Below are 55,159 nucleotides of genomic sequence, written 5' to 3'. Positions count from 1 at the left end.
GACCGGTACGCACAGCGGCCTTCTTCGATCTTGATAAGACCGTGATCGCCAAGTCGAGCACGCTCGCTTTCAGCAAACCTTTCTTCGACCAGGGACTGTTGAACCGCAGGGCGGTGCTCAAATCGACTTATGCACAGTTCTTGTTCCTGATGTCGGGCGCCGACCACGACCAGATGGACCGCATGCGCAGCTACATCACCAACATGTGCACGGGCTGGGATGTGGAGCAGGTCAAATCGATCGTCGGCGAGACTCTGCACGACATCGTGGACCCGCTGGTGTTCGCCGAGGCCGCCGAGCTCATCGCCGATCACAAGCTGTGCGGACGCGACGTCGTGGTGGTGTCGGCGTCCGGCGAGGAGATCGTCGCGCCGATCGCCCGGGCCCTCGGCGCGACGCACGCGATGGCCACCCGGATGGTCGTCGAGGATGGCCGCTACACGGGCGACATCGCGTTTTACTGTTACGGCGATGGCAAGGTCGAAGCGATCCGTGCGCTGGCCGCGCGCGAAGGGTATGCGCTCGACCATTGCTACGCGTATTCGGATTCGATCACCGACATTCCGATGCTCGAAGCCGTCGGCCACCCCACCGCGGTCAATCCCGACCGCGCACTCCGCAAGGAGGCCGCCGGGCGCGGTTGGCCCGTACTGACTTTCACCAAACCGGTGTCGCTGAGGGACCGGATTCCGGCTCCGTCCGGGGCTGCCGTCGCGACCACCGCAGCGGTCGGGATCAGCGCGCTGGCCGCGGGCGCGCTGACGTATTCGTTGCTGCGGCGGTTCACGTTCTGAGCTACCGCCGGTAGTAGCTGGAGCCTCGACGTAACGATCTGAAATCCGGGTGGCGCCGGCCCTTGATGTGACTGTGGTCACGTAGTACAAAGGAACCACGGAAGCTTGGCGAGGCCAAGGTCTAGCCGGAAGAGAAGGCTAAATCTCCTGAACCAGGCTCCCTAGCACGGGTCCCGGCACCCACGCGGAGCACATGCCGCGGAATAGGCAAAAGTGTTGCGGGCCTGCGTGATTGCGAGAATGCGGACGGCTACGACGGCTCCTTGGGTGGAGTTGCAGCCGAAGCGCATCGCAAGGACGCCGAGGCCACCCACGCAACCCACATTGCACGCTTGGTAACCGGGAATCCGTGCTAGCGGGCGGCGAGCCGAACATCGTTCGGAGCGTCGCCCGCTTTGCGTTGCTGGGATGGTTCTAGAACTGCGGCCCGTCGCGGTGACCCATGGCCGACGAGATACGGGCGGCGGCGCGTCGCACCACGGGAACCAGACCGCGCATGCGCGCAGCCGGCATGTAGGGCCGAGTCGCCGAAACACTGATCGCGCCGACGATGGCTTTCGACGCGTCGCGCACCGGTGCGGCGACACAGCGGATACCTGGCTCGTTGTCTTCGAGGTCCATCGCGGCGCCCATCTTCGCGTACGTGTGCATGCGGGTGCAGAACTCGGCGGCGTCGGCACGCTTGGCACTGACGGGTGCCGGTACCCGGTCGGCGTCGCCGGCATAGAGCGCTTCCCAACGATCCGGCGAGTCGAGCAGCAGCGCCATGCCGACGCCGGTGCGCGTCAGCGGCATGCGATGGCCGATCCGGGAGCGCATTTCCGCACCGCGGCTTCCCGGCAGCTTGTCGAGATAGAGCACCGAGTCGCCGTCGATCACACCGAGATGGACCGTGTCGTGCACTTGTTCAGACAGTTCCTCAAGCACGGGACGTGCGACGACCGGCAACGGATTACCGTGCAGCGCCTTGAATCCGAGCTCGATCAATGCCGGACCCAGCGTGTATCCGCCGTCCCCGTGGCGCAGAAATTCCTCCCGCACCAACAGCTGCACCAGACGGTGCGTCGTGCTCCGGCCGAGCCCGGTGCGCTCGACCAGCGTGCGCAGATCACGCGCACCATCAGCGACGATGCGAATCACCGACAGCCCGCGGGCCAGCGTCTGCGTGCCGGGCGGGATGTCCGTTGGTGCGTTCATGACGCCTAGAGTCCCACATATAGGGACACTGTTGGAAATTTTGGGACCGCTTCCGCATCCTGCTCCTTGTGATGCACAACACGTCTTCCCGGCTCATCGCCCTGGACTGGGGCACGTCGGCGTTGCGGGCGTGGCTGTTGGCTGACGACGCGCGCATCGTCGACGCACGTCAGCGCGACAGCGGGCTGCTCAACGTGACTGCCGGTGCCGACGCCCGCATCCGAGCCCGCGACTACGCGACGGCGTTCGCCGACATCTGCGGAGACTGGCTGCATGCCCATCCGGGCCTGCCTGCGATCGCGTGCGGCATGGTGGGGAGCGCGCAGGGCTGGCGCGAGGCCGGTTATCTGACGGTGCCGACGGCTCTCGCGATCGACGCCCACCGGTTGACATCAGTGCGCCACGATCGCGGGACCTTGCATCTGATTCCCGGCCTGCGTGTCGAGCACGACGCGGCCGCTAGCGCCGCTGACGTCATGCGCGGCGAGGAAACGCAGCTCATCGGCATCATGCGGATGCTCGGCGAACCGGAAGGCGAACTGCTCGTCGTGCTGCCCGGCACCCATACGAAATGGGTGAGGATCGTCGATGGCCGGGTCATCGCGTTCAGCACGGCCATGACCGGCGAGTTGTACGGGTTGCTCATGCAACACGGGATCCTCGCTCGCACCGCGGCCGCCGCGACTGCCGACGACGACGCGTCCTTCGCCCGCGGGCTGGTCGCCGACCGGTCGCGCGGCTTGTCCAGCGCACTGTTCGGCGCCCGTGCGCTCGTTCTCGATGGCCAGCTCGAAGCCGCCGCGCTGGCCGACTACGTGTCGGGCCTGCTCATCGCCGACGAAGTGGCGCACCTACTGCCCGAAAATGCCGGCGATCAACGAATCATCTTGTGCGGCAATCCCGATCTGTGCCGACGCTACGAGTCCGCGCTCGCGCGCCACGGCGTGCGCCCCGCGGCATCGGTCGCCGATGAGGCGGCAGTGCTCGGCCTGTGGACCGTCGCGCTCAACGCTGGGCTGCTCAGCCCGGCCGACCCCAATGCCCAGCGCATCGAGGAGGTTTCATGAACGACAAGCCAACCGGCCTGGTGGCGATTCTGCGCGGCATCACCCCTGACGAGGTACTTGCCGTCGGCAGCGCCCTGGTCGAGGCCGGCTTCACCGCGATCGAGGTGCCGCTGAACTCGCCGCAACCTTTTGACTCCATCGAGCGTCTGGCGGCCGCGGCGCCCACCTCATGCGCGGTCGGCGCGGGGACGGTGCTCACCGTCGACGATGTCGTCCGGGCACACGACGCGGGAGCGCGAATCATCGTCGCGCCCAACACCGAACCGGACGTGATCTCGGCTGCGGCAACCCGGGGTCTGCGACCGTATCCCGGAGTTGCCACCCCCACCGAGGCGTTCCGGGCCGTTGCCGCCGGAGCCCGCAGCCTCAAGCTGTTCCCGTCCGACGCGGTCGGCATCACCGGCATGAAAGCCTGGCGCGCGGTGCTTCGGGCCGACGTCGAAATGTTGCCCGTCGGCGGCGTCGACGAACACAACCTCGCCGACTGGGCACGCGCCGGCGCCGGCGGCGCGGGCCTCGGCTCGAACCTGTACCGCCCCGGAGACGACGCGACCGAAGTCGGCCGACGCGCGCAGACCCTGCAGAACATCTGGTCAGAAGCAGAGAGGAACCCGCGATGAAGATCAAATCGGTGACGACCTACACCGTGCCGCCGCGGTGGTTGTTCCTGCGGATCGAGACCGACGACGGGTTGGTCGGCTGGGGCGAGCCGGTCCTGGAAGGCCGTGCCGCGACCGTCGCTGCCGCCGTCGAGGAACTCTCCGACTATCTGATCGGCCAGGACCCGGCACAGATCGAGGACATCTGGACGGTGCTCTACCGGGGCGGTTTCTACCGCGGCGGCGGCATCCACATGAGCGCCCTCGCGGGCATCGATCAGGCCCTGTGGGACATCAAGGGCAAGGCCTTCGGTGTGCCGACCTACGAGCTGCTCGGCGGCCGCGTGCGGGACCGGATCAAGGTCTACTCCTGGATCGGCGGCGACCGGCCGTCCGAAACCGCCAGGGCAGCAAAGGAAGTCGTCGACCTCGGCTTCAGCGCGGTCAAGATGAACGGCACCGAGGAGATGCAGTACGTCGACTCCTGGGACAAGGTGGACCGGGCCGTGGCGAGCGTCGCCGCCGTCCGCGACGCGGTTGGGCCGAACATCGGCATCGGCGTGGACTTCCACGGCCGTGTGCACAAACCCATGGCCAAGGTGCTTTTGCGCGAACTGGAGCCGTACCGGCTGATGTTCGTCGAGGAACCCGTGCTGAGCGAACACGTCGACGGCTTCCTCGACGTGTTGCGCCAGTCCCCCATCCCGATCGCGCTCGGCGAGCGGCTGTTCTCCCGCTGGGACTGCAAAACGATCCTGGCGTCGGGCGCGGTCGACATCATCCAGCCCGACCCGTCGCACTGCGGCGGCATCACCGAGGCCCGCAAGATCGCGCACATGGCCGAGGCCTACGACGTCGCACTCGCGCTGCACTGCCCGCTCGGCCCGGTCGCGCTGGCGGCGTGCCTGCAGATCGACGCGGGTTGCTACAACGCCACCATCCAGGAGCAGAGCCTGGGCATCCACTACAACACGACCAACGACCTGCTCGACTACCTCGTCGACCCGGCCGTGTTCACCTACTCCGACGGTCAGGTACGGATCCCGTCCGGTCCGGGCCTCGGCATCGAGATCAACGAAGAGTACGTGGCCGAACGGGCGGCCGAGGGACATCGATGGCGCAATCCCGTCTGGCGTCACACCGACGGATCCGTAGCGGAGTGGTGAGGCACATGACGCAGAACAAGACTGTGCACGAAAAGCCCGCCGGGGCATCCAATCTCGCCACCCAGGCGTCGCGCGCCCGGTGGCTCATCGCGGTACTGCTGTTCGTCACCGTGGTGATCAACTACATGGACCGCGCGAACCTGTCGATCGCGATGCCGGCGATCGCCGACGAGATGGACCTGTCCAAAGCGCAACAGGGCCTGCTGCTCTCGGCATTCGGCTGGACCTATGCGGCGCTGCAGATCCCGGGCGGCTGGCTGGTGGATCGGGTGAAGCCGCGTGTCCTCTATCCCCTGTGCCTGACGCTGTGGTCGCTTGCCACGTTGTTCATGGGCGTCATCGGCGGATTCGTCGCGCTCATCGCGCTGCGCCTGCTCGTCGGAATCTTCGAGGCGCCGGCCTATCCGATCAACAACCGCGTCGCGACGGCGTGGTTCCCCGAGCGCGAGCGCGCGTCCGTGATCGGCTTCTACACGTCCGGCCAGTTCATCGGCCTTGCGCTGCTGACCCCGGTCCTGTCCTGGCTCCAGTCGGTGCTCAGCTGGCATTGGGTGTTCATCGTGACGGGCGCGATCGGTGTGGTCTGGGCCGCGATCTGGTACATGAAGTACCGCGAACCGCGCGAATCCCGGGCCAACGAGGCCGAGATCGAACTCATCGAAAGCGGTGGCGGGCTCGTCGACGTCGTCGAGGATCAGCCCCAACGCGCGGCCGTGACCCGCGCCGACATCGCAACCGTCCTCGGGCGGCGCAAGCTGTGGGGCATCTATCTGGGCCAGTTCTGCCTGACCTCGACACTGTGGTTCTTTTTGACCTGGTTCCCGACTTACCTGGTCGAGTACCGCGACATGGACTACATCAAGACTGGATTCCTGGCGTCGCTGCCGTTCATCGCGGCCCTCGTCGGTGTGCTGTTCTCCGGTGTCTTCTCCGATTTTCTACTGCGGCATGGCGTTTCGCTGGGAGCGGCGCGCAAAGGCCCGATCATCACCGGGTTGCTGCTGACGATGGCGATGCTCGGCGCGAACTTCACCGACTCGACCGCCATGGTGGTGCTGTTCCTGTCGATCGCGTTCTTCGGCAACGGCCTGGCATCGATCACATGGTCGTTGGTCTCGGCACTGGCGCCCAAGCGGCTGCTCGGGCTCACCGGTGGGATGTTCAACTTCATCGGCAATCTGTCGTCGATCGCCACACCGATCATCATCGGTCTGTTGGTCACCGACGAGAGTTTCGCGCCCGGCTTCGTCTACATGTCGGTGGTCACCGCGATCGGCATCGCGAGCTACGTGCTGCTGGTGGGCCGGGTGGAGCGAGTGTCCGACTAGCTCGGTCGGTCGAGTGAGGCCTGCGCGATCTGCAGCGCTTCTCGCGCGCCGGCGTGCAGGGCCTCACAACTGAGCAGCAGCCAGGCCGTCAAGCCATCCTCGGTGCCCGCGGCGAATCCGCGTGCGGCGGCCCGGTACTCACCGGACTTGCGCATCCAATGCACCTCTGGCACACCGAGACCGTGCGGGTCGAGGCCACTGGCGATCGTCACCAGCCTCGACACCGCCCGGGCCACCACGCCGTCGGCCGACCCGAACGGCGCCAACGTGAGCAGTTCGCCGTGCGCGACGGCGGCCAGGATCGGCGCGGGAACCCGCGAACCACCGGTGAGCATCTCGGTCAACAGCTCCAGCCGGGGACCGACCTCGGGATCGGTACGGGGTCGGCCGAGATGTTCGTCATCGGCGAGGTCGGCCGCCGCGAGGGCGTGCAGCCGGGCCAGGGCCTGCAACGGCGCCCGCTGCCACACCCCGACCAGGCTGGTCGCGCCGCCTTCCAGGGCCTCGGCCACCCGGATCGCGCCCGCGGTCACCGGATCGGGCTCGCCGTCCTCTGAGAGTTGGATGGACCCGCCGTCGAGCACCGCCGAAGCCTTCGCGGCCCGCAGCGCCGCCTCGGCAGCGGTCTGCGGCCAGCCCCGCAGATTGACCTTGTGCCGATGCGCGCGACCCAACGCGTCGCGGGCCTCGTCACTGGCCGCCGCCACCCCGGGCAGAGCGACGAGCGGTGCTAAAGGATCCCTGCTTGTCGGCTCCTCGCGCGAGCGCTCGTCGGTCATACCGGTCACGCTATCCGACCGCTGAACTTGCATTCTTCGACCGTTCACCGCACAAGGCGCGCCGTCTGGCAACCGGCATGTGAGGTCCCAACGCCAGTGCAACGTTTGGTGACTAGGCTCACAGCCATGTCGAACCCGTCAGTGACGCACGCCGAAGTTCCGTCAGCCTATCCGCCGCCCGCCGATTTCGCGGCCAATGCCAACGCGACGGGCGAGTTGTATGCCGAGGCCGAGAAGGACCGGCTGGCGTTCTGGGAGAAGCAAGCCAACCGGCTGACCTGGCAGACCCCGTTCACCGAGGTACTGGACTGGTCGGACGCGCCGTTCGCGAAGTGGTTTGTGGGCGGCAAGCTCAACGTCGCCTACAACTGCGTCGACCGCCACGTCGAGGCGGGCAACGGCGACCGCGTGGCCATCCACTGGGAAGGCGAGCCGGTCGGCGACAGCCGCTCGCTGACCTACGCCCAGCTCAAAGATGAGGTCTGTAAGGCGGCCAACGCGTTGACCGACCTCGGCCTGGTGGCCGGCGACCGCGTCGCGATCTACATGCCGATGGTGCCCGAGGCCATCGTGGCCATGCTCGCGTGCGCACGCCTGGGCGTCATGCACAGCGTCGTGTTCGCGGGCTTTTCCGCGTCGGCCCTCAAGGCGCGTATCGAGGACGCCGAGGCCAAGCTCGTCATCACCACCGACGGTCAGTACCGGCGCGGCAAGGCTGCCTCGCTCAAGACCGCGGTCGACGAAGCTGTCCAAGGTCAGAAGTCGGTGCAAAACGTGCTCGTGGTGCGGCGCACCGGCATCGACGTCGCCTGGACCGAGGGCCGCGACCTGTGGTGGCACGAGACCGTCGATCCGGCCTCGACCGACCACACCCCCGAGGCGTTCGACTCCGAGCAGCCGCTGTTCCTGCTCTACACCTCCGGCACGACCGGCAAGCCCAAGGGCATCGTGCACACCTCGGGCGGCTATCTGACGCAGTCGTCCTACACCCACTACAACGTGTTCGACGTCAAGCCCGAGACCGACGTGTATTGGTGCACAGCCGATATCGGCTGGGTCACCGGCCACACCTACATCGTCTACGGGCCGCTGTCCAACGGCGTCACGCAGGTGGTCTACGAGGGCACCCCGACGTCACCGACTGAGCACCGGCATTTCGAGGTCATCGAAAAGTACGGTGTCACAATCTATTACACGGCGCCCACGCTGATCCGCACGTTCATGAAGCTGGGCCGCCAGATCCCGGCCGAGCACAACCTGTCGAGCCTGCGGCTGCTCGGCTCGGTCGGCGAGCCGATCAACCCCGAGGCGTGGCGCTGGTACCGGGAAGCCTTCGGCGCCAATAAGACTCCGATCGTCGACACCTGGTGGCAGACCGAGACCGGGGCCATCATGATCTCGCCGCTACCCGGCGTGACGGCGGCCAAGCCCGGTTCGGCCATGACCCCGCTGCCCGGCATCTCGGCCAAGATCGTCGACGACGACGGCAACGACCTGGTGCCCGGCGCCGATGAAGCCGAGCACGTCACCGGTTACCTGGTGCTCGACAAACCGTGGCCGTCGATGCTGCGCGGCATCTGGGGCGACCCACAGCGGTTCACCGACACCTACTGGTCGCGGTTCGCCGAGCAGGGCTGGTACTTCGCCGGTGACGGCGCGCGCTACGACTCCGACGGCAACATCTGGGTGCTGGGCCGCATCGACGACGTCATGAATGTCTCGGGCCACCGCATCTCGACCGCCGAGGTGGAGTCGGCCCTCGTCGGCCATTCCGGGGTGGCCGAGGCGGCCGTGGTCGGCGCGTCCGACGACACCACCGGGCAGGCGATCTGTGCGTTCGTCATCCTCAAGGCCAGTGCTCACGGCGGAACCGAGACCATGGTCGAAGAACTGCGCGCGCAAGTGGCGCAGGAAATCTCGCCGATCGCCAAGCCCCGCGAGATCCACGTCGTACCCGAGCTGCCCAAAACCCGCAGCGGCAAGATCATGCGGCGTCTGCTGCGCGACGTGGCCGAGGGCCGCGAACTCGGCGACACCTCGACCCTGGTCGACCCGAGCGTGTTCGAGGCGATCCGCGCGAGCAAGTAATCCCGCGCGCGGACGCTAGGAAATGGGCACGAAACCAGTACCCGGTCGGTTCTTGGCGGTGATGTCGGCCAGCTGGGTGTTGAACGACATCGTGACGGCCGGGGTGTGCAGGGGCACGAATTTCACGACGCAGGTCGGCAGGTCCTCGGTGAAGGCGCCGTGGATCATGCCGACGAGCCGGTTGTTGACGGTCACCGGGGCGCCGGAATCCCCCGGCTGGCCGCACACCTGGTTGACGATCGTGCCAGGGTCCTTGCCGGGCCCCCATGTCACGCCGCACGAATAGCCGGTGGTTCGGCCGAGCTTGCAGGCGACCTCACCGAACACGGGATCGGGCCCGAGACCGTCGATCTGGAAGCCGTTGACGTTGTTGGTGGGCGTGACTTTCGCCGGGTCGAACTGGATCACCGCATAGTCGAGTGCGTCGTTTCCGGCGACCATCGTGCCGAGCACGCCCGCGTTCTGGGCGCTTTCGGCGGCCACCGTGGCACCTGGGCCGCCGCAGTGCGCTGACGTGAAGCCGATGAGCCGGCCTGCGTTGTCGTGGCCGATCGTGGTGAGCGTGCAGAACGACTCGCCGTTGACGATGATCCCCGAGCCGCCGCCGAGGACGACCGGTGGTTCGGCGTGCGCGATAGCGGGAGTCAGCATCGCGACGAGGGCCAAGATCGGTGCACCAACGAGCAACTGCCAGCGGCGTCTGGTCGCCAAGAGTCCTCCAATCGACGCGCCCGACCCGCGTAACCCAAGGGAATACGGGAAGTCTACTTGGGACCGGTTCGCTGGCCGGGATCTCTTACCTCGCGCCCGCATGGCAACATGAACCGCGAAAACGCATTGGATCCGGGGAGGAAGTTTCCGTGAGCATTGGCGACCGCAAGAACGGCGTTCCGGCGACGGTGACCTCGATTCCGTTGGTGGATCCGCACGCCCCGAAGCCGGACCCGTCGATCGGGGACCTGGTCAAAGATGCCACCGCGCAGGTGTCCACGCTGGTGCGCGCCGAGGTCGAGCTGGCGAAAGCCGAGATCACGCGCGACGTCAAGAAGGGGCTCACGGGCAGCGTCTTCTTCATCGCGGCCCTGGTGGTGCTGTTCTACTCGACGTTCTTTTTCTTCTTCTTCCTGGCCGAACTCCTCGACACGTGGCTGTGGCGCTGGGTGGCCTTCCTGATCGTGTTCGGCATCATGGTGCTGGTCACGGCCGCTCTGGCGGTGTTCGGCTATCTGAAGGTGCGACGCATCCGCGGGCCGCGGCAAACGATCGAGTCGGTCAAGGAAACGCGCGAAGCGCTGACTCCAGGCCACGACAAGAACCCCGCGATCGGTGCCGGCCAGCAGGCAGCCACCGACCCGTCAGGCTGGTAATGCCCCCACCTGACCCGTCGGTCACCCGCATCGACGGGCCATGGCGTCATCTCCAGGTGCACGCCAACGGCATTCGGTTCCATGTCGTGGAGGCAGCGGGCGAGAGCTCGGATGCGGTGGCCGGCATCGACCGGCCGCTCGTCATCCTGCTGCACGGCTTCGGGTCCTTCTGGTGGTCATGGCGCCATCAGCTCAAGGCGCTGACCGGCGCACGCATCGTGGCGGTGGACCTGCGCGGCTACGGCGGCAGTGACAAACCGCCCCGTGGCTACGACGGCTGGACGCTGGCCGGCGACACGGCCGGGCTGGTGCGAGCGCTCGGGCACAAGACCGCGACACTCGTGGGCCATGCTGACGGCGGGCTGGTCTGCTGGGCCACCGCCCTGTTGCATCCCCGCGTGGTGCGGGCGATCGCCGTCGTGAGCTCACCGCATCCGGTCGCGCTGCGCGCGTCGGTGCTCACCCGGCGCGACCAGGGCCGCGCGCTGCTGCCGTGGATGCTGCGCTACCAGGTGCCGATGTGGCCCGAACATGCCCTCACCCGCCACGACGCCGCCGAACTCGAACGGCTGATCCGGACCAGGGCCGGCGCGAAATGGCAAGACAGTCAGGATTTCTCCGAATCGATGCAACACCTGCGCCGGGCGATCCAGATACCGGGTGCGGCGCATTCGGCGCTGGAGTATCAACGCTGGGCGGTGCGCAGCCAGCTGCGCGGAGAAGGCCGACGGTTCATGCGGTCGATGAAACGCCCCGTCAACGTGCCCGTCCTGCACCTGCGCGGCGACGCCGACCCGTACGTGCTGGCCGATCCGGTGTACCGGACTCAGCACTTCGCGCCGCACGGGCGCTACGTATCGATCGCGGGCGCCGCCCATTTCGGCCACGAGGAACAACCCGACGCGGTCAACGAACAGCTCGGGCGATTCCTCGCGCAAGTGCACCGCAGCTGATCAGGAGTTGATGCACGTCCCGGTGGCGACCCGCTGCGTGTTGCCGATCTTGGCGAGCTGACGCTCCACTTCCTTGGCGGTCAGGACGAAGCCGGTGTCGACATCGTCGACCGCCGCGCCGAACACCACACCGAGCACCTTGCCGCTGCGGTTGATCATCGGCCCACCCGAATTGCCTTGCCGCACCGTGCCCCTGACGGTGTAGACCTCACGGGTGACCGTGGTGGTCCGATAGATGTCGGGTCCGTTGAGCTCGATGATCTCGCGCACCCGCGCCGGCGTGGCCAGGAAATCGCCGCCGCCGGGGAAGCCCATCACGACCGCGTCCGTGCCCTGCGGTGCGGGGGCATCGGCGAACGGCAGCGGTGTAGACGGCAGATTCGGCACGTCGAGGATCGAGATGTCGGCGTTGGGGTCGTAGGACACCACGCCCGCGTCGTACGTCTGACCGTCGACCTCCACGGTCACGCTGTCAGCCCCGGCCACCACGTGGGCGTTGGACATGACACGGTTGGGTGCCACCACGAAACCGCTGCCCTCAAGCACCTTCTGGCAGCTGGGCGCGATACCGCGGATCTTGACGACGCTTGGCCGCGTCGCGGCCACGACGGCGTCGGTGGCCAGTGCGGCATCAGGCGCGTCGACGTTGACGATCGGCGTGCGGCCGAACGGCTCGAGCACGTCGGGCAGACCGGAGGTGTCCAGCAGGCCCGACAGCCGGTTGGGCACCGAGCGCAGCCAACTCGGCGCCACCTTGTCGACCTCGGTCAATACGCGCGAACCCTTGACCGCCGCGGCGAGGTTCGGTTGATCCGACGACGTGAGCAGGCTTCCCAGCAGCCAGGCCGCCACAAGGACGGCCACCAGCATGAGGCTGACCCCGACTGCCGAATCGAAAACCCTCAGCAGGCGGTTGCGGATGGTGCCCCGCACCGCACGGCCCAACACGACGCCGGCGATCTCGCCGACCACGACGAGCGCGAGGATCAGGAACAACGTCGCGAACAGCTTTGTGCGGTCACCGCTGATATGCGGAATCACATGCGGCGCCAGCAGCACCCCGGCCACGGCGCCGAGGACGACGCCGATGAACGACATCAGCGAGCCGAGCGCCCCGGAGCGCCAGCCGGAAATGGCCGCGACGAAGCCGATGGCGAGTACGGCGAAATCAAGCCAAATCGAGGGTGTCATCTAATTCCAGTTCCACGGTGGGCTTCACCGTAGCCGTTCTTGTGCCCGACGAGCGCCATTGCGGTGTCGAGTTCCCGGACATCGTCGGTGTTCCACGGTTTTGCCCAGCCCGCGACATCGAGAATTGCCGAGATGACCTGACCGGTGAAACCCCACACCAACATCTCGTTGAGCAGGAACGCCGGGCCGGCGAAACGGCTCGTGTTGGCGTCGCGGTAGACCATGAGTCGATTCTCCGGATTGACGAAAGCACGCACCGGAACCCGTGCCACGACCGCCGTCTCGGACTCGTCGACGACGGCCACCGGGCCGGGATCGGGCGAATACGCCAGCACCGGAACCACATGGAAACCCGACGGCGGGATGAACATGCGCTCCAGCGTGGCCAGCGGATACAGCCGCGCGGTGTCGATGCCCGTTTCCTCGGTGGCTTCCCGGAAGGCCGTCGACACCGGCCCGTCGTCCTCCGGATCGGTCGCTCCGCCGGGGAAGGCGGCCTGCCCGGCGTGGTGGCGCAGCGTCGACGCCCGGACCGTGACCAGCAGATCGGCATCGTCGGGCAGCTCCCCGGGCGGGGCATCGGACGGCCCGGAGAACAGCACGAGCACCGCGGCGTCCCGGCGCGCGCCGACCCGCGCCGCCTGATTGTTGGCCTCGACGATCGTTGCGAGCACATCAGGTGGTACCCGCCGGCGATAGGCGCGCGGCACTCCATCGAGATTGTCGACGAGCGGCTTGAGCCACGCCGGGGCCGCATCGGGCAGAAGCCCGTCGGGCGTCGAACTCACCCCGCATGCTCCTATCGACTCGAGTGGATCTTCTCCTCGACCGCCGCCGCGATCTCGTCGGCGCTGACGAAGGAACGGGGCAGGATTTCGGCAACGCTACCGTCCGGACGCAGCACGACGGTCGCAGGCATGACGTTGGGCACCTTGAGCGCGGCCGCGACGAGTCGGCGCCCGTCCTGCAGCGTCGGCAGGCGCACACCGAGTTCGGCCAGCCGGATCAAACCGGCCGTCTCGTTCTCGTCCTGATGCACGGTCAGCACCAGCACGTCGGGGTTTCTGCGTTGATATTCGGCCATCGCGGGCAGCTCGTCGGCACACGGCCCACACCAATACGCCCACAGATTCAGCACCACCGCCCGCCCCGCGAGCGCAGTGGCAACGTCGACGGAGGTGCCGTCACCGGCGCATTCCAGCGTGATCCCGCGCAGGGCCTCCGGACCGGGCCCTGTCCCCGGGCCAGGGCAGGGCGGCAGGTCGGCGCGGGCGCGCGGGCCTTCGAGTGCCTCGGGGGTGTCGGCGTCGCGGTGGTCGCGCGCGGTGGCAGGGCCGGCTCCGTTCGTGGGCGACGGGTCGTCACCGCGCAGCTCGAGCCAGAAGGCGGTCCCCAGCGCGACCAAAACCACCAGAACGGCGACGGTCCACCTGGTCGAAACACTCATGTTGTGTCCATCGAACGCGGCTCAGAGGCCGGCCAGCGCCAGCAGGTGCTCGGTTTCGGGGCCTCTGACCAGCGCGGCAGCGGTCGGCGGATCGGTGGGACCGGTGCCGTAGGACGGGCAATCCTTGGCGAGCACGCACACGCCGCACGCCGGTTTACGCGCATGGCAGACCCGCCTGCCGTGAAAGATCACGCGGTGGCTGAGCAAGGTCCACTCGCTGCGCTCGATGAGGTCACCGACCGCGAACTCGACCTTGACGGGGTCTTCCTCGGCCGTCCAGCGCCAGCGCCGGACCAGGCGGCCGAAGTGGGTGTCGACCGTGATGCCCGGGATGTCGAAGGCATTGCCGAGGATGACGTTGGCGGTCTTGCGGCCGATGCCGGGCAGCGTCACCAGATCGTCGAGGTTGTTCGGCACCTCGCCGTCGAACCGGGCGACGAGCTCCTGCCCCAGCCGGATCAGCGACGTGGTTTTGTTCCGGTAGAACCCCGTCGGCCGGATCAGTTCTTCCATCTCGGTGCGATCGGCCTGCGCGTAGTCCAGCGCGGTGCGGTACTTCTTGAACAGCGCGGGCGTCGTCAGGTTGACGCGCTTGTCGGTGCTCTGGGCGGACAGGATCGTGGCGACCGCCAGCTCGAGCGGGTTGGTGAAGTCCAGTTCGCAGTACACGTGCGGAAAAGCCTGGGCCAGTTCACGATTCATCCGGCGGGCACGACGAACGAGACCGAGGTGCGTCTCGGTGTCCCATTTCTTGGGACGTGCTGTCTTGCCTGCTCGGGCGGCACCCGCTGTCACGCATGTCAGGGTACTTACCTCCGCCGACAAACCGCGGATCCGACCGGTGACAATTCGTGACCCCGCTGAGACCTCCGGCGTGTTTACTACTGCCTTGTGTCGTGGTTGCTGGTGGCGCTCATCCCAGGGTTGCTCATGCTGGCGACGTTCGGGCTCGACCGACTCGAAGCCGGACTTGCCCGTGACCGAACCCCTGCCCGCGGTCCGCAACGGCGCCCGCAGCCGCCGCCCGCTCCGGTCAAGACCTTGCCGGCAGACCTCGACAGTGACCGTTTGCCGACGCTGCGGTACGTCGAGCACACGATCAATCCGGAGTTTCGGGCGACTCGACATGCCAATCGTGTGTAGCGTGAGCTAGTCGTAAAACCGCATACCTCTAGACTGATCAGGAATTATCAGTTTGAGGTAACTACCACCCAATAGCTTAAGAGGGGCAACGTGGACGAGATCCTGGCCAGGGCCGGAATCTTCCAGGGAGTCGAACCCACCGCCGTATCGGCGCTGACCAAGCAGTTGCAGCCCGTCGACTTCCCGCGCGGGCACACCGTGTTCGCCGAGGGCGAGCCCGGCGACCGGCTGTACATCATCATCTCCGGCAAGGTGAAGATCGGCCGCCGCTCGCCGGACGGCCGCGAGAACCTGCTGACCATCATGGGTCCGTCGGACATGTTCGGTGAGCTGTCGATCTTCGACCCGGGCCCCCGGACGTCGAGCGCCACCACGATCACCGAGGTACGCGCGGTCTCGATGGACCGCGACGCGCTGCGCGCCTGGATCGCCGACCGACCCGAGATCGCCGAGCAGCTCCTGCGCGTGCTCGCCCGCCGCCTGCGTCGCACCAACAACAACTTGGCCGACCTGATCTTCACCGACGTGCCCGGTCGCGTCGCCAAGCAGCTGCTGCAGCTGGCCCAGCGGTTCGGCACCCAGGAGGGCGGCGCCCTGCGCGTGACGCACGACCTCACGCAGGAGGAGATCGCCCAGCTCGTCGGCGCCTCCCGCGAGACGGTCAACAAGGCACTGGCCGACTTCGCCCACCGCGGTTGGATCCGACTGGAGGGCAAGAGCGTGCTCATCTCCGACAGCGAGCGATTGGCGCGCCGCGCGCGGTAGCGCGTCCGCCCGAAGCCAACTTTTAGGCCGTCAACGAAAGTTGGCGGCCTAAAACGTTTGGCTACCCGCGCAGGTAATCCAGCTGCGCTTGCACGCTCCACTCGGCGGCGTCCCACAGTTTCTGGTCGACGTCGGTGTACACGTGCTCGACGATCTGGCGGGCGCTAGCGTCCTCGCCCAAGTCCCGCAGCGCGCCACGGACCTGGTCGAGCCGCTCTTCGCGATGCGCCAGATACATTGCCGCGACCGCCTCGAGGTCAGCGAGTTCGGGACCGTGGCCGGGGAGCACCATTCGGCTGCCGAGGCCCTTGAGCCGGTGCAGCGAATCCAGGTAATCGCGCAGGCTGCCGTCCTCGCTGTCGATGACGGTCGTGCCGCGGCCGAGCACCGTGTCTGCGGTCAGCACGGCGTCGTCGAGCGCGAACGACAACGAGTCGGCGGTGTGACCGGGCGTGGCCATCACGGTGATTCGCAGCCCGGCGGCCTCGATCACCTCGCCGTCGGTCAGCGGACCACCGAGGCCACGCAGGAATCCACTGCCGACCGAGCGGACCACGGCACCGGTGCGGTCGACGATCTTGTCGATGCCGCCGGTGTGGTCCTCGTGCTTGTGGCTGATGAGCACCAGCGAAATCTTGCCCAGGTCGGCGATGCGGGCGATGTGCTCGTCATCGTCGGGCCCAGGATCGATCACGACCATCTCGTCACTGCCTCGACCACGCAGGACCCAGGTGTTGGTGCCCTCGAGTGTCATCACGCCGGGGTTGTTGCACAGCAGCACCGAGGCCGACACCGTGTCTGTTTCGACGACCGGCCTCAACAGCCCGTAGGCCGGGTGCTGCAAATCCGCCCCAGCGGTCACGACACCTCGGCGATGATCTCGACCTCGACCGGCGAATTGCGCGGAAGCTCGGACACCCCTACGGCGGACCGGGCATGCGCGCCCGCCTCGCCGAAGATCTCACCGAAGAGTTCGGACGCGCCGTTGATGACGCCGGGCTGGCCGCTGAATCCGGGAGCCGACGCGACGAAGCCGACCACCTTGACGATCTTCACCACGGCATCGACACCGACGAGCGCGTGAACCGCGGCCAGGGCGTTGAGTGCGCAGACCCGCGCGAGCGCCTTGCCGTCCTCGGGACTCACCTCGGCGCCGACCTTGCCTGTCGTCAGCAGTTCACCGCCCTGGATGGGCAGCTGACCAGCGGTGTAGACGAGGTCGCCGGTCCGCACGGCAGGCACGTACGCGGCCAGAGGAGCAACCACCTCGGGCAGCTCGATGCCCAGCTCGGACAACCGCTCAGACCATGCCGGCGCGCTCACTTGGGCCGCTTGAGGTAGGCGACGTGCTGCTCACCGGTCGGCCCGGGAAGCACGGAAACGAGCTCCCATCCGTCGGCTCCCCACTGGTCGAGGATCTGTTTGGTCGCGTGGGTCAACAACGGCACCGTGGCGTATTCCCACCGGGTCGGTTCGGTCATGCGTTGAGCCTATCGGTCAGCCGGTCAAGCTTGGTTAGCATGCACTGGTGGCTACCACAGAGAGCGGCGCCAAACATGTCGGCTGGCCGTCGCGGCTGACGAAGGCGCGACTGCATTTCGTGACCGGCAAGGGCGGTACCGGCAAGTCCACGATCGCCGCGGCGCTGGCCCTCGCGCTCGCCGCGGGCGGTCGCCGGGTGCTGCTCGTCGAAGTGGAGGAACGCCAAGGCATCGCGCAGCTTTTCGACGTGCCGCCGCTGCCCTACGAGGAAGTCAAGATCGCCACCGCCGAGGGCGGCGGTCAGGTCAACGCACTCGCCATCGACATCGAGGCGGCCTTCCTCGAATACCTCGACATGTTCTACAACCTCGGCCTCGCGGGCCGGGCCATGCGCCGCATCGGCGCCATCGAGTTCGCGACCACGATCGCGCCCGGTCTGCGCGACGTCCTGCTCACCGGCAAGATCAAAGAGATCGTGACGAGAAGCAACAAGGATGCGAAACCCGGCAAGTCCGGGCGCACCGCCTACGACGCGGTCGTCGTCGATTCGCCGCCGACGGGGCGCATCTCGCGCTTCCTCGACGTCACCAAGGCGGTGTCCGATCTCGCCAAGGGCGGGCCGGTGCATTCGCAGGCCGAAGGCGTCGTCAAGCTGCTGCACTCCGAGCAGACGGCGATCCACCTCGTGACACTCCTCGAAGCGCTGCCCATCCAGGAGACGCTGGAGGCGATCGACGAGCTCAACGAGCTCGGCCTGCCCATCGGCAGTGTGATCGTCAACCGCAACATCCCGGCCTACCTCGCACCGGAAGACCTCGCGAAGGCCGCCGAAGGCGACGTGGACGCCGACACCGTCCGCGCCGGTCTCACCAAAGCCGGAATCACGTTGTCCGACAACGATTTTGCCGGACTGCTCACCGAGGCGATCCAGCACGCGACGCGGATCACCGCCCGCGGTGAGAGCGCCGAGGTGCTCGACACGCTCGACGTGCCGCGGCTGCAACTGCCTGCGCTGGCCGACGGTGTCGACCTCGGCAGCCTGTACGAACTCGCCGAAGAACTTGCCGCCCAGGGGGTCAGATAAGCGTGAGCACCAAACCGCCGGCCCTCGACATGGGCTCGATTCTCTCCGACACCGCCAACCGCGTCGTAGTCTGTTGCGGCGCAGGCGGAGTCGGCAAGACCACCACGGCGGCCGCGATGGCGCTGCGCGCCGCCGAATACGGCAGGACCGTCGTGGTCCTCACAATCGATCCCGCCAAGCGGCTGGCTCAGGCCCTCGGAATCAAGGATCTCGGCAATACGCCGCAACGGGTTCCGCTGGCCCCCGAGGTGACCGGCGAACTGCACGCCATGATGCTGGACATGCGTCGCACGTTCGACGAGATGGTGATGCAGTACTCCGGCACAGATCGGGCCGACGCCATCCTGGAGAACCAGTTCTACCAAACCGTGGCGACCTCGCTGGCGGGCACGCAGGAGTACATGGCGATGGAAAAGCTCGGCCAGCTGCTGGCCGAGGACAAGTGGGATCTGGTAGTGGTCGATACGCCGCCGTCGCGCAACGCCCTTGACTTCCTGGACGCACCAAAACGCTTGGGCAGCTTCATGGACAGCCGGCTGTGGAAACTGCTGCTGGCGCCCGGGCGCGGTATCGGCAAGCTGGTGACCGGCGCCGTCGGGCTGGCCATGAAGGCCATGTCGACCGTGCTGGGTTCGCAAATGCTTTCTGACGCAGCAGGTTTCGTGCAGTCGCTGGACGCCACGTTCGGCGGCTTCCGGGAGAAGGCCGACCGCACCTACGAGCTGCTCAAGCGCCGCGGCACGCAGTTCGTCGTGGTGTCGGCCGCCGAGCCCGACGCACTGCGCGAGGCGTCGTTCTTCGTCGACCGGCTGTCGAGCGAGCGCATGCCGCTGGCGGGGCTGATCCTGAACCGCACGCACCCGACACTGTGCGATCTGCACGCGGACAAGGCCGAAGAAGCCGCCGACGAACTCGCGGCCGACGATCCGAATTCGTTGCCCGCCGCGGTCCTTCGCATCCACGCAGACCGGGCACAGACGGCCAAGCGCGAGGTGCGGCTGCTGTCACGGTTCACCGGCGCCAATCCGCATGTGGCGATCGTCGGTGTGCCGTCACTGCCGTTCGACGTGTCGGACTTGGAAGCGCTGCGGGCGATCGCCGATCAGATCACCGGCGTCGCCGAACCCGCATAGGGTTCGCTCAAACAGCGCTTCGATGTTTGCGCTGGGCGGCGAAGAAGTCCGCCCAGGAGTTCACCTCAGGGTGCTGCTTGAGAAGCGCGCGGCGTTGCCGTTCGGTCATGCCTCCCCACACTCCGAACTCCACGCGGTTGTCGAGGGCATCGGCCCCGCATTCCAGGATCACCGGGCAGTGCCGACAGATAACTGCGGCTTTACGCTGCGCGGCCCCCCGCACGAACAACTCATCAGGATCGGCCTGCCGGCATCGCGCCTGCGATACCCATGCAATTCTCGCCTCGGCTTCACCGCTGTGGACCAAATTGGAGGTCGGAGTGGGAATGCTCATCTTGCCTGCGACAGTCCGTGTACCTGACACCAGCGATCCCTTCGTTCCAGCCATCTACCCCTGATGGCGGGCTGCGAGCCCTCCGGTGTAGAACGCTGATGCGATCTACGCCACATTGCGTCGAGGTGTGTTACCTGGATCGCACTGTGTGTCCAAGCTAGGTGGTCAGCGGGTATTTACGCAACAGTTTGCGACCCCCTTTTTTGGGACGGCCGTGCCGTCTGACCGCCCTTCTGGCCGTTGTCGGCGTTTTCCAGCGAGAACTCTGGTAAGGCGATGGACCCGCTCGCCAGGAAACGGCCTCAGCAAGCTCGTTAGTCTGTACCCATGCCGGAGCCGCCGAGTCGACCGCCAACCGCGGTCACGGTCATCAAGCTTGCTTGGTGCTGCCTGTTGGCGAGCGTGCTCGCGGCCACCTTCATGTTCCCCGTGGTGGGCGGATTCGGGCTGATGTCCAACCGGGCTTCCGATGTGGTTGCCAACGGTTCGGCGGCGCTCGTCGAGGGTGAGGTACCTCAGGTGTCGACGATGGTCGACGCCAAGGGCAACACCATCGCCTGGCTGTATTCGCAGCGCCGGTTCGAGGTGCCGAGCGAGCAGATCGCCAACACCATGAAGTTGGCCATCGTCTCGATCGAGGACAAACGGTTTGCCGAGCACAATGGCGTGGACTGGCAGGGCACGCTGACCGGCCTGTCCGGGTATCTGTCGGGCAACCTGGACACCCGCGGCGGTTCGACGCTCGAGCAGCAGTACGTCAAGAACTATCAGCTGCTGGTGGTCGCCCAGACCGACGCCGAGCGGCGCGCCGCCATCGAGACCACCCCGGCCCGCAAGCTGCGCGAGATCCGGATGGCACTGACGCTCGACAAGACCTTCACCAAGCCCGAGATCCTCACCCGCTATCTGAACCTGGTGTCGTTCGGCAACGGGTCCTACGGCATCCAGGACGCCGCGCAGACCTATTTCGGCGTCAATGCCTCGGAGCTCAACTGGCAGCAGGCCGCGCTGCTGGCCGGCATGGTGCAGTCCACGAGCGCGCTCAACCCCTACACCAATCCCGACGGTGCGCTGGCCCGCCGGAACCTTGTGCTCGACACCATGATCGAGAACATCCCGCAGGAGGCCGAGGCGCTGCGGGCCGCCAAGGAGCAGCCGCTGGGCGTCCTGCCGCAGCCCAACGAGTTGCCGCGCGGCTGCATCGCAGCAGGCGACCGCGCGTTCTTCTGCGACTACGCACTTGAGTACCTGGCACGGGCCGGCATCAGCAAGGATCAGGTCGCCAAGGGCGGCTACCTGATCCGCACGACGCTCGACCCCGATGTGCAGTCCACCGTCAAATCGGCGATCAACCAGTACGCACCTGCCGACATCGACGGCATCGCCAGCGTCATGAGCGTCGTCAAACCGGGTAAGGACTCCCACCCCGTACTGGCGATGGCGTCCAACCGGACCTACGGGTTGAACACCGACGCCGGCGAGACGATGCAGCCGCAGCCGTTCTCGCTCGCCGGCAACGGCGCCGGATCGGTGTTCAAGATCTTTACTGTGGCCGCTGCCATGGAAATGGGCATGGGCATCAACACCCAGCTGCAAGTCCCGGCCCAGTTCCAGGCCAAGGGTCTCGGTAGTAGCGACCGCCCCGGTTGCCCGGCGGCCACCTGGTGCGTCAGCAACGCAGGCGGATACCGCGGGTCGATGAGCGTCACCGACGCGTTGGCCACATCGCCGAATACCGCGTTCGCCAAACTCATCTCGCAGGTCGGGGTGCAGCGTGCCGTCGACATGGCGGTCCGGCTCGGCCTGCGGTCGTACGCGCTGCCAGGAACCGCGCGCGACTACGACCCCGAGAGCAACGAGAGCCTGGCCGACTTCGTCAAACGGCAGAACATCGGCTCGTTCACGCTGGGGCCCATCGAGGTCAATGCCCTCGAGCTGTCCAATGTGGCCGCGACGCTGGCCTCGGGTGGGACCTGGTGCCCGCCGAGCCCGATCGCCCAGGTGGTCGACCGCAACGGCAACGACGTGTCGGTGACCACCGAGACCTGCGAGCAGGCCGTTCCCGAGGGGTTGGCCAACACGCTGGCCAACGCGCTGAGCAAGGACGACCAGGGTCCGGGCACCGCGGCGGCCGCCGCTGGGTCTGTCGGCTGGGATCTGCCGATGTCGGGCAAGACGGGCACCACCGAGTCCAACCGATCCTCGGCGTTCCTCGGCTTCACCAACCAGTACGCAGCGGCCAACTACATCTATGACGACTCCACGCAACCGAGCGAGCTGTGCTCGTTCCCGCTACGCCAGTGCGGTTCGGGTGGCCTGTTCGGCGGCAACGAGCCGGCCCGCACGTGGTTCAGCGCGATGAAGCCGATCGCCAACAGCTTCGGCCCGGTTGCGCTGCCGCCGACCGACCCGCGCTACGTCGACGGCGGACCGGGCTCGCAGGTGCCGAGCGTGTCCGGCCTGGACGAGAACGCCGCCCGCCAGCGCCTCAAGGACGCGGGGTTCCAAGTGGCCGACCAGGCCAGCCTCGTCAACAGCAGTTCGCGCTACGGAACCGTCGTCGGCACCAACCCGAGTGGGCAGACCATCCCGGGCTCGATCGTCACGATCCAGCTGAGCAACGGCATCCCGCCGCCGCCACCGCCGCCGCCGGTCGGGTTCCCGTTGCCGGGCGGTCCGCCGCCCGAGATCGGCCAGACGGTGGTCAACATCCCGGGTCTACCGCCCATCACGGTGCCGGTTCTGGGACCGCCGCCACCGGCACCGCCGCCGCCGTGATCGGCATTCATGATCGCCGCGACGTGATGTGCGGTTGCCCACGCTGAAGCTGCGAGAATCGGTCAGTCACAGCATGTGGCAGTAGGCTGCGTGCATGTCAGCCGCATCGGTAGTCAAGAAGACAGCCGCCGTCGCCACCGGCTCACTGGTGGCCGGGATCGGCTACGCATCCCTGATCGAGCGCAACGCGTTCGTGCTGCGGGAGACGACCATGCCGGTGCTGGCGCCGGGCTCGTCGCCGCTGCGCGTGCTTCATCTGAGCGATCTCCACATGCGTCCCGGCCAGCGCCGCAAGCAAGGCTGGTTGCGTGAACTTTCGCGCCTTGAGCCCGATCTCGTCGTCAACACCGGCGACAACCTGGCGCACCCGAAGGCCGTGCCTTCCGTAGTGCAGTCTCTCGGCGATCTCCTCTCGGTGCCCGGTCTGTTCGTCTTCGGCAGCAACGATTACTTCGCGCCGCGGCTCAAGAACCCGCTGAATTACGTGACGAATCCGCAGCACCGGGTGCACGGCGAGCCGCTGCCCTGGCAGGACCTGCGGGCGGCGTTCACCGAGCGGGGCTGGCTCGATCTCACCCACACGCGCCGCGATCTCGAGGTCGCCGGGCTGCACATCTCGGTCGCGGGCGTCGACGATCCGCACCTCAAGCGCGACCGCTACGACACCATCGCGGGCAACGCCAACGCGGCCGCGAACCTGACACTTGGGCTTACCCACTCCCCCGAGCCTCGGGTGCTCGATCGCTTCGCCGCCGACGGCTACCAACTCGTGCTCGCCGGGCACACCCACGGTGGCCAGCTGTGCCTGCCGTTCTACGGCGCGATCGTCACCAACTGCGACCTCGACCGGTCGCGCGCCAAGGGCGCGTCACGGTGGGGCGCCAACATGCAGTTGCACGTCTCGGCGGGCATCGGCACGTCGCCGTTCGCGCCGGTGCGGTTCTGCTGCCGTCCTGAGGCGACGCTGCTGACCCTGGTGGCCGCGCCGACCGGAGGCGGGCACGTCGGGACCCGCGCGGGACAGTCCTCGCCGACCGTATCGGCGCGGTGAGCGCGCAGGCAACCAACATCAGCGCCGACGCCGCCCGACCTCAGCCACGCCAGTGGGTGGACAACGCGGTGCGGCTGATCGAGGCCGACGCCAAACGCAGCGCCGACACCCATCTGCTGCGGTATCCGCTGCCGACGGCCTGGTGCGACGGCGTCGATGTCGCGCTGTATCTCAAAGACGAATCCACTCACATCACCGGCAGTCTCAAGCACCGGCTGGCGCGGTCGCTGTTTCTGTACGGGCTGTGCAATGGCTGGATCGGCGAGAACACCACGGTGATCGAGGCGTCCTCGGGCTCGACGGCGGTCTCGGAGGCGTACTTCGCGGCACTGCTCGGCCTGCCGTTCATCGCGGTGATGCCGTCGTCGACCAGCGCGTCGAAGATCGCGCTCATCGAAGCCCAAGGCGGCCGTTGCCATTTCGTCGCCGAATCGTCGCAGGTGTACTCGGAGGCGCAGCGTCTTGCTGAGGAGTCCGGTGGGCACTACCTCGACCAGTTCACCAACGCCGAACGCGCCACCGACTGGCGCGGCAACAACAACATCGCCGAATCGATCTACGAACAGATGGGGCTGGAGCAACACCCGATTCCGGAGTGGGTCGTCGTCGGGGCAGGCACGGGCGGCACGAGCGCGACGATCGGCCGCTATATCCGCTACCGCAGGCATGCCACGCAGCTCTGCGTCGTCGACCCCGAGAATTCGGCCTTCTTCCCCGCTTATGCGCAGGGCCGCGACGATGTCGTCACGGGCGCGTCCTCGCGTATCGAGGGCATCGGGCGTCCGCGCGTGGAGCCATCGTTTCTGCCCGATGTCGTCGACCGCATGATCGCGGTTCCCGACGCCGCGTCGATCGCGGCAGCACACCACGTCAGCGCGGTGCTGGGCCGCCGTGTGGGACCGTCCACCGGTACCAACCTGTGGGGTGCGTTCGGATTGCTGGCAGAGATGATCAAGCACGGGCGCAGCGGGTCAGTCGTGACCCTGCTGGCCGACAGCGGCGACCGCTACGCGGACACCTACTTCGACGCCGAGTGGCTGACCAGCCAAGGGCTCGACCCGTCCGGGCCTGCGGCGGTGCTGTCCGAATTCGAACGCTCGGGCACCTGGGCCTGATCCGCGTCGGCCGTCAAGAACAGCCACAACGCGGCGACGGCGAAGAACCCCAGGTAAATGGCGGCGCCCAACGCGGTCATGTCTACTCCAGTCGTTTCCGAAGATCGTCCTTTGGATGAACTCAGTCTGTACAACACCACCGACATCCCGTTCCATCCCGATGCGCCGCAAGTCGCAGCGTGAGCTACGCCGCGACGCGGATGCCGATGGGTCGAGCAGCCGACTAGGTTCTCGGTATGGACCTCCGCCGCCCGGTGGTGTGGCTGGTGCCGTTGGTCGTCGCCGTCATCCAGGTGTTCGGCAGCACGGGGATGCGCCATCGCGGGCCCGACCCGCACTGGGTGCCGCTCAACTGGTTCGGCTACCTGCTGCTGATCGCGGGGCCGCTGGTCCTGCTGGCCCGCACCCGCTATCCGTACCCGGTCTTGCTGACGGTGCTGGCCATCACGATGTTCTACCTGCTGGCCGGCTTCGGCCCGGGTCCGGTGTTCTTGTCGGTTGTCGTGGCGTTCCTGCGGGCCGCGACCGTCGGCCCGCGATGGTGGACCTACCCGCTGCCCGTGCTCGGCTGGCTGGCGGCATGGCTGGTGCCGTGGCTGCGTGGCGTTCCCGGGCCGCCGTTGGAGGCCGTCGGTGCCCTTGGCTCGTGGCTGCTCGTGCTGATCGCGATCGCCGAGGGGCTGCGGCAGCGCCGCTCGGTGCTGGTGGCACGCCGGCAACGCCGCGATGCGATGGCCCTGCAGGCGCGGTCAGAGCAGCAGCGCCAGGCGTCGGCGGCCCGGCTCGCCATCGCCCGTGAGTTGCACGACGTGCTCGCCCACAGCCTGTCGATGATCAACGTGCAGTCGTCAGTGGCCCTCGAGTTGCTCGACGAGCAGCCGCAGCGGGCCGGCCCCGCGCTGGCAGCGATCAAAGAGGCCAGCCGCCAAGCCATTTCGGATGTGCACTCACTGGTCGCGGCGCTCCGCACCGAAGGCGGCGAGCCCACCGCACCCACACCGGGCATCGCCGATCTCGATGCTCTACTGGCACCCGCCCGGGCGACCGGGCTGACTGTCGCGACCGCGGTTCACGGTGACCCGCGGCCCCTGCCCGCGGTGATCGACGTCGCGGCCGCGCGCATCGTGCAGGAATCGCTGACGAACGTCGTCCGCCACTCGACCGCGCCCCATGCGGAGGTGACGGTCACCTACGATCCTGCGCAGCTGCGGGTTTCGGTGGACAACGACGGCCGCCCCCTCAACGACGGACCCTCCGAGGGCGGCAGCGGCATCACCGGTATGCGCGAACGCGTCAAGGCGCTCGGCGGCACGTTCACCGCCCGACGCGCTCCCGGTGGCGGGTTCAGCGTGCGGGCGACGTTTCCTCTCGACGAAAGCGACACCGCCCCATGATGATTCGCGTGCTGGTCGCCGACGACCAGGCTCTCGTGCGGGCCGGCTTCGTCGCGCTGCTCGACGCGCAGGATGGTATCGAGGTGGTCGCCGAGGCCGCGACCGGGACGCAAGCGCTCGCGGCCGCCGTCGAGTTGCGGCCCGACGTCGTGTTGATGGACATCCGGATGCCGGAGATGGACGGCCTGGCCGCCACCCGGGCCATCGCCGATGACCCCGCGCTGACCGGGGTCCGCGTCGTGGTGCTGACGACGTTCGAGCTCGACGAGTACGTGTTCGAGGCGATGCGGGCAGGCGCCAGCGGGTTCCTGGTCAAACACACCGAGCCGGCCGAGCTCGTGCGCGCGGTGCGGGTGGTGGCTGCCGGTGACGCGCTGCTCTCGCCGTCGGTGACCCGGCGGCTGGTGGCCGAGTTCGCGGCGCACGCCAAGACGCCGGCCGCCCCGGCACTGCCCGATCTGACCGCCCGCGAGCGTGAGGTGATGACCCTGGTGGCCGAAGGGCTTACCAACTCCGAGATCGGCGAACGGCTGTTCATGAGCCCGGCCACCGCCCGCACCCACGTCAGCCGCATCCTGACCAAGCTCGGCGCGCGTGACCGCACCCAGTTGGTGGTGCTGGCCTACGAGAGCGGGCTGGTCCGGCCGGGGTGGCAGGGCTGACGGGTACGCGCCCGCACGTATGACGATTCACGCCTGCGGGCCGATGCCCACGCCGTTCGCGCACAGCACGCTGGATGCATGAACATCTACGAAATCACCCCGAGCGCAACGACTTTCCTGGCCGAACACGGCGGGCGCTTCGCCGATCACGACTGGAATCCGTGGTTCGTCCTCATCCCCATCACGTTCTGGACGCTGGTGATCGTCGGCATCGTCTACCTGCTCCGCCGGTTCCGCGGGCGCCAAGGCGAACGCACCCTGCGCGACGCGTACGCCAAGGGCGAGGTCAATGAGGCCGAGTACCGCGAACGCCTGGCCGTGCTGCGCGAGACCCGTCGCTAGCCGGGGATTTGTCGATTTCGACACCAGGGTTGTAGATCCGCCCGATCAACGACCCTGGTGTCAAAGTCAGTGCGGTAACCGTTTGGCTTTCGACCACCCTCGTGCGATACGCTGTCGTGGCTTCACACGGGGTGTGGCGCAGCTTGGTAGCGCGCTTCGTTCGGGACGAAGAGGTCGTGGGTTCGAATCCCGCCACCCCGACTCACGTTGGTAGCAGTCAAAGGCCCTGCCTGGTTCTCCAGGTCAGGGCCTTTTTCGAATTCGGGTACCGCACTACTCGCGTCCTCGTGCCCGCCCGGCCCGACACTTCCTGCACTGGACTTGAGGAGGTGCCATGAGGCGAGACAGCGACAGGCGAAGCCCACGCGGTGTTGTGGTGTATCTGGCTGACTACCGGCAGGCCGGCGAGCAGCCGCCGCCGGATGAGGTAGCCGAGTCCGATGACCATCCGGCCGAGGGCACCATTCTGTGTTGGTAGCAGGCTCAGATTTCCCAGCCGGTCGCGTGGGCCTTGACCGCGGGTGCTACCCAATCGCGCAGGAAGTCGCGTAACCCGAAACCCTGACGCCGCCCGCCGGGGTCGACGATGAACGACTGCAGGATCCGCAGCATGAACTCGACGAGTTCGTCGAGTTCATCTTCGTCGAATCCTGCGGCGGGCCAGTCGACGTCGAAGCGTTGCAGGATGGAACGGCCGAACCCGATCGCGAGGTCAGAGGTCACACCCGCGGTGAACGCGCTGGCCTTGCCGGGCTGCATCACGAGGCTCAGGTACTTGTCGTGCGGCAACTGCTCGAAGGTGTAGGCGATGCCCTCGACCACGGCCTCGGTCGGATCACTGATCGAGCCCAGTTGCCGCGCGAGACGATCGAGAAAGCCCTCGACTGCCGACACCGCGGTCGCGGCCATCAAGGCTTCCTGAGTCGGGAAATATCGGTAGATCGTGGGACGTGTGACGCCGAGGGCCTGCGCGACCTCGGACACCGTCACGGTTCCGTTGGCGTCGATGGCACGGCGGGCCGCGTCGAGTATCCGGCCGGCAGCCTCGTCGTCGTCTGCGGGCATGTCACCCGACCAGCCATGCCTGCGCATGCCCTGATCGTCGCATGTAGGAACATCGGTTCTTGACAATACAATCGGCACCAGATGTATGGTCAACGCATGATCGGCAGCCCAGCCAGCAGTACCGATGAAGTCCTCACGCAACGAGCTCTGCACCACGCGCGCAACGGCACGACCGATATGGCCGACCGCGAACTGCGGGTGCCCCTCCACTACTACCGCGACCCCAAGATCACCGAGATCGAGGAATCGCAGATCCTGCGGCGGGTTCCGTTGGCGATCGTCCCGTCCGCGCAGATCCCCGACGCGAACGACTATGTCGTCCGATCGGTTCTCGGCGATTCGCTTTTGGTGACCCGTGATCGCACCGGCGCAGCACATGTGCTGCTCAACTACTGCCGCCACCGCGGCGCGATGCCCGCGTGCGGATCGGGCAACGCGTCGCGGTTCGTCTGCCCGTATCACGCCTGGACCTACAAGAACACCGGCGAACTGTTCATGGTCCCGGGCAAGGCGGGATTCGACTCGATGAATCAAAAGGACTACGGCCTGGTGGAATTGCCGTCCGAAGAACGGCACGGTTTCGTCTGGGCCGTGCTGACGGCGGACGCCGCAATCGACCTCGACAGTCACCTCGGTGCACTCGGACCCGAACTGGCGCAGTGGAACTACCAGTCCTACGGCTATCACGCGGATCGCGAGTTCCGGTCCGAGGTGTCATGGAAGGGCGCGCTCGAGGCCTTCGCCGAGGGCTACCACTTCCCATTTGTCCACGGCGAAAGCCTGATCGGGCAGAACACCCTGGCCAACACGATGATCTACGACGAGTTCGGCAAGCACCACCGCATCGGCTTCCCGTTCACCTGGATCAAGAACCTCGACGACGATCCCAGTGCCCCGCTGGACCCGTCGGCCAACATGGGCGTGATCTATTGGGTCTATCCGAATCTCATCCTCGCCAACAGCCCCGTCGGCGTCGAGATCATCGACATGCTGCCGGCCGGGGAACCGACCCGCTGCAGCGTCCGGCACAGCTGGATGGGTCGCATCCCCGCAACCGACGACGACATGCGCGCCGCCTACGACGCCGTCTACGAAGGCGTCCACGCCGCTGTCCGTGACGAGGACTTCGCGATGCTGCCGCAGTGCGGCGAAGGGGTCCGGCACGGCCAGCACGACCATATGATCATCGGGCGCAACGAGATTGCCGTCCAGCACATGATCAAGGTGTTCGCCCAAGAGCTCGGAGTTGCGCTCGCATAGGACCGCCAAGCCCATTGAACAGTTGACCAGTCCACTGGTCAGCTGTTTAAACTACTGAACATGCGTCCAGTCGAGGATGTCACTGCTCGCGCCCGTATCCGGGATGCCGCGATGCGACTGTTCGCGGAGCACGGCGTCAAAGAGACGACCATCCGCACGATCGCCGCCGAGGCGAATGTCGCGCCCGGCTTGGTCTCGCACCATTTCGGCAACAAGCAGGGCCTGCGCGACGTGTGTGACGGCTTCGTCATGGATTATCTGCGGCTCGTCATCGCCGAAGGGGTGGACGGCGAGGCGATCGCCGATCCCGGCTACCTCGCTGACGTCTACCAGAGCGCACCGATCGTGCTGCGCTACGTCTCACGCGCCCTGGTCGACGAATCACCCGGTGCGACAAGTCTCTTCGACAACCTCGTCGCACTCACCGAGGATTACCTGACCACCCATCCCCCACAGGGCCGCGCCGCGCAGCAAGACCCGCGCACCCTGGCCGCCGTACACGTCGCGATGAGACTCGGGGTATGGATCTTGCACCCGCACCTGGTCCGCGTGCTCGGCGCGGACGGCCTCACGCCCCAGGTACTCACGCGCATCAGCGCGGCCGTGCTCGACGCGATGTCACCGGACCTCGCAGGCGCCGATCTGATGTCGTTGGCGCGCAGTGGCTTGGACCGCTATCAGGAGGAGCAACAGCGATGACCGAGAAGGTGGCGCTCACCGGAGCGCAGGAGACGACTCTCGCCACGCTCTACGGCAAGGCGATGGAAAGCCGCCGCCCTGATTCGATCCTGCAGGACACCGAAGCCTTTGCCGCCCTGCAACGCATCGACTACGACTTCGGCAAGTTGCGGGTCCGCCGCAGCGACCACCTGTCGCTCGCGGTCCGCGCGAGGGCCTACGACACGTGGGCCCGCCGGTTCATCGACACCCATCCCCGCTGCACGGTCCTGCATCTCGGATGCGGTCTGGACACCCGCGCCTTCCGGGTGGCCCCGCCGCCGTCGGCCACGTGGTACGACGTCGATTTTCCCGACGTCATTGCCTTGCGCCACAAGCTCTTCGGCTCGGATTACGCGATGATCGCCAAGTCCATCACCGATCCGGCATTGCTCGACGACATTGCCGGGGACACGCCGGTGCTGGTTGTCGCCGAGGGTGTGACCCCGTACCTACCCGCCGAAGAGGGCGTCGCGTTGCTGCGCCGCATCACGGGCCACTTTCCGTCCGGCGAGCTGCTGTTCGACGGCTACGACAAGCGGGGCCTTTGGTTTCTGCAGCGCTACGGCTGCGTCAAGGCGTCGGGCGCACGCCTCGGCTGGAGCATCGGCGATCCGCATGACCTTGAGCGAGCCGTGCCCGGCCTGCGGTTCGACACCGAACTCTGGTACTCGGATGCGCCCGGCATGGATCAGCACCTGTCGGGCCTCACCCGGAAACTCCTGCGGGCCATCTACCGGATTCCGGCCCTGCGCCGGCTCGGCCGCCCGCTGCGATACACCTTCGGGAACTGACCGCCTGGGGCATGCTCACCCCATGGCCCGCTTCATTCTGGAAACCGCCGACGCCGACTTCCTCACCACGGCACCGCACATCTTCACGTACCGCAAGCGTTTCGCCGCCACGCCGGAACGGGTGTGGGAGTCGCTGGTTTCCGACGAGTCCCTTGCCGCCTGGGGACCGTCGGTCAAGGAAGTCAACTGGCTGTCGCCGCGCCCGTTCGGTGTCGGCACCATGCGCGAAGTCGTCCTCGCACCCGGCTTGGCACGTGTGCACGAGACGTTCTTCCGGTGGGACGACGGACGCCGGTACTCGTTCACCGTGGACGAGGCCACCATTCCGTCCCTCCGCCGCTTCGCCGAGGACTACCTCGTCGAACCCGCGGGCGAAGACCAGACGCAATTCACCTGGATCGTGGCGATGGAGCCCAAGCCGGCGTTCGCGCTGCCGTTCCGAGTGCTCGCGCCGGCCGTCAAGGCGACCTTTGGCCGTTTGGCGTCCGACGGGCAGCGGTACTTCGCACGACAGGCGTGACGAAAGTCTCAACCAAGCGGTCGGTAGCGTCACAGCGATGACGGCCTCCACCACGAGCTGGATAAGCAAACTTCTGCGATTTGACCGCGTCGACGCAGATGGGGACGTCTTCCGGATCCGGGAACCCCGGCGCGGAGCGGTCGAGCGGTTGTTCGGCGGCCTGATCGCCGCCCAGTCCTTGGCGGCCGCAGGTGCGACGGTCGACGCAGACAAGCTGCCACAGTCGCTGCACGCCTACTTTGTCCGCGGCGGCCGATACGACGCCGACGTCGAGTTTCACGTCGAGCGCACACGCGACGGGCGCGCGTTCGCGACGCGCCGCGTCACGGCAGTGCAGGACGGCGCCGTCATCCTGGAGATGATCGCGTCGTTCCACCAGCCCGAACCCGGCGTCGACTGGCAACCCGACCGCACCCCGGCACTGGAGTTCGACGCCGCGGTCACCAAGAGCAATGTCCTGGACTTCGGCGACCTCTTCGAGCTGCGCACCAGACCCGATGACGATTCGGAGTTCGCGGTGCCGCCGTTCTGGATCAGAACCCGCGAGCGGGTCGAGGACGACCCACTGGTCTGCGCCTGCACGCTGGCATACATGTCGGACCTCGGGCCGGTCCCGGCCGCGCTGCCACCGAACGTTCCGCTGTCCGCCGACCTCGGGTTCGCCGCGAGCCTCGACCATTCGATCTGGTTTCACCGCGCGTTCCGGCCCGACGCGTGGCACCGCTACGAGGTGCGTTCGGTCAATCACAACGATTCCCGAGGTCTTGCGGTCGGTTCGCTCTACGACGAGGCCGGATCCCTGGTGGCGAGCGTCAGCCAGGAAGCGCTCTGGCGGATCTGACTTGACTTGACAACTGTCAAGTTTGTGATGAACGACGCGTTGACTTGACAAAGGGCCAGGTCAGACAATGGGGGCTATGAGGACGCGATCCGAGAGCGAATTGATTGCCGAGGTCCAGGACCGCCTGGTGAAACGTTTCAATACATTTCCGGCCGAACGGGTGTCGGCCGCGGTGGAGACCGCACACCATCGCTTCGAGGGCAGCGTGATCCGCGACTTCGTGCCACTGCTCGTCGAACGCCGCGTGGCGTCCGAACTCGAGAACCTCAGCACGGCCGCTGCCGCACGAGAACTCGTCAGCGCTTAATCCTCACGTTTGTGGTCCGGCCGCGGCGGGCAACCCGTGGCAGTGAAGCTTTCCGATGCCGTCACCCTGCCGGTCCAGGTCGGCGCGTCGATGCGGCACCGCCGGTTGTTCCACCCGACCGGAGTGCTGGCGCAGGGCACGATCGAGCGAACCGCACCGGGTGGCGACGGGTTACCGATCAGATCATGCGAGATCGTCGGCCGAGTCTCCAAAGGAATCGGCCTACCTGGTTCACTTCCCGACATCGTCGGCCTGGCCTGGCGAATGCCGCCGCAACTCTCCGGTATGCCCTGGGATATTCTGCTCGCCTCGACACTCGCCGGCCAGCGAATGCTGTTGTGGCCGACAACTTCTTGGCAAAACGTCACGCTGTCGAGCCTCATGCCGCTGAAGTTCGGCGAAACTCACTGGTGGCTGCGGGCCCGGCTGACAACGCAGTTCGACGGAGGCGGCTTGTCGCTCGCCAGCGTCGACGATCAGCTGGGCCGGACCGGCCTGGAGTTCGACATCGAACAAGCCCCTGGCACTGATGGATTTCGCCCGCTGGCGCGTTTGGCGCTGCGGAAGAAGGTCCCCCATGGCCGAGATGTCCCATTCGACCCCGCATTGCACACCGTTCCCGGCGTGAGCCTCGCGCCCCATTGGCTCGCCGAAGTGCGCCGCGCCGCATACGAACGCAGTCGATCCGGTCGCGGGGCAGAGTAGCCGTTCAGTCGGGCGGTTCCTGTGCGGTGCCGTTGCCGGTGTCCACGTCGGGGGTGTCCTCCGGAACCTCTTTACCTGCCGGGCGTTGCCCGCCCTTATGGGTCTCCTCGGACTTGTCGGCGTGTTCTTCGTCGTAGATTCCATCTCCACGTGGCATGGCACTCGAAGTACCCGGCGCGGGCCGGTTTCAACCCGACCGCCGGGGGTATGCGCACCCAACTGTTTTTCCGCAGAAGGGCTTTAGACATGGATGCATTGACGTTCCTCCGCCAGGACCACAAGAGTGTCCTCGGCATGTTGGAGGTGCTCGACGGCGCGCCGAGCGGGCCGGGCGCCGAACAGAGCGGGTTGGCCACCATGGTGACCAACCTGATCATCGCCGAATCACAGCACGAGGCAATAGAACAACAGATCTTTTGGCCGGCCGTGCGCGACGCCCTCGACAACGGCGACGAACTCGCCGACGAGGCCATCGAACAAGAGCAGGCCGGCAAGGAGCTGCTCCAGCGGCTCGAGGACGGCGACCCCGGCGAAGCCGAGTACCACGATGCGCTAAGAGAATTCGTGAAGGTCGGCCGCGAACACATCGCCTATGAGCAGGATGTCGTGTGGCCCAAGTTCGAGGCCGTCGTCAGCCGCGAAGAGCGCGAGAAGCTCGGCGCCAAGCTCGAACAGGCCAAGAAGATCGCTCCGACCCGGCCGCACCCCGATACTCCGTCGAACCCGGCCGTCCAGAAGACGATGGGCACCGCCGCCGCGATCGTCGACCACGTCCGTGATGCGGCGAGCGGCCGTGAGAAGGACAACCCGCCCGACCCGCAGATCCACTGACCCACCGACACACCCTGCGGCCGACGCCCTCACAGGCGTCGGCCGCAGGCGTTCGATCAGGAAATGGCGGTGTGCTGTTCATGCGTGAACGGCTTCTCGCTGTCCACGGCGGGGATACCGTCAGGGTTCTTCTTCGCACCCTGATTCTGGCGCAGCCTGCCACCGAGCCATTCCTCCTCCGGCTTGTTGACGTACTTCCACTTCATGCCCTCAGGCCACGGGCCCTGCCCTTGGTTCCACGGGCCCCGCGCGTCACCGGCGCCGTTGGACATGTTGAACGCCACGTTCTGGAACCGGTCGTCGCCGGGCAGCTGCCCGGGCGGGAAGTTCACCGGCAGCTCGTTGAGCGCCGCGGTGAACTGCTGATAGTGCGCGACTTCGCGGGTCATCAGGAACGTCAGAGTGTCCTGCACACCGGGATCGTCGGTGAACTGCTTGAGGTACTCGTAGACCACCTTGGCGCGCGACTCGGCCGCCAGATTGCTGCGCAAATCCACCGACGGGTCGCCATTGGCGTTGACGTAGGAACCCTGCCATGGCACGCCCTGGGAGTTGCTGACGTCCGGGCCGCCGCCGGTCAGCGCGAAGTACAGCGGGTTGACCGCGACACTGTGGATGATCTGATCGCGGCCGTCGGTGCTGCCCACCGCCGGCATCCAGTCGCACCGTTCGGTGGCCATCTTCAGGTCGTCGTTGAGCCCGTCGAGCAGCATCGTGATCATCGAGCCGACCATCTCCAGATGCGACAGCTCTTCGGTCGCGATATCCATGAACAGGTCATACATCTTCGGGTTCTTCTCCCGAAGCACGAACGCCTGCGTGAAGTACTGCATGGCCGCCTTCAACTCCCCGTTCGCACCGCCGAACTGCTCCTGCAACAGCGTCGCGAATCGTGGGTCGGGCTCGGTCACGCGGACCTCGAATTGCAAGTCTTTGTTGTGGATGAACATCCGGGGTACCTCCAGGGCTGTCTTGGGACTGCAGATCGGGGGCGGGTACCCGGCGCCACCGGTCTCAAACCGCTGGGAGAAGGCAATTTTCAGGTCGCGAACATACGTCCCGACGCGGTCTCGTGACGCATCGCCCAGATCTCGAGTTCCGGGATGGTCGAATGCATGTCGTCGAGCGGCGTGGCCAATGCCAGCGTCGCCATCTCCACCATTTGCCGACGGGCGCCGAGCAGTTCGCGCTGCGCCCGAATCGGGCCGAGCCGGCCCAACCGGACCGCGGCACTCAGCACCCCGGCATAGCCGGACCTGATCGAGCCCAGCGCGGCGTCGAGTCGACCGATACCGAGCTCTCGCTGCGCCACGGCCTCCACTACGGCCAGGTTGCCGTCCGCCTCACCGCGCGTCACCGATCCCAGGAACGGTGCGGATAGGCCGACTTGCTGCGCGACCAATGCCAGCTGCCTGCCGCAACCGTGGGACGCCGCGCGGGCATTGGCGGTGAGTTTGTAAGACGTGGTCAACGCGTCGAGCGTCATCAGCCCGGACATCTCATTGACAGCCCAGGCATGTGCGAGCACGACAGCGTCGAGGGTCGCCACGCTGTACCGCACGAAAGACTCGGCCAACCGGCATATCTCGCCGTCCGTCGCATCCGGGTGCGCCTGCAGCCACGACTCGGCGCCGTAGCTGTGCACGAAGCGCCCCGCGGGGAAGGCGTTGTCGTGCAGCTGCAGCCAGGCCAGTGCGGCCGCGGGATCAGTCATGGTGATGATGGTGGTGATGATCGGCCGAGGTGGTGGTCCAGCCGCCCGCGGCCAGTTCGACGGCTCTCACCTCGCCCGCCAGCCGCAGCCGCTGCAGTGTCTGCAGCGCGGTTTGCGCGCCGGTGAACAGTGGTGTGCGCAGCTGCTTGTCCGAAACCTCCAGCGGTGCATGCTGGTTGCCCAGCCAGTAGCCCAGCAGCAGCGCGCCGCGAACGCCGTCCACTCCGGCGTTGTCGGCGAAGTCCAGCACGATCGCGTCCTCCGCCGGGCGCCGCACCACACCGATCTCCTCGCCGTCATCCCACAGCACCGCACCGTCGTACAGGAAAGTGCCCCGCGCCAAGCGAATCTCGATCTCCCGACCGTCGGCGGCGGCGACCACCTGACGGTGTTTGCGGGCATCGCCCCAGCCGATGTCCACCGGGCAGATCCGCCGCCCGGCCAGCGCCGGGTCGGTCACGTCGCCCATGATTGTCTCCACCGTTGTCATCGTCACATCCTCACCATCGGTTCACTGAGCCGAGCCAGCGCACGTCGCGCCGCGGCGCGCAGCGCCTGCTCGGCCCCGGCGAGCGCAGGCGCCCGGTGCCCGAGCACCCGCACCGTGGCTCCCACGCCGCCCGGCAAAGCGCTGACACCGCAGGGCACCTCATCCGTGGCAACCGTTCGCAGCGCCTCGATCAGCCCGGTCACGTCGCCTCCCGGGGCGACGACGGTCATGGCGGCGAAATAGTCGTATCCGGCCAGCATCGCGGCGCCCGTGACGTCCGTTGCCGTCGGGCACAACAGCATTCGGTCCCGTGCCAGCACCACGCCGTCACAGCTCACGGTCGTGCGCAGGTCGTAGCTGTGGTAGCGGAACCGTTCGCCGTGTCCGATCCGGCCCGCGGCCAGCGACTCCCAACCGATGAACACGCCACCGGTCTCGACCGAGACCGATGTCTGCTGCCGATACCGCGACGACGACTGCGGGATGACGGTTTTCGGGATGTATTCGACGACTGCGCCGTCGGCCACGCGGAAGTCGAAATCGGCACGAGCCACGTCATCTGCGCTGCCTGCGTGCGGTGCGAACACCTGTGTCGCCGACTGCGACGTCAGATACAGCCGCGTGCCCCGGGCGGCCGACACGCACGTGCGGAGCCGATCCCCCGGGAACACCCCGGCGCTGGGGTTCTGCACACACAGGTACGCGCGCCCGGGGTCGTCGGGGTCGAGGTACATGGGTGCCGTGACGCGCTGCGGAAACTGCTGTACCAACCGCGCCACCCGGGTGCGTCCCGCCGGGTCAGCGACCAGATCGACGTGCAGCGCACCGGCCGTCATACCCGCTGCGTCTCCAGCATCGCTCCCCGGCACATCGTGGTGAACACCTCGTCCAGCCCGGTCCCGCTGCGCAGGTCGGTGAACACCGTCGGTTTGGTCGGCCGCGCCACCGCGCAGTCGGCCCGCATCCGGTCCAGGTCCGCGCCGACCATCGGAGCCAGATCGATCTTGTTGACCACCAACAGGTCTGCCTGAAGCAGCCCGATGCCCTTCTTCCGCGGGATGTCGTCGCCCGCGGCGGTGTCGATGACGAAGATCCAGTAGTCGACGAGGTCCGACGTGAAGGTCGCTGCCAGGTTGTCGCCGCCGGATTCGATGAGCACCACGTCAAGCCCTGGATATTCGCGTTCGAGCTCGAACACCGCGGCGAGGTTCGCCGACGGGTCCTCCCGGATCGCGGTGTGCGGGCACGCGCCGGTCTCGACGGCAAGCACCCGGGCCGGATCGATGACGCCGCTGCGCCGCACGCGCTGGGCATCCTCATCGGTCACAAGGTCATTGGTGATGACGGCGACATCGATTCCATTGCCGGACAACACCGGGACGAGCCGCTCGACCAACCGGGTCTTGCCGGAGCCCACCGGACCGCCGATACCGATCCGCACGCTCATGAGCCCTCCTATTTGATCGTGTACCGACGGCCGAGCGGCACTCGCGTCATCGGCGTGGACGTACACAGTTCGCCGTCGACCTCGACGCGGTAGGTATCGGGGTCGATCGTGATGTTCGGCAGGTAATCGTTGTGCAGCAGATCGGCTTTGGTGAGCGATCGGGCACCACGGCACGCCCGCAACGGCGTTGCGAGGCCGAGCCTGCTCCCGAGGTCGGCATCGATCGCGGCCTGGGCCACGAAGTTCACCGACACGTCGGCAGGCGCTTGCCCGAAGGCCGTCCACTGCGGCCGGTACCGCAACGGTTCGCAGGTCATGAGCGACGCGTTGGCCTCCCCCATGACCGACCAGGCCGGAAAGCCGCCCTTGAACACCACCTCGGGATGGATGCCGAAGAATTTGGGTTCCCACAGCACGATGTCGGCCAGCTTGCCGGGCTCCAGCGAACCCACCACGTGGTCGATCCCGAACAACCGCGCGGGGTTGATCGTCAGTTTCGCGACGTAGCGCAGGATCCGCGCGTTGTCGGCCCCGGTACCTTGATCGGCAGGCAACGCACCCCTGGTGGCGCGCATGTGCGACGCGAGTTGCCAAGTCCGGGCGACGGTTTCGCCGATGCGGCCCATGCCCTGCGAATCCGAGCCCATGGCCGAGATCGCGCCGAGATCGTGCAGCACGTCCTCGGCGGCGATGGTCTCGCGCCGGATACGTGACTCCGCGAACGCGACATCCTCCGGTATCCGCGGGTTGAGGTGATGACACACCATCACCATGTCGAGATGCTCGTCGAAGGTGTTGAGCGTGTATGGATTCGTCGGGTTGGTCGACGACGGCAGGCAGTGTGGCTCACCGACCACGCGCATGACGTCCGGCGCGTGGCCACCGCCCGCGCCTTCGGCGTGGTAGGTGTGGATCGCGCGGCCCGCAATGGCCCGCATGGTGTCTTCGTAGAACCCGGCCTCGTTGAGCGTGTCGGTGTGGATCTGGACCTGCAGGTCCAGCTCGTCACCGGCATCCAGCGATGCCCGGATGGCGGCCGGGGTGGCGCCCCAGTCCTCGTGGATCTTGTAGCCGATCGCACCGGCCAGCCCTTGTTCGACGATCGGCGCCGGGTCCGCCGCGCTGCCGTTGCCGAGAAAGCCGAAGTTCATCGGGAAACCCTCGGCCGACCGCAGCATGCGTGCGAGGTTCGTCGGCCCGGACGAGGTGATGCCGACTGTGACCGGCCCGAGGCCACCGCCGATCATCGTGGTGATGCCTGACGAGATGGCCTCATCCACCAGACCGGCGCTGTCGAAGTGGACATGCACGTCGATGGCGCCCGGTGTGGCGATCATGCCCTCACCGGAGCGCACGTCGGTGCCCGCCCCGATGACCATGCCGGGATCGACACCGTCCATGGTCAGCGGATTGCCCGCCTTGCCCACCCCGGCGATGACGCCGTCCTTGATTCCGATGTCGGCCTTGCGGATTCCCAACACCGGATCGATCACCAGCACATTGGTGATGACGAAATCCAGTGCGCCGTCGGCATTGGTGATCGCGTTGTGCACGGCCATGCCCTCACGCATGGTCTTGCCGCCACCGAACACGGCCTCGTCGCCGTACACGGTGTGGTCGTGCTCGACCAGGGCCAGCAGTTCGGTGTCGGCCAGCCGTACGCGGTCACCGACAGTCGGGCCGAACAGCTCGGCGTAGTGCTTGCGCGATATCCGGATCGCCATTTGTCAGTCCTCTCCGCTGTCGGCGAACCCGTTGTCGCGCAACCTGATCAGCGCTTCGTCCGGCCGGTCCGTCAATCCGGTCGTCATGTCGTTGAGACCCGAGATCTCGCGGGCCCCACCGAGCCGAGTCAGTGACACCACGCGTTCCTCGCCCGGCTCGAACCGCACCGCGGTGCCCGACGCGATGTCGAGGTGCATGCCGAAAGCGCGGGCCCGGTCGAAGCGCAGTGCCCGGTTGACCTCGAAGAAGTGAAAGTGCGATCCGACCTGTACCGGCCGGTCTCCGGTGTTGACCACCGAAACCTCGGCCACGTCCCGGCCGGCGTTGAGTTCGATGTCGCCGTCGGCGACGATCACCTCGCCCGGTGCGGGCTCATCCGGAAGCTCCTGCGCCCCAGGGCGGATCGGGTCGTGAATGGTGACGAGTTTCTGCCCGTCCTCGAAGAACCCCTCCACCTGCACGGTGCCGACGAGCGTGGCGACCCCTGGCAGAATGTCGTCGTCGGTCAGGACGGACGCACCGATCGCGGCGGCCTCGGACACGCTCGCCCCGGCCCTCGCCGCCTCCATGACCTCGTCGGCGATCACCGCGCGCGCCTCGGCGTAGGTGAGCCGCAGACCTTTCGCCCTGCGCTTGCGCGCCAGTTCGGCTGCCAGGAACAGCAGGAGCCGGTCCTCTTCCTTGGGTGTCAGATGCATGGCCCGCCCGCCCTACTTGGGCGCGATGTCGGTGGCCCATGGGTAGGTCTTGAGGTACGGATCGGGGTCGATCGGACTCTTGGAATCCCACACCTGATAGATCAGGCCGTCGGGCCGGATCTCACCGATCCGCGCCGTCTTGGTGATGTGGTGCGTGTCGCCGTCAACGGTGACGGTACCCTCGGGACCGTCGAAAGTCGTACCGTCTGCGGCACTTTGGACCGCAGGCACATCGAACGATCCGGCCTTCTCCACCATGGCCTTCCACAGGTACACGCCCGTGTAAGCCGATTCCATCGGGTCCGAGGTCACCCGGTCTGGCCCGTAGGCCGTCTTGAACGCCGATACGAACTTCTGATTGGCCGGGGTGTCAAGGGTCTGGTAGTAGTTCCACGCCGCGAGATGACCGGCCACGTTCTGCGCACCGATGGCCTTGACCTCCTCCTCGCCCACGCACATCGACATCACCGGCATGTCCTTGGCGGTCAGCCCGGCGTTCGTGAACTCCCGGAAGAATGCCACCAGCGAATCGCCCACCACGACGTTGAACACCGCGTCCGCATCGGCGGTGCGGATCTTGTTGACGATCGTCGAGAAGTCCGTCGAACCGAGCGGGGTGTAGTCCTCGCCTTTGATCTCAATGCCGTTGGCTTCGGCGTATTTTCGCACGATGGCGTTGGAAGTCCTGGGGAACACGTAGTCGCTGCCGACCAGATAGAGCGACTTGACGCCCTGCTCTTTGAGATAGTCCAGCGACGGGATGATCTGTTGGTTGGTGGTGGCACCCGAGTAGAAGATGTTGCGGGAATCCTCCAACCCCTCGTATTGCTGGCCGTAGAACAACAACGCGTTGTTGTCCTCGAACACCGGCAGCATGGCCTTACGGCTTGCCGAGGTGTAGCCGCCGAAAACCGCTGCCACGCAGTCGCTGTTGATGAGCTTGGTCGCTTTCTCCGCGAACACCGTCGGCTCGGACGCGCCGTCTTCGGCGACGAGCTGAAGCTGCTTGCCCGAGACGCCGCCCGATGCGTTGATCTCATTGACCGCCAGCTTGATCGCGTCACGGATGACGGTTTCGTTGATCGCGGTCGGCCCCGACAGCGAGTTGATCGCCCCGATCTTCACGGTGTCGCCCGAGGTGTCGACGCAGGAACTCGCTGCGGGCGTGGCGGTTTCGTCGCCTACGCGCGATCCGCAGCTCGTCAGCGCGAGCGCGGTGGTCATCGCAAGAACGCATGCGGGAAGAACAGGTATGCGGCGACTCATCAGTTGCCTCTCGTGAATCACAGTGTATTGGCAGTAGACATCGGTAGGCCAAATGTAGTTAGCGCCGCTGCGTTGTCAAATCGGGGCGGATACGCCCAGGTGGGCGAAAATTGTTGCGAACTAGCGTGATTGGGACGTCACGTCGCCGTAACGTCGATGACACACGGGACGTACGCGAACGTCAGAGCCGCGCCTTGATCGCTGCAGACAGGCGCGCACCATCGGCCTTGCCCGCGGCGATGGTCGTGGCGGCCTTCATTACCTGGCCCATCTGGCGCATGCTCGGGCGTTCCCCGATCTGTTCGGCCACCTGGGCGATGGCGGTGTCGGCGACGTCGGCGAGCTCGGCCTCGGTCAACGGCGTCGGCAGATACTCGTCGATCACGCGCGCCTCGGCGTGCTCGTTGGCGGCCAGCTCGCCGCGCCCGTTCTGGGTGTAGATCTCGGCCGACTCGCCGCGCTTCTTCGATTCCCGGGCCAGCACCGCGATCACCTCGGGATCGGACAGTTCGCGGGCCTGTTTGCCGGAGACCTCTTCGGTCTGGATCGCGGCAAGCAGCATCCGCAACGTGGCGGTGCGCAGCTTGTCCTGCGATTTCATCGCACTGGTCAGATCCGCACGCAGCCTGTCCTTGAGTTCGGCCATAGGGCCAACCTACGCCGAGCCGGCGTGCGGGCCCGCGTGAAACCGCGCATCCACCGAGACCGACACCTCGATGTCGGCGGGCGCCAATTCCACTTCCGGGGCGGCCTTGGCCGCCATGGCCCGCATCGCGATCGGGGCCGACCCGTTGACCGGCGAACTGCCGAGCATCCCGGCGTCGGCGATGGTGACGGGTCGTACCGGCCCCAGACCAAGTGCATCCGCGTAGCGCTGAGCCCGCACGACCGCGTCCTGCACGGCCCGCGTGTGGACCTGGCTCACGAGCGCATCGCGATGTTCGGTGGTGAGCGCCCACTCGATGTGCGACACCTGGAATCCGCCGGTGTTGGTGATGTGCCCGCCCACCCACCGCGACAGCTCGGTGAAGTCACTGAACTTCACCTCGAGTCCCACGCTCGCGTGATGAACCAGCGGCAGTTGCTTGCCCTCGTTGTTCCATGGGCGGTGCGCCCAGGTCCGCAACTGCCGGGTGGACCACCAGGTGACCGGACCCCCATCAGGATTGTGCAGTGGCTGGATCGATGCCTTCACGACATCCAGATCGCGGACCACGCGCTCGTACACCGACTCCATCGCCGGACCCTCATATGCAACGCCGGCGTGCACGGTCCCGCGTTCGGGCGGTTCGAATGCGGAGAAGGATCCGCGCACGATGATCTCGGTCGGCATACGTCTCACCGTATCCAAAGTGGATCGCACCGCGGTCGCGACAAACAGGGGCACGTTGTCAATTTGCTCGGTGATGGACAGGATGGTGGGCATGAGCAACCCCTCCCCATGGGCTGCCGGCGGACCCCTGCCCTACCAACCGCCGCCACCAGCCCCGAGCTATCCGGGGTATGCCCCAGCCGGATATCCGCCGCCCCAGGCGTACGGCGCTCCGCCGCCCGGCTACTACCCGCCGCCGGGATATGGGCCCCCGCCCGCCTACTACCCGCCGCCCGGATATCCGGCGTACCCGACCGCGCTCAAACCCGGTGTCATCCCGCTGCGGCCGCTGAGCCTGTCCGACATCTACAACGGCGCGGTCGCCTACATCAGGAAGAACCCGAAGGCCACGCTCGGTCTCACCACGATCGTCGTGGTCATCGCGCAACTGATCGCGCTGCTGTTGCAGATCGGCCCGCTGACCGCGATGGGCGGACTCGAACCGGGTGCGCCGGGTGAAGCGCCGTCGACCGGCGCGGTCGCGTTGTTCTCGGGGGCCACGATCGTCGGCTTCCTCGTCACTCAGCTTGCGTCGGTCCTGCTGACCGGCATGCTGACCGTGGTCATCGGTCGATCGGTGTTCGGCGGCTCCATCACCATCGGGGAAGCCTGGCAGCGGTTGCGAGGCCGGTTCCTGGCGTTGCTCGGCCTCACTGCCCTGCAAGGGTTCGTGGTCGTCGTGGTCACGGTTCTCGTCGTGGTCGCGGTCGTCGCGGCCGACGCCGTCGGCGGTGGGCTCGCGGCGTTCCTCGTGGGAGCCCCGCTCGTGGTCGCGGCGTCGCTCGGATTCCTGTACGCAGTGACGGTGCTGTTGTTCGCGCCCGCATTGATCGTGCTGGAGCGGTTGGGCGTATTCCCCGCGATCGGCCGGTCTTTCGCGTTGGTGAAGAAGGACTTCTGGCGCGTGCTGGGCATCTGGCTGCTGGCCGCGATCGTCGCCAGCGTGGTCGCGACAGCAGTGGGCGTCCCGTTCAGCCTCGTCGGCCAGCTGCTGTCGATGGAACCCGACCGTGTCGGCATGTTCGTGGGCGGGCTCGTCCTGGTCGCGATCGGCGGCATGATCGGCCAGATCATCACCGCGCCGTTCGGCGCCGGTGTCGACGTGCTGCTCTACACCGACCGGCGCATCCGCGCCGAGGCCTTCGATCTGGTGCTGCAGACCGGCGCCGCCGGGCCTGCCGAATCCACCGATCAGCTGTGGCTGACCCGGCGATTCTGAGGTGATACCTGAGTGACGGGTTTGGACATCGATCGCGATGCTGCGCACGACGCTGCGCAGAACGAACTGAACAAGCCGATCTATCCGCGCGCTTCACCGACCGAGCAGTTCATGGACTGGATCAACGAGCTGCTCTACCGGCTCGCATTCGAAGGCTCGTCCGTGCCTGGTGGCTGGTTCACCATCTCGGTGCTGGCGATCCTCGTGATCGTGGCGATCTGGGTAGCCGTGCGGATCGCCCGCCGCACGATGCGCACCAACCGAAATGAGCAGTACTCCCTGTTCGGCAAGCGCGAGCTGAGTGCGGCCGAGCATCGTGCCACCGCTGAACAATATGCGGCACAAGGAAACTGGGCTGCCGCCATCCGGCACCGGTTGCGGGCCGTGGCGCGGCACCTGGAGGAGACCGGGATCCTCGACCCGGTTCCGGGCCGCACGGCCACCGAACTGGCCCGCGACGCCGCGGCCGCGCTACCGGCCCTGTCCGATGAATTGGACGCGGCGGCAACCACATTCAACGACGTAACGTACGGCGAACAGCCCGGTACCGAGTCCGGGTACCGGATGATCGCCGAACTCGACGGCAGGCTTCGCGAGCGCGGGCCGGGACCGGTCGGCGCCTCGACGGCACCAGCCACCTCCGACGGCTGGGCGCAGATCCGATGAGACAACGCGTGCGCACGGCGCGCTGGGTCGTACTCGGCCTCCTCGCCATCGTCGTGGTCGCGGCGGTGGGCACCTATCTGACCGCGCCGAGACCTGGCGGGCGGATGGATGCCGAATCGACGTCGCCCGATGGCGCTCGCGCGCTGGTCACCCTGCTCCGCGACCACGGCGTCGAAGTGATTCCCGCGGCGACGGCCGAGGAAGCCCACCGCGCCGCACGACCCGGAAGCCTCGTTGTCGCCGCGCAAACGCTGTTCCTGTCCAGCGACGACCAGTTGGCGCAGTTGGCCGACGCTCCCGGCGACCTGTTGCTGGTCGAGCCGGTGACCAAGACCAGAGAAGCGCTGGCTCCTCATCTCAAAGCCGGTGAGGCGAGCGCATTCGGTGGTGGCGAGCCGGATTGCGAACTGGCCGAGGCGAACCGGGCGGGCGAAGCCCAGTTCGGTCTGACCGATACGTACGAGGCCGCCGGAAATGTGCCGGTGACGCGCTGTTACGGCGGAGCGGTGGCCCGCTATCACGACGAGGGCCGGACCGTCACGGTCGTCGGCACCGCCGACTTCATGTCCAATTCCGGTCTGCTCAAGCAGGGCAACGCGGCACTCGCGATGAATCTCGCAGGCAATCAGCCTCGGGTGATCTGGTATGCGCCGCAGCGGTTCGAAGGCGAAACGACGGGCAGCGCAACGCTCACCGATCTAATGCCCGACCAGGTCAGGTGGATCGTCTACCAACTTGTCCTGGTGGTGGCGCTGCTCGCACTGTGGCAGGTGCGGCGCATCGGGCCGCTCGTCGCCGAATCGCTCCCGGTGGTGGTGCGCGCCTCCGAGACCGTGGAGGGGCGCGGCAGGCTGTACCGGTCTCGGCGGGCCCGCGACCGCGCGGCCGACGCCTTGCGCACCGCCACGTTGCAGCGCCTGCTGCCGCGCCTGGGCCTGACCGCGGCCGCCGAACCGCCTGCGGTCGTGGCCGCAGTCGCCGCCCGCTGTGGCGGAGACAACGGTTTGTTGGGCCATCTGCTGTTCGGCCCGCCCCCCGCCACCGACTCCGAACTCCTCCACCTCGCCCACCAACTCGACGACATCGAAAGGCAGGTCGCCCAGTCGTGACTCAGCCAGCGCCCACCATCGACCCGGATACCGCGCGAAACGCGTTGCTGGCCCTGCGAAATGAGATCGCCAAGGCGGTGGTCGGCCAGGACGCGGTGGTCAGCGGCCTGGTGATCGCACTGTTGTGCCGCGGGCACGTGCTGTTGGAAGGCGTGCCGGGTGTCGCGAAAACCCTGCTCGTACGTACCCTTTCGGCCGCACTCCAGTTGGAGTTCAAACGCGTGCAGTTCACGCCCGACCTCATGCCCGGCGACGTGACCGGCTCGCTGGTCTACGATGCGCGCACCGCCGAGTTCGAGTTTCGTTCCGGCCCCGTGTTCACCAACCTGTTGCTCGCCGACGAGATCAACCGCACACCGCCCAAGACCCAGGCCGCGCTGCTTGAGGCGATGGAAGAGCGCCAGGTCAGTGTCGACGGCGAGCCGCGGCCGCTGCCGGACCCGTTCATCGTCGCGGCAACCCAGAACCCGATCGAGTACGAGGGAACCTATCAGCTCCCCGAAGCCCAGCTCGACCGCTTCCTACTCAAGCTCAATGTTCCACTGCCGCCGCGGGATCAGGAGATCGCGATCCTGGGCCGCCATGCGCATGGCTTCGATCCGCGAGATCTCTCCGCAGTGCGACCGGTGGCCGGAGCGGCCGAGCTGGCCGCGGGCCGCGACGCCGTGCGCCAGGTGCTGGTCGCCGACGAGGTGCTCGGCTACATCGTCGACATCGTCGGCGCCACACGGCATTCCCCGTCGCTGCAGCTCGGGGTGTCCCCGCGCGGCGCGACCGCGCTGCTGGCCACCGCCCGCTCCTGGGCGTGGCTGTCCGGCCGCAACTACGTGACCCCCGACGACGTCAAGGCGATGGCCCGGTCCACGCTGCGGCACCGGGTCGCGCTGCGGCCGGAGGCCGAGCTGGAAGGCGCCACGCCCGACGGCGTGCTCGACGGGATCCTGGCGGCTGTGCCGGTACCGCGCTGATGGTTCTCACCGGCCGTGCCGGCCTCGTCGCGCTGATCTGCGTGCTGCCGATCGCGGTGGCGCCGTGGCCGGCAATCGCGTTCACGGTGCTGCTGGGACTTCTGGCGGCCGCCGTCACGGTCGACGTCGTGCTGGCCGGCAGCCCTCGTGGTCTGCGGATCGAGCGCAGCGGTGAGCGCGCCGCCCGGCTTGGTCAGCCGGTCGACGCGGTACTCACCGTGCACAACGCCGGCCGCCGCCGGGTACGCGGCCGGATCAGGGACGCCTGGGCGCCCAGCGCTGTCGCCGAACCACGCACCCAGCCGTTGAATGTGGCTGCGGGCCAGCAGGTTCGGATCGTGACGCGGCTGCGCCCGGTACGCCGGGGCGATCAGCGCTCCGATGTGGTCGCCGTCCGGTCGATCGGCCCCATCGGCCTGGCTGGGCGGCAGCAGATCCACCGCATCGCCGGCGAGGTGCGCATCCTCCCGCCGTTCCTGTCACGTAAGCACCTGCCGTCGCGGTTGGCACGTCTGCGCGAGCTGGACGGCTCGATACCGGTGCTCATCCGCGGCCAGGGCACGGAATTCGACTCATTACGCGAGTATGTGGTCGGCGACGATGTCCGCTCGATCGACTGGCGCGCGACCGCGCGGCGGGCCGATGTCGTCGTACGGACCTGGCGGCCGGAACGGGACCGGCGCGTCGTGATCGTGCTCGATACGAGCCGCACGTCGGCGGGCCGCGTCGGGGTCGATCCGACGTCCCGGGATCCGGGCGGCTGGCCGCGGCTCGACTGGTCGATGGACGCCGCACTGTTGTTGGCGGCGTTGGCCTCACGCGCCGGCGATCACGTCGACTTCCTGGCGATCGACCGCGTGACCCGCGCGGGGGTGTTCAACGCGTCGCGTACCGAGCTGCTCGCACAACTGGTCGGAGCCATGGCGCCGTTGCAGCCGGCGCTGGTGGAATCCGATGCCACCGCGTTGGTTTCGGCGGTGACGCGCCGCGTGCGGGGCCGTGCGCTCGTCGTGCTGCTGACCGACCTCAACGCCTCGGCCCTCGACGAAGGCCTGATGAAAGTGCTGCCGCAGCTATCGACGCGCCACCAGGTACTGCTGGCGGCGGTGTCGGATCCGCGGGTCGACCGGCTTGCCGAAGGGCGGTCGGACGCCGCCCAGGTGTATGACGCTGCCGCGGCCGAGCGGTCCCGTAACGATCGTCGTGCGATCGCATCGCGGCTGCGGCGCCACGGGGTCGACGTCGTCGACGCCCCACCGGACGATCTCGCGCCTGCGCTGGCCGACCACTACCTGGCCATGAAAGCCGCGGGCAAGCTCTAGCCGGTGGGCACCACGTCGGGCGCGTCGTCGACGTCTCCGGTCTCACCGGCCCGAACCGCCTTGCGGCCGAAGTAGATGACATAGGCCAGGAACGCGACCTCGACGGCGACGCCGATCGCGATCCGCACGAATGTCGGCAGCGGCGACGGCGTGACGAACGCTTCGACGAGACCCGAGATCAGCAACACGACCACCAGGCCGATCGCGACCGAAACCACGGCCCTGCCCCGCTCGGCCAGTACCTGACCGCGCGGCCGGTCTCCGGGTGAGATCACCGACCAGCCCAGCCGCATGCCCACCGCGCCTGCCAGGAACACCGCCGTCAGCTCCAGCAACCCGTGCGGCGTGATCAACCCGAGGAACAGATCGCCCTCGCCGGCATGAAACATCAGGCCCGCGATCAGGCCGAGGTTCGCGGCGTTCTGGTACAGCACGTACGGGATCGGTAACCCGAGCAGGATTGCGTACACGATGCACTGCGCCGCGACCCAGGCGTTGTTGACCCACACCTGGAGTGCGAAGGACCCGGCCGGATGCTCGCTGTAGTACGAGGCGAAGTCATGGTTGACCAATTCCTCGATCTCGCTTGGGGTTCCGATGGCCGAATGCACCTCGGGATTACCCGAAACCCACAGCGCCAGCGCGACCGTCACGATGAAGAATCCGATGGCGGTACCAAGCCACCACCGCCACGCCTGGTAAGCCACCACCGGGAACGACACCGTCCAGAAGCGGGCGAACTCACGCCACAGCGGCGCGTGCGCGCCGGTGACCGCAGCGCGGGCGCGGGCCACGAGCCCGGAGAGCCGGCCGACTACCACCGAATCCCCGGAGGCCGACCGCACCATCGAAAGATGGGTGGACACCCGCTGATAGAGATCCACCAGCTCGTCCACCTCGGCACCGGTCAACCGGCGCCGTCGTTTCACCAGCTCATCCAGCCGATCCCAGGTGGCGCGATGAGCCAGCACGAACGCATCGACATCCACCCGGCAAATCGTAGTCGGTAGCGTGTGACGGTATGGTCTCCCAGCCTGAGCCGGTGGTGACCGGGGATGCCGTGATCCTCGACGTGTCGATCGCGCAGCTGCCGGTGCGGGCACTGGCAGTGCTCATCGACATCGTGGTGGTGTTCGTCGCCTATCTCGTCGGGGTGATGCTGTGGGCGATCACGCTCAGCCAGCTCGACGAAGCGCTTTCGGCGGCCATCCTTATCATCTTCACGGTGCTCACGATCGTGGGCTATCCGGTGATCATGGAGACCGCGACGCGGGGCCGCTCACTGGGCAAGATGGCGTTGGGGCTGCGCGTGGTATCCGATGACGGCAGCCCGGAACGCTTCCGCCAGGCCCTGTTTCGGGGACTGTCGGGATTCATCGAGATCTGGATGTTCACCGGTGGCCCGGCCGTGATCTGCAGTCTGCTGTCGCCCAAGGGCAAACGGATCGGCGACATCTTCGCGGGCACCGTGGTGATCAGCGAGCGCGGGCCCAAGCTGACCCCGCCTCCGCCCATGCCGCCGACACTCGCGTGGTGGGCCTCGTCGCTGCAGCTGTCCGGCCTGCGCGCCGAGCAGGCCGAACTCGCGCGGCAGTTCCTGTCCCGGGCCAACCAGCTCGACCCCCGCGTGCGCGACGACATGGCCTACCGGATCCTCGGCGAGGTCGCGGCCCAGATCTCCCCGCCCCCGCCGCCGGGCGCGCCACCGCAATACGTGCTGTCCGCAGTGCTCGCCGAGCGGCACCGTCGGGAACTGGCCCGTCTGACACCGGCCGGGCCTCCGCTGCCCCATCCGGCCACGCCGCCCGCGTTCGCTCCGGTGCCGCAGCCTCCGATTCAGCAGCCACCGGTCGAGCCGCCGCGCCCGGCTCCGCCGACCAGTGGTTTCACCCCACCAAGCTGAGGCCTGGGACACTCATGTCCCATTTTGGTCAAGGCGTGCTATATTTTGACGCATGACCAGCCAGGTATCGATGGAAAGCGGCGTGCGCGAACGCACGCGTAAGGCGATCCTCGATGCCGCGATGACCGTGTTGGCCGACCAACCCACCGCGGCACTCGGCGATATCGCCGCGGCCGCCGGAGTCGGGCGAAGCACGGTGCACCGCTACTACCCCGAACGCACCGATCTGCTGCGCGCGCTTGCCCGCCACGTGCATGAGCTCAGCAACGCCGCGATCGAGCGTGCCGACCCCACCCACGGCCCCGCCGACGCGGCGCTGCGCCGGGTGGTGGAGAGCCAACTCGACCTCGGCCCCATCGTGCTCTACGTGTACAGCGAGCCGACGATCCTGGCAGACCCGGAGCTGGCGGCCTACCTCGACACCGGGGACGAGGCGATCGTCGAGGTGCTCAACCGGGCATCGGCCGAAAGACCCGAATATCCCCCTGGATGGGCCCGACGAGTGTTCTGGGCGCTGCTGCTGGCCGGCTACGAAGCCGCCAAGCAAGACGGCACCCCGCGCCACCAGATCGTCGACGCCATCATGGCCAGCCTGACCACGGGCACCATCCACCTGCCGCGCGCCTGAATCCTCCGATTCACGAGCGCCACAAGACTTTTCCGAACTCAGGAGACCCTTCTCATGTCCACCTGTATCGACGGTGCGCCGTCGACACCGGCCCAGACGCCCAAGCGGGCCTGGCTGGCGCTGGCCGTACTCACGTTGCCGGTGCTGCTGATCGCCATCGACAACACCGTGCTGGCGTTCGCCCTGCCGTCCATCGCCGAGGATTTCCGCCCTCCGGCATCCACGCAGCTGTGGATCGTCGACGTCTACTCCCTTGTCCTGGCCGCCCTGCTGGTCGCGATGGGCGGCCTCGGCGACCGGTTCGGCCGCCGCCGGCTGCTGCTCATCGGCGCCACCGGCTTCGCCGTCGTCTCGGCGCTCGCGGCCTTCGCGCCGAGCGCCGAGTACCTCGTTGCCGCGCGCGCCGCGCTCGGCGTGTTCGGCGCTATGTTGATGCCCTCGACGCTGTCGTTGATCCGCAACATCTTCACCGACGCCTCCGCGCGCCGGCTCGCGATCGCGATCTGGGCCTCGTGCTTCACCGCCGGCTCCACGCTCGGGCCCATCGTCGGCGGTGCGCTGCTGCAACATTTCCACTGGGGTTCGGTGTTTCTCGTCGCAGTGCCGATCCTGCTGCCGCTTCTGGTGCTCGGCCCGCGCCTGGTCCCCGAATCCCGTGACCCGAATCCGGGCCCGCTCGACCTGATCAGCGTGGTGCTGTCGTTCACCGCGATGCTGCCGCTGGTGTGGGCCATCAAGACCGCGGCGCACGACGGCCTGTCGATCGCCGCCGCGGTCGCGTTCGCCGCAGGTATCGCGTCGGGCGCGCTGTTCGTGCGCCGCCAGAAGCGCAGCGCCACGCCGATGCTCGACATCGAATTGTTCTCGTATGCCCCGTTCAGCTCGTCGATCCTGGCGAACTTCCTGTCGATCGTCGGTCTCATCGGTTTCATCTTCTTCATCTCGCAGCACCTGCAACTCGTGCTCGGCCTGTCGCCGCTGACCGCGGGGCTGGTCACGCTGCCGGGTGCGGTGGTGTCGATGATCGCCGGCCTGGCCGTGGTGAAAGCCGCCAAACGCTATGCGCCGCAGACGCTGATGATCTTCGGGCTGGTGTTCGTCGCGGCCGGGTTCATCCTGATCCTGCTGTTCCGCCACGACCTCTCGGTGGCCGCGATCATCGCGTCGTTCGTGGTGCTCGAGCTCGGTGTCGGGGTCTCACAAACGGTGTCCAACGACACCATCGTCGCGTCCGTGCCTGCGGCGAAAGCCGGCGCGGCGTCGGCGGTATCGGAGACCGCGTACGAACTAGGCGCGGTTGTCGGCACGGCCACCCTCGGCACCATCTTCACCGCGTTCTACCGGGCCAAGGTCGAGGTTCCGGCCGGGCTCACGCCCGAGCAGGCCGGTGATGCCGCCGAGAGCATCGGCGGGGCCACCTCCGTCGCAGCGGATCTGCCTGCCGCGACGGCCGCCCAACTCATGGACTCGGCACGGGCGGCGTTCGATTCGGGCATCGCGCCGACGGCGATCATCGCCGCGACGCTCGTGCTTGCCGCCGCGGCGGTCGTCGCCGTCACGTTCCGGGGTCAGGGCCGGGAGTCAGCCCGGTAGCCGCTGGGGGTGTTGCCGAACCACCGGTTGCACGACCGTGTCAGCACGCTCTGTTCGGCGTACCCGAGCTGGCGGCAGATGTGGTCGAGCGGCATATCCGATTCCGTCAGCAGCTTTTCGGTGATATCCCGCCTGGTCTGGTCGGCGATCTGCTGGAACGTCGCACCCTCGGCCCTCAGCCGCCGCTGCAGAGCCTTGGGGTGCAGTCCCATCTGGAGCGCGATGTCGACGAGGGTTGTCGCCCCGGTCGGCAGCAGCTGGCGGATGAGGGTGCGCACCACGTAGGACGTCGGGCGCGAGCGGTCGGAACGGGTGCGGGCGAGGTAGTCGACGGCCGTCTGGTGGGCCAGGCGGTCGGTCGGCAGTGTGCGCTGCAGATCGAGGGCTCGCAGGGTGAACCCCGCGACTGGCTCGGAAAAAGTTGGCGGGCAACCGAAATAACTCTGATAGCGCGACACTGCGGTGAGTGCGGGGTGTGACAGGTGCACCGACACCGGCCGGTACCGGCCACCGAGGAAGTGGTGTAGGACGCGGAGGGTGACGCCGAGGGAGAGCTCGATGGCCTGCGCCTGCGGAGGGGCCGGATCGAGGAGGTACTCGAACTCGAACCGGCGCAACGCCGGGTCCGGGTGTGCGGCCACGCGCACGCTGATGGCCGGACTGTAGGCGGCCATGAAGGTGTCGAATATGGCGAACGCGTCGGCGACGTTCGCTGCCGATCGCGCCGCGAGTCCCACCGGACCGAGGATGTCGATCCCCTGGCGGAGCGCGAGCTGACGGCCGAAGTCGGGCGTGTCGAGCTCGACTGCGGTGTCTTCGAGCAGCCGGGCGCCGTTGGCCAGTGAGATGAATCGATCGTGCCTGCCGACATCGCCGAACGGGATGTGAACATCAGCCAAAAACCGCTTGCTGTCGCCGCCGAGTTCGGCGACCAGCTGGTGGTAATTCGTCAGTGCAGTCCCACGGATCACCGCCATGTCCCAGACTGTCAATTATCTGTCCTCAAGTGTCAAGACGAGAGTTTGCGGCGTCCTGCAGAGTTGTACGTTCGGTCGCCACTGGAAAGGAACGGAATTGTCTGACGGTGTGGATGTAGTTGCGCCGGTGCTGCCGGGCGGTGGGGTGTTGCCGTTTGCACCGATTCCGTCGGCCAGCATCGCGGGCCGGACCCTGCAGGAATCGACCTACGAGCAGCGCGCCACCCCACGCCGGCTACACGAGGACACGCCCAACATCGTCATCGTGCTGATCGACGATGCCGGCCCGGGGCTACCGTCCACGTTCGGCGGCGACGTGACCACATCGACACTCGATCGCGTGTGCGCGGAAGGTGTGTCCTACAACCGGTTTCACACCACGGCGATGTGTTCGCCGACGCGGGCGTCATTGTTGACGGGCCGCAACCACCACGAGATCGGCAACGGGCAGATCGCCGAGCTGGCCAACGACTGGGACGGATACGCGGGCAAGATTCCCCGCAGCAGCGCGACGGTCGCCGAAGTACTCAAGCAGTACGGCTATGCGACATCGGCATTCGGTAAGTGGCACAACACCCCGGCCGAGGAAACCACCGCGGCCGGCCCGTTCGAGAACTGGCCGACCGGATTGGGTTTCGAGTACTTCTACGGCTTTCTCGCCGGCGAGGCGTCGCAGTACGAGCCTCATCTGGTCCGCAACACCACGGTCGTCGCGCCGCCCAAGACCCCGGAAGAGGGCTACCACCTCTCGGAGGATCTCGCCGACGACGCGATCGGCTGGCTGCGGCGCCACAAGGCATTCAACGCCGACAAGCCCTTCTTCATGTACTGGGCCAGCGGATGCCTGCACGGACCACACCACATCATGAAGGAGTGGGCGGACCGCTACGCCGGCAAGTTCGACGACGGCTGGGATGCGTACCGGGAGCGAGTTTTCGCCCGCGCCAAGGACAACGGCTGGATTCCGCAGAACTGCGCGTTGACCCCGCGCGACGCTGCGATGGCGGCATGGGACGACATCCCCGACGACGAGAAGCCGTTCCAGCGCCGCCTGATGGAGGTCGCCGCGGGGTACGCCGAACACGTCGACGTGCAGGTCGGAAGGATCACCGACGAACTCGAAGCGCTGGGCTACGCCGAGAACACGCTGTTCTTCTACATCTGGGGCGACAACGGTTCCTCCGGCGAAGGGCAGAACGGCACCATCGCGGAGCTCCTGGCGCAGAACGGGATTCCGACGACCGTGCGTCAGCACATCGATGCGCTCGATGAGCTCGGCGGGCTGGATGTGCTCGGTTCGCCCCTGGTCGACAACCAGTACCACGCCGGGTGGGCGTGGGCGGGCAGCACGCCCTACAAGGGTATGAAGCTGCTGGCCTCACACCTCGGCGGCACCCGCAATCCCATTGCGGTCACGTGGCCGAAGAAGATCACGCCGGATCCCACGCCGCGCGACGTGTTCCTGCACTGCAACGACATCGTCCCGACGATCTACGAGATCGTCGGGATCGAGGCGCCGCGCGTCGTCAACGGCGAGCCGCAGATCCCGCTCGCCGGAGCCAGTTTCGCGCGGACTCTCGTCGACCGCACCGCCGCGGGCGGCAAGAAGACCCAGTACTTCGAGATCATGGGCAGCCGCGCCATCTATCACGACGGCTGGCTGGCCTGTGCGCGCGGCCCCCGGCTACCGTGGGTGCCCGGCCAGCCCGAAGGCATCGCCACGTGGACACCCGACAACGACACCTGGGAGCTCTACCACCTCG

At 67.2% G+C, this 55,159-nt stretch carries 61 protein-coding genes and 1 tRNA gene (2 of these 62 only partly in view); 37 read left to right on the top strand and 25 right to left on the bottom strand.

Annotated elements, in window-relative coordinates:
• Positions 1-794, top strand: the 3' portion of a protein-coding gene (locus tag ACRCUN_RS22685) for an HAD-IB family hydrolase (RefSeq protein ID WP_462143867.1). It extends 64 nt beyond the left edge of the window; the window shows 794 of its 858 coding nt (coding positions 65-858); its start codon lies off the left edge, out of view; the stop codon is at positions 792-794.
• A 414-nt stretch (positions 795-1,208) separates the two neighbouring features.
• Here ACRCUN_RS22685 and ACRCUN_RS22680 read toward each other — a convergent pair whose 3' ends face one another.
• The gene (locus ACRCUN_RS22680) at positions 1,209-1,991 is read right to left on the bottom strand and encodes an IclR family transcriptional regulator (RefSeq protein ID WP_462143866.1); all 783 of its coding nucleotides are present in this window, start codon (positions 1,989-1,991) and stop codon (positions 1,209-1,211) included.
• A gap of 71 nt (positions 1,992-2,062) precedes the next feature.
• Here ACRCUN_RS22680 and ACRCUN_RS22675 point away from each other — a divergent pair, with 71 nt between their 5' ends.
• The 4 genes from ACRCUN_RS22675 to ACRCUN_RS22660 are packed head-to-tail and all read left to right on the top strand — an operon-like array spanning position 2,063 to position 6,151.
• Positions 2,063-3,058 (top strand): 2-dehydro-3-deoxygalactonokinase, encoded by a 996-nt coding sequence (locus ACRCUN_RS22675; protein ID WP_462143865.1) that lies wholly within the window; start codon positions 2,063-2,065, stop codon positions 3,056-3,058.
• Positions 3,055-3,678 carry a 2-dehydro-3-deoxy-6-phosphogalactonate aldolase gene (locus tag ACRCUN_RS22670; RefSeq protein ID WP_462143864.1) on the top strand — a complete coding sequence of 208 codons (624 nt, stop codon included), beginning with the start codon at positions 3,055-3,057 and terminating at the stop codon, positions 3,676-3,678. Before ACRCUN_RS22675 ends, ACRCUN_RS22670 begins: the two co-directional genes overlap by 4 nt.
• Positions 3,675-4,823 (top strand): galactonate dehydratase, encoded by a 1,149-nt coding sequence (gene dgoD / locus ACRCUN_RS22665; RefSeq protein WP_462143863.1) that lies wholly within the window; start codon positions 3,675-3,677, stop codon positions 4,821-4,823. Before ACRCUN_RS22670 ends, dgoD begins: the two co-directional genes overlap by 4 nt.
• Before the next feature lie 5 nt (positions 4,824-4,828).
• On the top strand, positions 4,829-6,151 hold the full coding sequence (locus ACRCUN_RS22660; RefSeq protein ID WP_462143862.1) for an MFS transporter: 1,323 nt from the start codon (positions 4,829-4,831) through the stop codon (positions 6,149-6,151).
• Here the strand turns inward: ACRCUN_RS22660 and ACRCUN_RS22655 are convergent.
• On the bottom strand, positions 6,148-6,930 hold the full coding sequence (locus tag ACRCUN_RS22655) for a Fic family protein (RefSeq protein WP_462143861.1): 783 nt from the start codon (positions 6,928-6,930) through the stop codon (positions 6,148-6,150). The genes ACRCUN_RS22660 and ACRCUN_RS22655 overlap by 4 nt on opposite strands.
• A gap of 126 nt (positions 6,931-7,056) precedes the next feature.
• Between ACRCUN_RS22655 and acs the strand changes: the two genes are divergently transcribed.
• Positions 7,057-9,018: an acetate--CoA ligase gene (gene acs, locus ACRCUN_RS22650; RefSeq protein WP_462143860.1), complete on the top strand. Its 1,962-nt coding sequence runs from the start codon at positions 7,057-7,059 to the stop codon at positions 9,016-9,018.
• Positions 9,019-9,033: 15 nt separating this feature from the next.
• Here the strand turns inward: acs and ACRCUN_RS22645 are convergent, their stop codons facing one another.
• Positions 9,034-9,669 (bottom strand): S1 family peptidase, encoded by a 636-nt coding sequence (locus tag ACRCUN_RS22645; RefSeq protein WP_462143907.1) that lies wholly within the window; start codon positions 9,667-9,669, stop codon positions 9,034-9,036.
• A 209-nt stretch (positions 9,670-9,878) separates the two neighbouring features.
• Here ACRCUN_RS22645 and ACRCUN_RS22640 point away from each other — a divergent pair, with 209 nt between their 5' ends.
• Complete coding sequence (locus ACRCUN_RS22640) at positions 9,879-10,385, top strand: phage holin family protein (RefSeq protein WP_462143859.1); 507 nt, start codon at positions 9,879-9,881, stop codon at positions 10,383-10,385.
• The gene (locus ACRCUN_RS22635; protein ID WP_462143858.1) at positions 10,385-11,338 is read left to right on the top strand and encodes an alpha/beta fold hydrolase; all 954 of its coding nucleotides are present in this window, start codon (positions 10,385-10,387) and stop codon (positions 11,336-11,338) included. The genes ACRCUN_RS22640 and ACRCUN_RS22635 overlap by 1 nt, the downstream gene beginning before the upstream one ends.
• On the opposite strand, the gene marP is transcribed toward ACRCUN_RS22635, so the two are convergent.
• From marP to nth, 4 genes are read right to left on the bottom strand one after another with little or no spacing between them, the layout of a single operon-like run.
• Positions 11,339-12,529, bottom strand: a complete 1,191-nt coding sequence (marP, locus tag ACRCUN_RS22630) for an acid resistance serine protease MarP (RefSeq protein WP_462143857.1) — start codon at positions 12,527-12,529, stop codon at positions 11,339-11,341.
• A complete protein-coding gene (locus ACRCUN_RS22625) occupies positions 12,526-13,317 on the bottom strand; it encodes an NUDIX hydrolase (RefSeq protein ID WP_462143856.1) in 792 nt (263 codons plus the stop codon). The genes marP and ACRCUN_RS22625 overlap by 4 nt, the downstream gene beginning before the upstream one ends.
• Before the next feature lie 11 nt (positions 13,318-13,328).
• The gene (locus ACRCUN_RS22620; RefSeq protein WP_462143855.1) at positions 13,329-13,976 is read right to left on the bottom strand and encodes a TlpA family protein disulfide reductase; all 648 of its coding nucleotides are present in this window, start codon (positions 13,974-13,976) and stop codon (positions 13,329-13,331) included.
• Positions 13,977-13,997: 21 nt separating this feature from the next.
• Positions 13,998-14,678: an endonuclease III gene (nth, locus tag ACRCUN_RS22615; protein WP_462143906.1), complete on the bottom strand. Its 681-nt coding sequence runs from the start codon at positions 14,676-14,678 to the stop codon at positions 13,998-14,000.
• A 189-nt stretch (positions 14,679-14,867) separates the two neighbouring features.
• Here nth and ACRCUN_RS22610 point away from each other — a divergent pair, with 189 nt between their 5' ends.
• Entirely contained in the window at positions 14,868-15,119 is a 252-nt protein-coding gene (locus ACRCUN_RS22610; RefSeq protein WP_462143854.1) for a hypothetical protein, read from the top strand.
• 90 nt (positions 15,120-15,209) lie between these two features.
• A complete protein-coding gene (gene crp, locus ACRCUN_RS22605; protein WP_003883807.1) occupies positions 15,210-15,884 on the top strand; it encodes a cAMP-activated global transcriptional regulator CRP in 675 nt (224 codons plus the stop codon).
• 61 nt (positions 15,885-15,945) lie between these two features.
• Here the strand turns inward: crp and ACRCUN_RS22600 are convergent, their stop codons facing one another.
• The 3 genes from ACRCUN_RS22600 to ACRCUN_RS22590 are packed head-to-tail and all read right to left on the bottom strand — an operon-like array spanning position 15,946 to position 17,365.
• Positions 15,946-16,746, bottom strand: a complete 801-nt coding sequence (locus tag ACRCUN_RS22600; RefSeq protein WP_462143853.1) for an MBL fold metallo-hydrolase — start codon at positions 16,744-16,746, stop codon at positions 15,946-15,948.
• Positions 16,743-17,207: a RidA family protein gene (locus ACRCUN_RS22595; RefSeq protein ID WP_462143852.1), complete on the bottom strand. Its 465-nt coding sequence runs from the start codon at positions 17,205-17,207 to the stop codon at positions 16,743-16,745. Before ACRCUN_RS22595 ends, ACRCUN_RS22600 begins: the two co-directional genes overlap by 4 nt.
• Positions 17,204-17,365, bottom strand: a complete 162-nt coding sequence (locus ACRCUN_RS22590) for a Sp36 family protein (protein ID WP_073902818.1) — start codon at positions 17,363-17,365, stop codon at positions 17,204-17,206. The genes ACRCUN_RS22595 and ACRCUN_RS22590 overlap by 4 nt, the downstream gene beginning before the upstream one ends.
• Positions 17,366-17,409: 44 nt before the next feature.
• Here ACRCUN_RS22590 and ACRCUN_RS22585 point away from each other — a divergent pair, with 44 nt between their 5' ends.
• On the top strand, positions 17,410-18,450 hold the full coding sequence (locus ACRCUN_RS22585; protein ID WP_462143905.1) for an ATPase BagA: 1,041 nt from the start codon (positions 17,410-17,412) through the stop codon (positions 18,448-18,450).
• 29 nt (positions 18,451-18,479) lie between these two features.
• On the top strand, positions 18,480-19,583 hold the full coding sequence (locus tag ACRCUN_RS22580; RefSeq protein ID WP_462143904.1) for an ATPase BagB: 1,104 nt from the start codon (positions 18,480-18,482) through the stop codon (positions 19,581-19,583).
• Positions 19,584-19,590: 7 nt separating this feature from the next.
• Here the strand turns inward: ACRCUN_RS22580 and ACRCUN_RS22575 are convergent, their stop codons facing one another.
• Positions 19,591-19,917: a WhiB family transcriptional regulator gene (locus ACRCUN_RS22575; protein ID WP_462143851.1), complete on the bottom strand. Its 327-nt coding sequence runs from the start codon at positions 19,915-19,917 to the stop codon at positions 19,591-19,593.
• Between the two features lie 327 nt (positions 19,918-20,244).
• Here ACRCUN_RS22575 and ponA2 point away from each other — a divergent pair, with 327 nt between their 5' ends.
• From ponA2 to ACRCUN_RS22535, 8 genes are all read left to right on the top strand, one after another.
• The gene (gene ponA2 / locus ACRCUN_RS22570; RefSeq protein ID WP_462143850.1) at positions 20,245-22,695 is read left to right on the top strand and encodes a transglycosylase/D,D-transpeptidase PonA2; all 2,451 of its coding nucleotides are present in this window, start codon (positions 20,245-20,247) and stop codon (positions 22,693-22,695) included.
• Between the two features lie 94 nt (positions 22,696-22,789).
• Entirely contained in the window at positions 22,790-23,746 is a 957-nt protein-coding gene (locus ACRCUN_RS22565) for a metallophosphoesterase (protein ID WP_462143849.1), read from the top strand.
• A gap of 17 nt (positions 23,747-23,763) precedes the next feature.
• Positions 23,764-24,861, top strand: a complete 1,098-nt coding sequence (gene cds1, locus ACRCUN_RS22560; RefSeq protein ID WP_462143903.1) for an L-cysteine desulfhydrase Cds1 — start codon at positions 23,764-23,766, stop codon at positions 24,859-24,861.
• A 236-nt stretch (positions 24,862-25,097) separates the two neighbouring features.
• Entirely contained in the window at positions 25,098-26,255 is a 1,158-nt protein-coding gene (locus ACRCUN_RS22555) for a sensor histidine kinase (protein WP_462143848.1), read from the top strand.
• Positions 26,252-26,917 carry a response regulator gene (locus ACRCUN_RS22550; protein WP_462143847.1) on the top strand — a complete coding sequence of 222 codons (666 nt, stop codon included), beginning with the start codon at positions 26,252-26,254 and terminating at the stop codon, positions 26,915-26,917. Before ACRCUN_RS22555 ends, ACRCUN_RS22550 begins: the two co-directional genes overlap by 4 nt.
• Before the next feature lie 78 nt (positions 26,918-26,995).
• A complete protein-coding gene (locus ACRCUN_RS22545; protein ID WP_462143846.1) occupies positions 26,996-27,259 on the top strand; it encodes an SHOCT domain-containing protein in 264 nt (87 codons plus the stop codon).
• 127 nt (positions 27,260-27,386) lie between these two features.
• A tRNA-Pro gene (locus tag ACRCUN_RS22540) sits at positions 27,387-27,460 on the top strand.
• Between the two features lie 133 nt (positions 27,461-27,593).
• On the top strand, positions 27,594-27,737 hold the full coding sequence (locus ACRCUN_RS22535; protein WP_462143845.1) for a hypothetical protein: 144 nt from the start codon (positions 27,594-27,596) through the stop codon (positions 27,735-27,737).
• 5 nt (positions 27,738-27,742) lie between these two features.
• Here ACRCUN_RS22535 and ACRCUN_RS22530 read toward each other — a convergent pair whose 3' ends face one another.
• Positions 27,743-28,351 (bottom strand): TetR/AcrR family transcriptional regulator, encoded by a 609-nt coding sequence (locus tag ACRCUN_RS22530; protein WP_462143844.1) that lies wholly within the window; start codon positions 28,349-28,351, stop codon positions 27,743-27,745.
• 69 nt (positions 28,352-28,420) lie between these two features.
• On the opposite strand from ACRCUN_RS22530, the gene ACRCUN_RS22525 reads away from it, so the two are divergent.
• The 7 genes from ACRCUN_RS22525 (at position 28,421) to ACRCUN_RS22495 (ending at position 33,468) form a co-directional block, all read left to right on the top strand.
• On the top strand, positions 28,421-29,584 hold the full coding sequence (locus ACRCUN_RS22525) for an aromatic ring-hydroxylating oxygenase subunit alpha (RefSeq protein ID WP_462143843.1): 1,164 nt from the start codon (positions 28,421-28,423) through the stop codon (positions 29,582-29,584).
• 60 nt (positions 29,585-29,644) lie between these two features.
• Positions 29,645-30,283 carry a TetR/AcrR family transcriptional regulator gene (locus ACRCUN_RS22520; RefSeq protein ID WP_462143842.1) on the top strand — a complete coding sequence of 213 codons (639 nt, stop codon included), beginning with the start codon at positions 29,645-29,647 and terminating at the stop codon, positions 30,281-30,283.
• Complete coding sequence (locus ACRCUN_RS22515; protein WP_462143841.1) at positions 30,280-31,095, top strand: class I SAM-dependent methyltransferase; 816 nt, start codon at positions 30,280-30,282, stop codon at positions 31,093-31,095. Before ACRCUN_RS22520 ends, ACRCUN_RS22515 begins: the two co-directional genes overlap by 4 nt.
• Before the next feature lie 22 nt (positions 31,096-31,117).
• Positions 31,118-31,615 (top strand): SRPBCC family protein, encoded by a 498-nt coding sequence (locus ACRCUN_RS22510; RefSeq protein WP_462143840.1) that lies wholly within the window; start codon positions 31,118-31,120, stop codon positions 31,613-31,615.
• 37 nt (positions 31,616-31,652) lie between these two features.
• Positions 31,653-32,456 (top strand): acyl-CoA thioesterase, encoded by an 804-nt coding sequence (locus ACRCUN_RS22505; RefSeq protein ID WP_462143839.1) that lies wholly within the window; start codon positions 31,653-31,655, stop codon positions 32,454-32,456.
• Between the two features lie 67 nt (positions 32,457-32,523).
• Complete coding sequence (locus tag ACRCUN_RS22500; protein ID WP_462143838.1) at positions 32,524-32,763, top strand: three-helix bundle dimerization domain-containing protein; 240 nt, start codon at positions 32,524-32,526, stop codon at positions 32,761-32,763.
• Positions 32,764-32,799: 36 nt separating this feature from the next.
• Complete coding sequence (locus tag ACRCUN_RS22495; RefSeq protein ID WP_462143837.1) at positions 32,800-33,468, top strand: phosphodiesterase; 669 nt, start codon at positions 32,800-32,802, stop codon at positions 33,466-33,468.
• 4 nt (positions 33,469-33,472) lie between these two features.
• Here the strand turns inward: ACRCUN_RS22495 and ACRCUN_RS22490 are convergent, their stop codons facing one another.
• Positions 33,473-33,625: a hypothetical protein gene (locus tag ACRCUN_RS22490; RefSeq protein ID WP_462143836.1), complete on the bottom strand. Its 153-nt coding sequence runs from the start codon at positions 33,623-33,625 to the stop codon at positions 33,473-33,475.
• Between the two features lie 89 nt (positions 33,626-33,714).
• On the opposite strand from ACRCUN_RS22490, the gene ACRCUN_RS22485 reads away from it, so the two are divergent.
• Positions 33,715-34,299, top strand: a complete 585-nt coding sequence (locus ACRCUN_RS22485) for a hemerythrin domain-containing protein (protein WP_462143835.1) — start codon at positions 33,715-33,717, stop codon at positions 34,297-34,299.
• Positions 34,300-34,355: 56 nt separating this feature from the next.
• Here the strand turns inward: ACRCUN_RS22485 and ACRCUN_RS22480 are convergent, their stop codons facing one another.
• The 10 genes from ACRCUN_RS22480 to ACRCUN_RS22435 form a co-directional block, all read right to left on the bottom strand.
• Entirely contained in the window at positions 34,356-35,249 is an 894-nt protein-coding gene (locus ACRCUN_RS22480; protein WP_462143834.1) for a manganese catalase family protein, read from the bottom strand.
• An 89-nt stretch (positions 35,250-35,338) separates the two neighbouring features.
• Positions 35,339-36,013 (bottom strand): urease accessory protein UreF, encoded by a 675-nt coding sequence (locus tag ACRCUN_RS22475; RefSeq protein WP_462143833.1) that lies wholly within the window; start codon positions 36,011-36,013, stop codon positions 35,339-35,341.
• Positions 36,006-36,503: an urease accessory protein UreE gene (locus ACRCUN_RS22470; protein WP_462143832.1), complete on the bottom strand. Its 498-nt coding sequence runs from the start codon at positions 36,501-36,503 to the stop codon at positions 36,006-36,008. Before ACRCUN_RS22470 ends, ACRCUN_RS22475 begins: the two co-directional genes overlap by 8 nt.
• A 2-nt stretch (positions 36,504-36,505) precedes the next feature.
• Positions 36,506-37,339: an urease accessory protein UreD gene (locus ACRCUN_RS22465; protein WP_462143831.1), complete on the bottom strand. Its 834-nt coding sequence runs from the start codon at positions 37,337-37,339 to the stop codon at positions 36,506-36,508.
• The gene (gene ureG, locus ACRCUN_RS22460; RefSeq protein WP_462143830.1) at positions 37,336-37,950 is read right to left on the bottom strand and encodes an urease accessory protein UreG; all 615 of its coding nucleotides are present in this window, start codon (positions 37,948-37,950) and stop codon (positions 37,336-37,338) included. The genes ACRCUN_RS22465 and ureG overlap by 4 nt, the downstream gene beginning before the upstream one ends.
• 8 nt (positions 37,951-37,958) lie before the next feature.
• Positions 37,959-39,674 (bottom strand): urease subunit alpha, encoded by a 1,716-nt coding sequence (ureC, locus tag ACRCUN_RS22455; RefSeq protein WP_462143829.1) that lies wholly within the window; start codon positions 39,672-39,674, stop codon positions 37,959-37,961.
• A 3-nt stretch (positions 39,675-39,677) separates the two neighbouring features.
• Entirely contained in the window at positions 39,678-40,373 is a 696-nt protein-coding gene (gene ureB, locus ACRCUN_RS22450) for an urease subunit beta (RefSeq protein WP_462143828.1), read from the bottom strand.
• Between the two features lie 12 nt (positions 40,374-40,385).
• A complete protein-coding gene (gene urtA / locus ACRCUN_RS22445; RefSeq protein ID WP_462143827.1) occupies positions 40,386-41,597 on the bottom strand; it encodes an urea ABC transporter substrate-binding protein in 1,212 nt (403 codons plus the stop codon).
• Between the two features lie 223 nt (positions 41,598-41,820).
• Positions 41,821-42,285 carry a GatB/YqeY domain-containing protein gene (locus ACRCUN_RS22440; protein WP_462143826.1) on the bottom strand — a complete coding sequence of 155 codons (465 nt, stop codon included), beginning with the start codon at positions 42,283-42,285 and terminating at the stop codon, positions 41,821-41,823.
• A gap of 9 nt (positions 42,286-42,294) precedes the next feature.
• The gene (locus ACRCUN_RS22435; protein ID WP_462143825.1) at positions 42,295-42,972 is read right to left on the bottom strand and encodes an SIMPL domain-containing protein; all 678 of its coding nucleotides are present in this window, start codon (positions 42,970-42,972) and stop codon (positions 42,295-42,297) included.
• A gap of 82 nt (positions 42,973-43,054) precedes the next feature.
• On the opposite strand from ACRCUN_RS22435, the gene ACRCUN_RS22430 reads away from it, so the two are divergent.
• Genes ACRCUN_RS22430 through ACRCUN_RS22410 form a run of 5 tightly spaced genes read left to right on the top strand, consistent with a single transcriptional unit; the run spans position 43,055 to position 48,295 of the window.
• Entirely contained in the window at positions 43,055-44,230 is a 1,176-nt protein-coding gene (locus ACRCUN_RS22430; RefSeq protein WP_462143902.1) for a DUF7847 domain-containing protein, read from the top strand.
• A gap of 12 nt (positions 44,231-44,242) precedes the next feature.
• On the top strand, positions 44,243-44,896 hold the full coding sequence (locus ACRCUN_RS22425) for a DUF4129 domain-containing protein (RefSeq protein WP_462143824.1): 654 nt from the start codon (positions 44,243-44,245) through the stop codon (positions 44,894-44,896).
• Positions 44,893-46,005, top strand: a complete 1,113-nt coding sequence (locus tag ACRCUN_RS22420; RefSeq protein WP_462143823.1) for a DUF4350 domain-containing protein — start codon at positions 44,893-44,895, stop codon at positions 46,003-46,005. The genes ACRCUN_RS22425 and ACRCUN_RS22420 overlap by 4 nt, the downstream gene beginning before the upstream one ends.
• Positions 46,002-46,973, top strand: a complete 972-nt coding sequence (locus tag ACRCUN_RS22415; RefSeq protein WP_462143822.1) for an AAA family ATPase — start codon at positions 46,002-46,004, stop codon at positions 46,971-46,973. Before ACRCUN_RS22420 ends, ACRCUN_RS22415 begins: the two co-directional genes overlap by 4 nt.
• Positions 46,973-48,295 carry a DUF58 domain-containing protein gene (locus tag ACRCUN_RS22410; protein ID WP_462143821.1) on the top strand — a complete coding sequence of 441 codons (1,323 nt, stop codon included), beginning with the start codon at positions 46,973-46,975 and terminating at the stop codon, positions 48,293-48,295. Before ACRCUN_RS22415 ends, ACRCUN_RS22410 begins: the two co-directional genes overlap by 1 nt.
• Here the strand turns inward: ACRCUN_RS22410 and ACRCUN_RS22405 are convergent.
• A complete protein-coding gene (locus ACRCUN_RS22405) occupies positions 48,292-49,284 on the bottom strand; it encodes a stage II sporulation protein M (RefSeq protein WP_462143820.1) in 993 nt (330 codons plus the stop codon). The two genes, ACRCUN_RS22410 and ACRCUN_RS22405, sit on opposite strands and share 4 nt — an antisense overlap.
• 32 nt (positions 49,285-49,316) lie before the next feature.
• Here ACRCUN_RS22405 and ACRCUN_RS22400 point away from each other — a divergent pair, with 32 nt between their 5' ends.
• The 3 genes from ACRCUN_RS22400 to lfrA are packed head-to-tail and all read left to right on the top strand — an operon-like array spanning position 49,317 to position 52,419.
• The gene (locus ACRCUN_RS22400) at positions 49,317-50,198 is read left to right on the top strand and encodes an RDD family protein (RefSeq protein WP_462143819.1); all 882 of its coding nucleotides are present in this window, start codon (positions 49,317-49,319) and stop codon (positions 50,196-50,198) included.
• Between the two features lie 52 nt (positions 50,199-50,250).
• Positions 50,251-50,826, top strand: a complete 576-nt coding sequence (locus tag ACRCUN_RS22395) for a TetR/AcrR family transcriptional regulator (protein WP_462143818.1) — start codon at positions 50,251-50,253, stop codon at positions 50,824-50,826.
• Between the two features lie 54 nt (positions 50,827-50,880).
• Entirely contained in the window at positions 50,881-52,419 is a 1,539-nt protein-coding gene (gene lfrA / locus ACRCUN_RS22390) for an efflux MFS transporter LfrA (RefSeq protein WP_462143817.1), read from the top strand.
• Here lfrA and ACRCUN_RS22385 read toward each other — a convergent pair.
• Positions 52,395-53,396, bottom strand: coding sequence for an AraC family transcriptional regulator (locus tag ACRCUN_RS22385; RefSeq protein WP_462143816.1), 1,002 nt, complete (start codon positions 53,394-53,396; stop codon positions 52,395-52,397). The two genes, lfrA and ACRCUN_RS22385, sit on opposite strands and share 25 nt — an antisense overlap.
• Before the next feature lie 109 nt (positions 53,397-53,505).
• Here ACRCUN_RS22385 and ACRCUN_RS22380 point away from each other — a divergent pair, with 109 nt between their 5' ends.
• Positions 53,506-55,159, top strand: partial view of an arylsulfatase gene (locus ACRCUN_RS22380; RefSeq protein ID WP_462143815.1) — the 5' portion only. Its footprint extends 668 nt past the window's final position; the window shows 1,654 of its 2,322 coding nt (coding positions 1-1,654); its start codon is at positions 53,506-53,508; the stop codon falls past the right edge of the window.

It is taken from the genome of Mycobacterium venezuelense (assembly GCF_054919535.1).
Note: the sequence above shows the minus strand (reverse complement) of the source record. Positions and strands in the feature narration are given on the sequence as shown.

Coding starts and splice junctions, on each gene's coding strand:
- ACRCUN_RS22565 (WP_462143849.1), top strand. CDS start 22,790: ATGTCAGCCGCATCGGTAGTCAAGAAGACAGCCGCCGTCGCCACCGGC.
- ACRCUN_RS22545 (WP_462143846.1), top strand. CDS start 26,996: ATGAACATCTACGAAATCACCCCGAGCGCAACGACTTTCCTGGCCGAA.
- ACRCUN_RS22645 (WP_462143907.1), bottom strand. CDS start 9,669: ATGCTGACTCCCGCTATCGCGCACGCCGAACCACCGGTCGTCCTCGGC.
- ACRCUN_RS22475 (WP_462143833.1), bottom strand. CDS start 36,013: ATGACTGATCCCGCGGCCGCACTGGCCTGGCTGCAGCTGCACGACAAC.
- ACRCUN_RS22580 (WP_462143904.1), top strand. CDS start 18,480: ATGGGCTCGATTCTCTCCGACACCGCCAACCGCGTCGTAGTCTGTTGC.
- ACRCUN_RS22590 (WP_073902818.1), bottom strand. CDS start 17,365: ATGACCGAACCGACCCGGTGGGAATACGCCACGGTGCCGTTGTTGACC.
- ACRCUN_RS22575 (WP_462143851.1), bottom strand. CDS start 19,917: ATGAGCATTCCCACTCCGACCTCCAATTTGGTCCACAGCGGTGAAGCC.
- ACRCUN_RS22500 (WP_462143838.1), top strand. CDS start 32,524: ATGGGGGCTATGAGGACGCGATCCGAGAGCGAATTGATTGCCGAGGTC.
- ureC (WP_462143829.1), bottom strand. CDS start 39,674: ATGGCGATCCGGATATCGCGCAAGCACTACGCCGAGCTGTTCGGCCCG.
- ureG (WP_462143830.1), bottom strand. CDS start 37,950: ATGAGCGTGCGGATCGGTATCGGCGGTCCGGTGGGCTCCGGCAAGACC.
- ACRCUN_RS22550 (WP_462143847.1), top strand. CDS start 26,252: ATGATGATTCGCGTGCTGGTCGCCGACGACCAGGCTCTCGTGCGGGCC.
- ACRCUN_RS22680 (WP_462143866.1), bottom strand. CDS start 1,991: ATGAACGCACCAACGGACATCCCGCCCGGCACGCAGACGCTGGCCCGC.
- ACRCUN_RS22670 (WP_462143864.1), top strand. CDS start 3,055: ATGAACGACAAGCCAACCGGCCTGGTGGCGATTCTGCGCGGCATCACC.
- ACRCUN_RS22420 (WP_462143823.1), top strand. CDS start 44,893: ATGAGACAACGCGTGCGCACGGCGCGCTGGGTCGTACTCGGCCTCCTC.
- ACRCUN_RS22465 (WP_462143831.1), bottom strand. CDS start 37,339: ATGACGGCCGGTGCGCTGCACGTCGATCTGGTCGCTGACCCGGCGGGA.
- ACRCUN_RS22400 (WP_462143819.1), top strand. CDS start 49,317: ATGGTCTCCCAGCCTGAGCCGGTGGTGACCGGGGATGCCGTGATCCTC.
- ACRCUN_RS22480 (WP_462143834.1), bottom strand. CDS start 35,249: ATGTTCATCCACAACAAAGACTTGCAATTCGAGGTCCGCGTGACCGAG.
- acs (WP_462143860.1), top strand. CDS start 7,057: ATGTCGAACCCGTCAGTGACGCACGCCGAAGTTCCGTCAGCCTATCCG.
- ACRCUN_RS22385 (WP_462143816.1), bottom strand. CDS start 53,396: ATGGCGGTGATCCGTGGGACTGCACTGACGAATTACCACCAGCTGGTC.
- ponA2 (WP_462143850.1), top strand. CDS start 20,245: ATGCCGGAGCCGCCGAGTCGACCGCCAACCGCGGTCACGGTCATCAAG.
- ACRCUN_RS22530 (WP_462143844.1), bottom strand. CDS start 28,351: ATGCGCAGGCATGGCTGGTCGGGTGACATGCCCGCAGACGACGACGAG.
- ACRCUN_RS22675 (WP_462143865.1), top strand. CDS start 2,063: ATGCACAACACGTCTTCCCGGCTCATCGCCCTGGACTGGGGCACGTCG.
- ACRCUN_RS22505 (WP_462143839.1), top strand. CDS start 31,653: ATGACGGCCTCCACCACGAGCTGGATAAGCAAACTTCTGCGATTTGAC.
- ACRCUN_RS22525 (WP_462143843.1), top strand. CDS start 28,421: ATGATCGGCAGCCCAGCCAGCAGTACCGATGAAGTCCTCACGCAACGA.
- ACRCUN_RS22490 (WP_462143836.1), bottom strand. CDS start 33,625: ATGCCACGTGGAGATGGAATCTACGACGAAGAACACGCCGACAAGTCC.
- ACRCUN_RS22470 (WP_462143832.1), bottom strand. CDS start 36,503: ATGACAACGGTGGAGACAATCATGGGCGACGTGACCGACCCGGCGCTG.
- ACRCUN_RS22510 (WP_462143840.1), top strand. CDS start 31,118: ATGGCCCGCTTCATTCTGGAAACCGCCGACGCCGACTTCCTCACCACG.
- ACRCUN_RS22555 (WP_462143848.1), top strand. CDS start 25,098: ATGGACCTCCGCCGCCCGGTGGTGTGGCTGGTGCCGTTGGTCGTCGCC.
- ACRCUN_RS22520 (WP_462143842.1), top strand. CDS start 29,645: ATGCGTCCAGTCGAGGATGTCACTGCTCGCGCCCGTATCCGGGATGCC.
- nth (WP_462143906.1), bottom strand. CDS start 14,678: ATGAATCGTGAACTGGCCCAGGCTTTTCCGCACGTGTACTGCGAACTG.
- urtA (WP_462143827.1), bottom strand. CDS start 41,597: ATGACCACCGCGCTCGCGCTGACGAGCTGCGGATCGCGCGTAGGCGAC.
- ACRCUN_RS22535 (WP_462143845.1), top strand. CDS start 27,594: ATGAGGCGAGACAGCGACAGGCGAAGCCCACGCGGTGTTGTGGTGTAT.
- ACRCUN_RS22440 (WP_462143826.1), bottom strand. CDS start 42,285: ATGGCCGAACTCAAGGACAGGCTGCGTGCGGATCTGACCAGTGCGATG.
- ACRCUN_RS22410 (WP_462143821.1), top strand. CDS start 46,973: ATGGTTCTCACCGGCCGTGCCGGCCTCGTCGCGCTGATCTGCGTGCTG.
- ACRCUN_RS22435 (WP_462143825.1), bottom strand. CDS start 42,972: ATGCCGACCGAGATCATCGTGCGCGGATCCTTCTCCGCATTCGAACCG.
- ACRCUN_RS22635 (WP_462143858.1), top strand. CDS start 10,385: ATGCCCCCACCTGACCCGTCGGTCACCCGCATCGACGGGCCATGGCGT.
- marP (WP_462143857.1), bottom strand. CDS start 12,529: ATGACACCCTCGATTTGGCTTGATTTCGCCGTACTCGCCATCGGCTTC.
- ACRCUN_RS22485 (WP_462143835.1), top strand. CDS start 33,715: ATGGATGCATTGACGTTCCTCCGCCAGGACCACAAGAGTGTCCTCGGC.
- ureB (WP_462143828.1), bottom strand. CDS start 40,373: ATGCATCTGACACCCAAGGAAGAGGACCGGCTCCTGCTGTTCCTGGCA.
- ACRCUN_RS22515 (WP_462143841.1), top strand. CDS start 30,280: ATGACCGAGAAGGTGGCGCTCACCGGAGCGCAGGAGACGACTCTCGCC.
- ACRCUN_RS22395 (WP_462143818.1), top strand. CDS start 50,251: ATGACCAGCCAGGTATCGATGGAAAGCGGCGTGCGCGAACGCACGCGT.
- dgoD (WP_462143863.1), top strand. CDS start 3,675: ATGAAGATCAAATCGGTGACGACCTACACCGTGCCGCCGCGGTGGTTG.
- ACRCUN_RS22660 (WP_462143862.1), top strand. CDS start 4,829: ATGACGCAGAACAAGACTGTGCACGAAAAGCCCGCCGGGGCATCCAAT.
- ACRCUN_RS22430 (WP_462143902.1), top strand. CDS start 43,055: ATGGTGGGCATGAGCAACCCCTCCCCATGGGCTGCCGGCGGACCCCTG.
- ACRCUN_RS22620 (WP_462143855.1), bottom strand. CDS start 13,976: ATGAGTGTTTCGACCAGGTGGACCGTCGCCGTTCTGGTGGTTTTGGTC.
- ACRCUN_RS22655 (WP_462143861.1), bottom strand. CDS start 6,930: ATGACCGACGAGCGCTCGCGCGAGGAGCCGACAAGCAGGGATCCTTTA.
- lfrA (WP_462143817.1), top strand. CDS start 50,881: ATGTCCACCTGTATCGACGGTGCGCCGTCGACACCGGCCCAGACGCCC.